Here is a 57,671-nt window from a genome sequence, read left to right on the forward strand (position 1 = left end):
TAGGCCTGCCGCCAGCGTTCAATCTGAGCCATGATCAAACTCTTCAATTAAAAGCTTGATTTGCTAAGTTAATAGCGATGCTCAAAGAATTTACTGTTTATTCGTAATGAATTAACTGTTGTTCACTCTTCAAGACTTTTTCGTATCTAGTTGCGATAGTGTCTTGTGAGTGCCCACACAGATTGTCTGATTAAATTNTTAAAGAGCGTTTCGTTGCCGCCGTGGCGACTAACGTGAGGCCGCGTATATTACACTTACCTCATTCAGAGTCAACGACTTTCTTCGTTTTTCTCCGACTGTCACCGCGTTGCGTTGTCCGCTGTGCCGTGTCAGTGGGAGCGCATTATAGGGAGTTATTTCGGGCTGACAAGCGCTAAATGCAAAAAGATATTCAAGCGAGTCTTTTTCCATCAATGCGTTGCAATAATCCTCATTATGCCTTTTTTTTCAGCGTTAATTGCCCGAATTGCTGAGCGAAATCGCGGACCTGATGCCAGTCGGTATATTCAATCTCACGTGAGGTATCCGTTTCCCCGCCCGTCATTCGCATAATCAACTGAATCATGACGCGGTCGAACCATCGATAACGGGGGTAACGCAGCGCCCCGGCAAATACCGCCCCTAAATCGGGCTTCCAAGGACAACGAGTTAGAAACTTGCGCGTATAAGCATTGGTTTGCACCGTGCTTTTTTCAGGTTTACGCGCCGTAAGGTTCACCGAAAAGAAAGCGCTCGGCTTATTTTGCAGTAAAACCAGGTTGCGCTGGATAAACTGGTCCAGCGCCGGCGCAAAATGTCCATAACGCACGGATGCCCCCAAGAGAATTTTCTCGTACTGGGCAAGTTCAACCTTATCGGCATCGTCAATATTGACGACATCGCATTCTTGCTTCTCTTTCAGTTCATCGGCAATGACATTTGCTATCGCCTCTGTTTGGCCATCTGTACTGGAAAACAGGATCAATGCTTTCATTCTAAGGAAACCTCTTTTTGTTATTCCCGCCAGAAGGTCGGCGTAAACAGCACCAACAGCGTGAATACCTCGAGACGGCCAAACAGCATCGTCAATATAAGTATCCATTTTGCAGCATCATTCATTGAGGTGAAGTTGTCCGCCACCACGCCCAGACCGGGACCAAGATTGTTTAGCGTAGCTGCAACGGCGGCAAACGCCGAAAAATCGTCAACGCCGGTCGCGATAACGGCCAACATACTGACGATAAAGACCAACGCATAGGCGGAAAAGAACCCCCATACGGCCTCCAGTATTCTTTCTGGCAAAGCGCGCTGTCCCAGCTTGATGGTATAGACCGCATTGGGATGAACCAGCCTTTTAAGCTCGCGCGACCCCTGTAAGAACAGCAGCAAGATACGGATCACTTTAAGTCCGCCGCCCGTTGAACCTGCGCAACCGCCGATAAAGGCCGCGCACAGGAGCAACACGGGCAGGAACAACGGCCAATGTGAAATGCTGTCCGTCGTAAACCCGGCGGTCGTCGCCATCGAAACCACCTGGAAAAACGCCTGATTCAGCGTATCTATCCCCGAGCTGTACACATTATGGAACCACAGAACGACGGTACAAACGGCTACCAGCGACATCTGGACGAAAATGAACATGCGGAATTCGGGATCGCGCCAATACACTTTCAGGCTGCGGCCGCTCAATACCGCGAAATGAAGGCCGAAGTTACAGCCTGAAATGAGTAGGAAAATCGCAATAATGGTATTGATGGTAGGACTGTTGAAGTAGCCGATGCTCGCATCATGCGTAGAGAATCCCCCTATCGCAATCGTCGAAAAACTGTGACCGATGGCGTCAAAGACCGGCATTCCCGCTAACCATAGAGACAACGCACACAATACCGTCAGCAACAGGTAAATCAGCCACAGCGTTTTCGCCGTTTCGGCAATACGGGGCCGCATTTTGTTGTCTTTGAGCGGGCCGGGCATTTCTGCGCGATAGAGCTGCATTCCCCCTACACCCAAAATCGGCAGGATGGCCACCGCCAACACGATAATCCCCATCCCGCCCATCCACTGCAACATCTGACGGTAGAACAGGATAGCTTTAGGCATCGAATCCAAACCAACCAGTGTCGTCGCCCCGGTCGTCGTCAGTCCGGAAAAGGATTCGAAGAACGCATCCGTTATTGTTAAGTTTGGCCGGTCGGTAAACAGGAAAGGCAGCGCCCCGACGCTTCCCAGCACCGTCCAGAACAGCACGACAATCAAAAAGCCTTCTCGCGCTTTAAGCTCATGGCGATGCTTGCGGTTGGGGAACCAGAGCACCAGCCCGATAATCAACGCGGCGATAAATGTCTGCGTAAAGGCTTTACCCGCGCCGTCGCGATAAATCAGCGCCACCAGGCCAGGGATAAACATAGTGCCGGAAAAGAGGATGACCAGCAGGCCAACGATGCGGGTTATGGCGCGCAAGTGCATTACAGGGCCTTCCTTAACAAAAAGTTCAATGAGTTCGCGCTGGGATTATTGTGAAATTGGCAGTAATTGCAACGCACCGCGACTAATATCTCGTAATCGGCGATCGGCCTCATCGGTGGCGTGTAAAGGCAACGCCAGTTGAAGCCTGACGTCAGCGCCATACTCCGTCGAGACAATCTGCCCTTCCAACTGACGCACGATGACTTCGACAGGCGCCAATAAGGGATAATCACACTGAAGTCGATACTCTCGTAGCAGTACCCGCTGTGTAAGCGTGACTTGCTTTAACGCCTGCTGTATACCGCCGCCGTAGGCTCGTACCAACCCGCCAGTGCCAAGCTTGACGCCACCGTAATAACGGACGACGACGGCCGCCACCTCGCCGATACCGCTGCCCATGAGCTGAGCCAGTATCGGTTTGCCCGCCGTGCCCGCCGGTTCACCATCATCGGAGAAACCCAACTGTTGGGAATCATCGGGCGCGCCCGCCACATAGGCCCAGCAGTGATGAACAGCCGCAGGATGCTGCTCCCGCTGGGCAAGAATAAAGGCTTTTGCCGCCTCTACGCCGCAAGCAGGGCTTATCACGCTGATAAAACGACTTTTTTTAATTTCTTCGCTGACGCTGACCTGCTCAGCGGGTACCGGATAAGAAGACATCAGTCCAGATTCAGCGCGCGAGTCAGGTTTTCAATGCGTTTGTCATGGATGACGACGTTATCTTCGATGCGGATACCGCCCGCAGGTCGCAGCGCATCAATCTTCTGCCAGTTGAAGTGCTGACGAAGAGCGCCGGCGCGCCAAGGTTCCAGCAGGGAATCGATGAAGTAGAGTCCAGGCTCGACAGTCACCACCATTCGGGGCTCCAGCATTCGCGTGCAACGCAAATAAGGATAGCACTCGGGCGCGGCCAGCGTGGTGCCCGCATCGTCTTGCATAAACCCGCCGACGTCATGGACCTGCAGCCCCAGAAGATGGCCGAGTCCGTGGGGCAAAAACGGTCGCGTCAGCCCCTGTTCAACCATCGCTTCCTCGCTAAGGCCGCCCACCAGCTTGTGTCGCTTCAGCAGTCCGGCAAGCCGACGATGCATCTGTTCATGGTATTCGGTATAGCGCACGCCCGATTTCATCGTATCAATCAGCGCTCGCTGTTCCTGGTTGAGATCTTTGACCAACGCGGCAAAATCGCTGTCATGCTGAGCGGCATAGCTACGGGTGATATCCGCCGCATATCCGTTGTATTGCGCGCCGGCGTCAATCAGGAAACTGCGGGCTTCCCCCGGCACTTGATGCTTCAGTTGGGTGTAGTGCAACACCGCGGCATGCTCGTTCAGCGCCACTATGTTGTCATACGGCACGTCGCTATCGCGGTGGCCGGTCGCCGTGAGGTACGCAAGGTTGATGTCAAACTCGCTCATGCCGGACTGAAACGCTTCCAGCGCGGCGCGGTGACCTGAGACGGCGGTTTTCTGCGCTTCACGCATGCAAGCCAGCTCGTAATCGGTTTTGTAGGCGCGATAATAGTGAAGGTAGTTCAGCACGCGTTGGGGATTGATGTGCTCAGGGGTCATGCCGAGTTCGGCTGCACGTTGTATGGCGCTGCCGATATAGCCCACATTCTGACGCGGCACAGGCAGCGCGTGCCCGATATCGTCAGCCTCTCGAAACACCTGGATGTCGAACTCTTTCGTCCAGAAGCTATCCGGCAGCGGAGAGACGCTGTGCCAAAAATCTACGGGAGAATGGAACCATAACCGCGGCTTNTTTACTCCGTCGACCCATAGCCAACAGTTCGGCACCTGCGTCACCGGCAGCCACGCTTTGAAATGCGGATTCACTTTGAACGGATAGTCGTGGTCGTCCAGGAACAGCGTCATCAGCTCCCCGGAGTGGATCAGCAATGCGTCCAGATTGCCGCGTTCAAGCGCCGCCTTCGTGCGTTCTTGCAGCGTCACGACATGTTGATGATACAAAGAGGCCAGCGATTCCATCAGTATCTCCATCTACCACAGCGTATTTTTATGTTAACACAGCGCTAGGGATCCGGCAGTGTCGCCCCCTGACGCCAGCAGAACAACGTCTAGTCTTTCCTCGCTCCCGCAATCAATCTTAATAACGCCGAGAACAAAACGCACAGCGGGATGCGCCGGAGAACAGACAATCAGCACCGTGCACACGGAAGCAAGCAATAAATAGCAAACCGGCCCCGTCATAGACGGAGCCGGATATCGCGAAAGGAAGGCCTTAAATGAAGGAGAACGCGTCGCCGAACAGATGTTCTTGCTGCGCGCCACGCTCATTACAGAAACGTTCCCGCGCGACTTTCGCCATTTCGAAACGACCGGCGATGTAGATGTCATGGTCAGCCAACGAGCCGAAGTCTTGCAGCACCGCGCTCAGCACCGTGCCGGTGCGACCTCGCCAGCCGTCTTCCGCCTGTTCAACCACCGGCACAACCTGCAGATTGGGGTGTTGTTCCGCCAACGACTCCAGCGCGCCCAAATCATAGAGATGTTGAGGTTCCCGTCCGCCCCAATAGATAGAGACCGGACGCTGGGGCTGATGAGCCAGCACGGTCAGCAAAATCGAACGGACATAGGAAAAACCGGTGCCGCCCGCGACCAAAATCAACGGACGATCGCTGTCGTCTCGCAGCCAGGCCTCGCCGTGTGGAACATCCACTTCCAGAGTGTCTTCTTTCAGGATGCGATCCATGACGGCCATCGCGTAAAGGTTCATGTCCGACGCCCCGATATGCAACTCGATAAAATCGGTATCCATCGGCGTCGATGCGATAGAAAACGGACGCTTGTCCCGCTCGTCCATCACTACCATCAGATACTGGCCGGCACGGAAGGAAAACGGGGCTGAAGGTAATAAACGAACCCGATAAACCGTATCGGTGATCGTTTCTACTGATGTTACTTTACAGCTCAATGTTGTCATGCGTTCCCTCTGTAGGGTCATCAAAGCGAAATGGGGAATGACGGCAACGGTCGATTAGCGCCGTTTTCCGCTGTCATCGAAAATGGCTAACTCATCCCAGATGGCATCGATACGAGCCACGACCTGCGGATCTTTGGTTATCGGTTGGCCCCACTCTCGTTGGGTCTCGCCCGGCCATTTATTAGTTGCATCCAGCCCCATTTTGGAGCCAAGTCCGGAAACCGGAGAAGCGAAGTCGAGATAGTCGATGGGCGTATTTTCCACTAACAGCGTATCTCGCGCCGGGTCCATCCGCGTCGTGATCGCCCAAATGACATCTTTCCAGTCACGGGCGTTAATATCATCGTCGCAGACGATAACAAATTTGGTGTACATAAACTGCCGCAGAAACGACCACACGCCCATCATCACTCGTTTGGCATGCCCGGCGTACTGCTTCTTCATAGTAACGACCGCCAGACGGTAAGAACACCCCTCCGGCGGTAGATAAAAGTCGACGATCTCTGGAAATTGCTTTTGCAGCAACGGCACGAAAACTTCGTTCAACGCCACGCCCAACACCGCCGGCTCATCCGGCGGACGGCCGGTGTAAGTTGAATGGTAGATGGCGTTCTGGCGCTGGGTCACGTGCGTCACCGTGAAGACCGGGAACTTATCGACTTCATTATAGTAGCCGGTGTGATCGCCGTAGGGACCTTCCTCGGCCAACTCTCCCGGCTCAATGTATCCTTCCAGCACAATTTCCGCGCTGGCTGGCACTTCTAAATCGCAGGATAGACATTTCACCACCTCGGTTTTATGGCCGCGCAGCAGTCCGGCAAACGCATATTCGGATAACGAATCCGGCACCGGCGTCACCGCACCGAGGATGGTCGCCGGATCGGCTCCCAACGCCACTGCGACCGGGAAGCGTTCACCAGGATGTTCCTGACACCNCTCCTGGAAGTCCAGCGCGCCGCCCCTGTGAGACAGCCAGCGCATGATCAGCTTGTTTTTACCTAGAACCTGCTGGCGATAGATCCCCAGATTCTGCCGCTCCTTAAACGGACCCCGGGTGACTGTCAGTCCCCAGGTGATCAGCGGCGCCGCGTCGCCAGGCCAGCAGTGCATCACGGGAATGCGCGTCAGGTCCACATCGTCGCCCTGCCATACATTTTCCTGACAGGCGGCGGACGACACGCGCTTAGTCGGCATATTCAGTACCTGACGGAAACGGGGAAGCTTGTCCATCAAATCACGGAATCCGCGTGGAGGTTCCGGCTCTTTCAAAAATGCCAGCAGTCGGCCGACATCCCTTAGAGCGCTGACGTCATCTTGCCCCATCCCCAACGCGACGCGTTTCGGCGTGCCGAACAGGTTGCATAGCACCGGCATATCGTAGCCGATCGGGTTTTCGAACAGCAGCGCCGGGCCTTCGGCTCGCAGAGTACGATCCGCAATCTCGGTCATTTCAAGATGAGGATCGATGGGCTGGGTAATGCGTTTTAACTCGCCCTTTTCTTCGAGAAGGGAAAGGAATTCACGTAAATCACGGTATTTCATGCTGTTCATCAGGACGTTCGGTGGTGCAGTTATTATAAAGTTTCTTCTACAAACTGTCGCTTCCTGCGGGCGCTATTTATCCCGTGCCGCTTTTGTTATTCTTGCCGAAAATTGCAATAGATTAGTGAAATTATGGAATCCTGGTATCTACTTTACTGTAAGCGCGGGCAGCTGTTGCGGGCAAAAGAGCATCTGGAACGTCAGACGGTCAACTGCCTGAGCCCGATGATTACCGTTGAAAAGGTTGTACGCGGAAAACGTACCGAGGTCAGCGAACCGCTGTTTCCCAATTATCTGTTTGTCGCTTTCGATCCTGAACACATTCACACCACCACGATTAGCGCGACGCGCGGCGTCAGCCATTTCGTCCGTTTTGGCGCGCTGCCCGCGACGGTGCCTCAGGGAGTGATTGACGAACTAGCCCTGAACCCGACGTTAGTGATGACGGACCCGGAAACCCCGCAGCCGGGCGATACCGTGACGATTACGGAAGGGACATTCAACGGGTTGGAAGCCATCTATGCGGAGCCCGACGGCGAGGCGCGTTCCATGCTGCTGCTTAACCTGCTGAATAAACAGGTTAAGCAGAGTATTGATAACCGCCAGTTTAAAAAATGCTGACGGCGATTGCCGTTAGCGCTGCAGAGATTCCTCACGCAACCACTGCGCCACGCGTTTCGCGAAGTAGGTCAATACCCCATCCGCTCCGGCGCGTTTGAAGCACATCAGTGATTCCATCACCACCGGTTGCTCCTGCAGCCAGCCATTCTGAATCGCCGCCATCTGCATCGCATATTCACCGGAGACCTGATAGGCGAACGTCGGCACCCCGAAGGTGTCTTTCACCTGACGGACCACATCGAGATACGGCATACCCGGCTTCACCATCACCATATCTGCGCCTTCCTGAAGATCCTGGGCGATCTCCTGCAGCGCTTCCGCACCGTTCGCCGGATCCATCTGATAGGTTTTCTTGTTACCGCCCTTCAGGTTGCCGGAGGAACCCAACGCATCTCGGAAAGGTCCGTAAAAACAGGAGGCATACTTGGCGGAATACGCCATGATCTGAGTATTAACCAGCCCCTGAGTTTCCAGTTGGTTACGAATGGCGCCGATGCGGCCGTCCATCATGTCGCTAGGGGCAACGATTTCCGCGCCCGCTTCCGCGTGAGACAGCGCCTGGCGAACCAGGATGGTTTTCGTGATGTCGTTTACGACATAGCCGTCGTCGTCGATGATCCCATCCTGACCGTGGGTGGTATAGGGGTCCAGCGCCACGTCAGTCAGCAGTCCCAGCTCAGGCACCGCGGCCTTCAACGCACGCACCGCCCGCTGTACCAACCCGTCCGGGTTGTAGGACTCTTCCGCATGAAGCGACTTCTTATCCGCCTCGATTACGGGAAAGAGCGACAACACGGGAATACCCAGTTTGGCGACGATTTCCGCCTCTTTCACCAGTTCGTCTATCGTCAGGCGATACACGCCCGGCATAGATGGCACTTCCTGACGCGTCGCTTTGCCTTCCATGACAAACACAGGGTAGATAAGGTCGTTTACGGTCACCTGATTTTCGGCCACCAAGCGGCGGCTGAAGTCATGACGACGCAGTCGGCGCAGACGTCGTCCAGGGAATGCGCCGGGAAAAGCAGTGCTCATAGAATTATTCTCCAGTCGAAGCCAGCCGGAAAATCCGGCGGGCATTGTCATCCGTCATCGCACCCAGCCAAACGGCGTCTTGTCCGCGCCAGGCGGCTACCTGCCGGACAATATGGGGAAGATGACAGGGCTCATTACGTCGGGAAGTGGGTTTAGGCTCTAAATCCCGCGGTAGCAAGTAAGGCGCATCCGTTTCCAGCAGTAGCCGCTCATCCGGAATGTGCGGCAGTAGTTCGCGCAGCGCCAGACCTCGGCGTTCGTCGCAGACCCAGCCGGTGATGCCAACCATCAGTCCGGCATTCAGGCAGTCGCTCAACGCCTGACGATCGCCCGTAAAGCAGTGAACGACGGCGGCAGGCACTTTATCCAGCCACGGTTGCAGCAACGCCATAAAACGTTCGTGCGCATCACGGCAGTGCAGAAACACCGGCAAAGACAGTTCGGCAGCCAGCGCCAATTGGGCACTAAATGCGTGTTCCTGCTGCTCGGGGGAAGAGAAGTTGCGGTTAAAGTCCAGACCGCATTCGCCAATAGCGACAACTTTATCGCGCTGACCCAACCTGTGAATTTGCTCAGCCACTGTTTCTGTCCAGGTGCTGGCGTCGTGTGGATGAACGCCTGCGGTCGACCAGCAGTAATCGGGAACGGCTTCGCTGAATGCCAGCGCCTGTTCGCTTTCCTCGGCGCTGGTGCCGGTAATCAGCAGGCCGGTGACGCCAGCCTCGCGGGCGCGCCGCACCACCTGTTCGCGATCTTTATCAAACTGTGAGCTGGTGAGGTTAACTCCAATATCAAACATCGACGTCAGTCCTGCGGTTCACATCTGTGTCCCATGTGTCACGAGACGCTTAAAAAACAACACCTCTCGGCGAGAGGTGTCCAATATGACGTTTTGACCGCGCTGGGGCGGCACCGGGCTTTCCGGCAATCGCCGCCGTTACGGCGCAGGGTCTTCCTGGTTTTCCTCGTCATTTCGACGTCCTTTGCCAACGTAGAAGCGGGCAAAAAAGACCCCTATCTCGAACAACAGATACATCGGTATCGCGAGAAGAGTTTGGGAAAAGACGTCTGGCGGCGTCAGCAGCATACCGACGACAAATGCGCCAACCAGTACATAAGGACGTTTCTGCTTTAGCTCTGCCGGCGTCACCACACCGCTCCAGCACAGCAGCACAATAGCTACCGGCACTTCGAACGACACGCCAAACGCCATAAACAGCGCCATGACGAAATCCAGATAATTGTTGATGTCGGTCGCGATCATCACGCCGGCGGGCGCAGTCTGGGCAAAAAAACTGAATGCCAACGGAAATACGATGAAATAAGCGAAGGCCATGCCGAGATAGAACAACAGGCTGCTGGAGAATAACAGCGGCATCATCAGGCGACGTTCATGCTTGTACAGCGCCGGCGCAACAAAGGCCCAAACCTGATACAACACCAGCGGCGCAGAAGCGAACACCGAGACAATCAGGGTCAGTTTGATTGGGGTAAAGAACGGCGAGGCGACATCGGTCGCAATCATGCTGGCGCCAGCGGGAAGCTGTTTGATTAACGGTGCGGAGACAATCTGATAGATATCGTTCGCAAAGTAGACCAACACGACAAAGACTGCCAGAACACAAAGAATACTATTCAACAACCGCTTACGAAGCTCGATCAAATGGCTGATCAGCGGCTGGGTTTCATCAACGGCCATAGATTAATGATCATCACGTGGTTGAGAGGGAGACGAGGGTGTCGCAGCGGGCGAAGGGGTTTTCGCCTTGCCGGACTCGCTGGCAGTGTTATCAGCAGTCGGGCTTTGGGCCACGGCGGATTTTTCCACCGCAGTGGGCACCGTCGTCGTTTCGTGCTCGATAACCCCATCGTGGGCGGCTTCGGGGTCATTCAACGGCTGGCTCGGCGCGTCGCTTTTCTTTTCTTCGCCTAGCTGGTCCACCGTGTACGTCCGCTTCATGGAGTCCGCCGCTTCCTTTAGCTCATCCATGGAGGCTTTTAGCTCAGGCGAGAGATTCTGCAGGTTGCTGGCCTGTTCCACTTTCTTCAGGCTGTCCTGCAACTCTTGCAGCTTCATTTCCTGAACCAGTTCGTTTTGCACCGATGATGCCAGAGAGCGTAAAGCGCGAATCCAGCCCACCACCGTTTTTACCGCCACGGGAAGACGCTCCGGACCTAATACCACCAGTCCAATAACCATCACCAACAGCAGTTCGCTAAAGCCAATATCAAACACCGATTACACCCGCTCTTTTGACTGACTCTTTTCTTCCTGCTTCGTTTCCGGCTGCTGTTCAGCGACGGTTTTCGTGTTGAAATCCGCATCCTGCTGCTGCGCCTTTTCATCCGAGGCAGACGTTTGATCGTCGCTCATAGCTTTCTTGAAGCCTTTGATGGAAGCGCCCAGATCCGAACCCAGCGTTCTTAATTTGTTGGTTCCGAACAGCAACACCACGATGACTGCGATGATCAATAAATTCCAGAGACTAATACCGCCCATGTCACTACCTCTTATGCAAGGGGATTATCAAACTGCCGTGTTTTATAACGGCAATCATGCTACTGATTACGATCTTATTCAACGCGTACAACGCCATCCTACGATCCAGGCGACAATCCCGGCGGCGATCATACCGGAGGGCACAATGTTCGCTTCGATATGGCTGGCCAGCAACACGGTACCGCTCACCAGCAGCGCCGCGCCAACGCCCAAAAGATAACGCGACTGGCCTTGCCGCACCCGCTGAACACGCAGCTCATCCGCTAAATGTTCCATACTCTCTCGCAGCTTTTTGTGCTGGCGAAGTCCGTCGTAGAGCAGTTCAGGAATTTCAGGCAGTTTTTCCGCCCAAAACGGGGCTTTTTGTTTGAAAGCCCGCACCATGGCGGGTATGCCCACTTGGTCTTTCAACCAGGTTTCCAGAAATGGCTTGGCTGTTTTCCATAAATCCAACTGCGGATACAGCTGACGCCCAATGCCTTCGACGTACAGCAGCGTCTTCTGCAGCAAGACCAGCTGCGGCTGAACTTCCATATTGAAGCGTCGCGCCGTGTTGAAGAGGTTCAATAATACATGACCGAAAGAAATTTCCGCTAACGGCTTTTCGAATATGGGCTCACAGACGGTCCGAATCGCGAATTCGAACTCTTCGACATTGGTATCCGCAGGCACCCAGCCGGAATCGACATGCAGCTCGGCCACGCGGCGGTAGTCGCGGTTGAAAAAGGCGATAAAGTTTTCCGCCAGATAGCGTTTATCTTCCTTGTTCAAGGAGCCGACGATGCCGCAATCGATGCCGATATACAGGGGATCTTCAGGGTGTTCGTAGCTGATAAAAATGTTGCCGGGATGCATGTCGGCGTGGAAGAAACTGTCGCGAAAAACCTGTGTGAAGAAAACCTGAACCCCGCGTTCCGCCAGCAGCGGCAGGTTCACGCCGTGCGCTTTCAACGCGTCCATATCCGACACCGGGATCCCGTAAATCCGCTCCATCACCAGCACCCGTTCGGTGCAATAGTCCGAGTAGACTTCCGGCACGTAAAGCAGCCCGCTGTTTTCGAAGTTGCGTCGTAGCTGAATGCCGTTGGCGGCTTCTCGCAGGAGGTTCAACTCATCCAGCAGCGTTTTTTCATACTCACGCACCACTTCACGAGGCCGCAGACGACGGCCATCCGGCATCAGTAGCGGCAGCCAACTGGCCAACCGTTTCATCAGCTTGATGTCCGCCTGAATGACGGGAAGGATATCCGGGCGAATCACCTTGATGACGATATCTTTGCCCGTCGATTTCAGCTTCGCCGTATGCACTTGAGCGATGGAAGCCGAGGCCAGCGGTTTGGCGTCGAAGTCATCGAACCAGTTTTCCAACTTGCCGCCCATCGACTTTTCAATTTGCTGGCGCGCCAGCTCTCCGTCGAAAGGTTCGACCTGATCCTGCAGTTTCGCCAGTTGATCGGCGATGGCGGGAGAAAACAGATCGCGTCGGGTAGACATCATCTGGCCGAATTTGATCCAGACCGGCCCCAGATCTTGCAGAGCCAGCCGCAGACGTTCCCCCAGCGGTTGATTCTGGTGCCGATTAGGTAACCAGAACAGCAGACGCCGCACGAAACGGACGGGAAGGGTTAGCGGCACGCGTGGGATCAGTTCGTCAAGTCCGTAGCTCAGCAATACCCAGACAATACGATAAAGGCGAATTAATTCCCCCGGCGTCATCGCGTTTCCTCCAGTTTTGACAGTCTTTCAGACAATGCGTCCACCTCGTGGTCCAAGGCCTCGACTTCATCCCCAAACCACGTCGCCTCCAGTTTTCCCGGAAGCAGCCGCCACTCTTCAGTCAGCGTTTCCGACAAATAGTGCCGTTGACGACACAGGATCCCACTGACGGCGCCGACCGTTTTACGTGCAGTCTGGCTCAGCCCTTCCGCAGCTATATCGCCCACGTAAGGCGATAGCCATTCAGCCGGGTCGATTTCTGCCAGATCGAGAAGAGCGATGAATTGCTGAGCCACCTGTATATCGCCTTCCAGCGTCAGCTCGCCGCTGCGCATGAGCGCGGACAGCTGCTGGCGATCGCGCAATTGGATCAGCGCGGACAGTTGAGTCACCAGCCGACAGTCCGGCGTCGACGCCCACTGGCTGACGACGTCCAGCCGCTGTTCGCTGAAAATCAGCACCAGCGGCGCACGCAGCTCGGCGATATCGATACGCAGCGTTTTTCCATGCAGGCGCTGACGGGCCGCCTTCATGCTTCGATCACGAAACAGTAACTGATTGAGCGCCGTTTCCAGCGCAGCCGTCAGTACAGGCATTATCCGCATTGGCATGTCCAGACTCAGAATTTAAACCCGCGATGCAGGGCAACCACCCCACCGGTCAAATTGTAATAATTGACGTTGTCGAAGCCAGCGTCGACCATCATGGACTTCAGCGTGTCCTGGTCCGGATGCATGCGGATAGACTCAGCCAGATAGCGGTAGCTGCCCGCGTCGCGCGCCACCATTTCGCCAATGCGCGGCAGCACGTGGAAGGAGTAGAGGTCGTAGACTTTGCTCAACGCTTTCGTCGTCGGTTTGGAGAACTCCAGCACCAGCAGACGACCGCCCGGCTTCAATACACGAAACATGGAGCGCAGGGCCTGCTCTTTTTCGGTGACGTTGCGCAGGCCGAAAGAGATAGTGATGCAATCAAACGTGTTGTCAGGGAACGGTAAGGCTTCCGCATTCGCCTGCACGTAGCTGACGTTGCCGATAACGCCTTTGTTGCGCAGTTTCTCGCGGCCGACCTGCAGCATGGAGGCGTTGATATCCGCCAGTACCACTTCTCCTTCTTCGCCGACAAGACGCGAGAATTTCGCCGTCAGGTCGCCGGTGCCGCCGGCCAAATCCAGTACGCGTTGACCGCGATGTACGCCGCTGCATTCGATGGTAAAGCGTTTCCAGATACGATGGATGCCGAAAGACATCAGGTCATTCATCAAGTCGTACTTTGCCGCCACAGAATGAAAAACGTCAGCCACCATGGTCTCTTTATCGTCTTTCGCCACGGTGCGATAACCAAAGTGCGTTGTTTTCTCCGAATCGTCTGCCATGTTATCCGCCTGCTATTGTCAAAATCCGGGTTTCCCCACTTACGAAGAGTGTAACAGACCCAGGTTAAAAGCCACTGCCCTTCTTTGCCGCCGCGGGCTGATGCGCGCGGGCGGGGTGCCGCCGAACGCCAAAAGTCTACACCCCCTGAATAGGCGCGCTAACCGGATTTTTCGTCATGAAACGTTTCATTCGGCACGTCCTCATCGGTATGGCACTCCACGCTCATCACGTCCGTATCCGACATCAGCGACGTTTTGATGGGCCGTTTCACTTCCACGCCCAGCGAACGAAATCCTTCGGCCTGCCCGATCAGGTTTCCGCGGCCGGATGCGACTTTTTTCATCGCCTGATGATAGCTGCTCTGAGCCCGATCCAGATTCTGTCCTAACGTCGTCATATCGTCGACGAACAACCGCAGTTTGTCGTATAGACGGGAGGCCCGCTCTGCGATTTGCTGCGCATTACGGCTCTGCTGCTCGTAGCGCCACAGGTTATTGATAGTGCGAAGGGCCACCAACAGCGTGGTCGGGCTGACCAGCATGATGTTGTTTTTGAGCGCCTCGGTGATCAGCTCCGGCTGCCGGTCGATGGCCAGCAAGAATGCGGGCTCCACCGGAATAAACATCAACACATAGTCAAGCGAACGCAAGCCCGGAAGCTGCTGGTAATCTTTGCTGCCCAGCAACCGTATGTGGCTACGAATAGAAACCAGATGTTCATTGAGCGCAGCGCTTCGATCGAGCTCGTCTTCGCTATTGAAATAGCGTTCGTACGCTACCAGCGACATCTTGGCGTCGATCACTACGTCTTTCCCATGCGGTAAACGGACGATAACATCCGGCTGCATCCTGCCGTTGCTCCCCGTCTGTATGCTGACCTGCGTTTGATATTCGTGCCCTTCCCGTAGCCCGGAGCTTTCCAGCACCCGGCTCAGAACGACTTCGCCCCAGTTTCCCTGCGTTTTGTTGTCGCCTTTCAGTGCCTGAGTCAGATTGACGGCTTCCTGCGCCATTCGGGCGTTGAGTTGCTGAAGATTGCGGATTTCGTGCGCCAGCGTATGACGCTCGCGCGCTTCTTCGCCAAAGCTGTCCTGTACCTGACGGCGAAAGCCATCAAGCTGTTCCCGCAGCGGCGTCAGCAGCCGGTCCAGACTTAACTGGTTTTGCTGGTCGACCTTGCGACCGCTCTGCTCGAAAATACGATTGGCCAGATTTTCGAACTGCGCCGACAGGCGTTGCTCGCTGTTGATCAGCAGGCGCTGTTTCTCTTCCGCCGCCAGCCGCGTCTCTTCCAGCCGGATCGTCACCTCACGCAGTTCCGCTTCCTGAGCGCCATTCGCCTCTCGCAGCGCGCGCAGCTCCTGGTTCAGCTGTTCGCACTCGGCTCGCAGCGCCGTCATCTGCAACAGTTTTTCCTGACCTGCCGCCAGCTGACCGTGTAAAAGCCGCAGCTCGCGTTCTTGATCGTTTAACCGAGTCTGATCCTGCTGACGCGCCTCTCGGCTCTCGCTCAGGGCCTGATGCGCCTGCTGCAGAGATTGCTCCTGCAACTGACGTTCGGTTTCATAGCGCGCATGACGCTGCTGTTGTAACAAACTCGCCACCAGCCAGCCGATCATCAGACCGACCACGCCTCCGCCAATGCCGTAAAAAAGGGTGATTGCCACACCGCCTCCGGGTTCTCTTGCCGCTGCCCGTCAAGGTAAAAGCATGCTGTATGGATGTCCAGAAAGGATTCAGGTCATGGCCGTGATTTGAAAGAAAAAAAGGGGGAAATGCGATACGGATTCAGGAGTGGAATGAAACGGAGGCGGACAGAATCCGCCTCCTTGATGCATCAGGATAAGCTGTGTTTGGCAACCGCGATAGCCGCAGCCACCTGCTGCGGAGACACGCCGCCTTGCGCCGCGCGCTTATCCAGACAGGACTGCAGCGACAACACGGGGTACACGTCGTCTTCAATGACTCCGCTGAACGTTTTCAGTTCGGCCAATGACAACGCTTCCAGCGCTTTTCCCTGACGGATGGCTTCCACCACCGCTTCGCCCACGATGTGGTGCGCTTCGCGGAATGGGACGCCTTTAGCGACCAGATAGTCCGCCAGTTCGGTGGCGTTGGCATAGCCTTGCTCTGCCGCTTCCTGGCAACGAGGACGCTTAACCTGAATACCTTCCAGCACCAACGCGGCCATCATCAGGCTGTCATGCCAGGTATCCAACGCAGCGAACAAGCCCTCTTTGTCTTCCTGCATGTCTTTGTTGTAAGCCAGCGGCAGTCCTTTCAGCGTGACCATCATGCCCGCCAGCGCGCCCTGTACGCGTCCGCATTTACCGCGGATCAGCTCCAGCGCATCCGGGTTTTTCTTCTGCGGCATCAGGGAAGAGCCGGAAGTCACGCGGTCGGACAACTCCACAAATGCCGCTTCCCCGCTGTTGAAGAAAATCAGGTCTTCGGCGAAACGAGACAGGTGCACCATGCCGATCGACGCGTTGGACAACAGCTCCAGCACATGGTCGCGGTCTGATACCGTGTCCAGACTGTTACGTGTCGCGGAGGCGAAGCCAAGCCAGCCGGCCAACTGTTCACGGTCGATAGGATAGGCCGTCCCCGCCAGCGCGCCGCAGCCCAGCGGACTGACGTCCAGACGAGCCAGCGTATCGGCTAAACGGCTTTCGTCACGCGCCAACATCTCGTGATAGGCCAGACACCAGTGAGCAAACGTCACCGGCTGAGCACGCTGGAGATGGGTGTAGCCCGGCATGACCGCATCCTGATTCGCCTCCGCCGTCGCTACCAGCGCCTCACGCAGATGCCGAATAGTCTCCGTCAGTTCATGGATTTGCGCTTTGCACCATAGCTTAAGGTCCGTCGCGACCTGATCGTTACGGCTACGGCCGGTATGCAGTTTTTTACCCAGATCGCCCACCTTTTCAATCAGGCGTTGCTCCACCCAACTGTGAATATCTTCGGCATCGCTTTGCAAAATGGCATGAGGATCGGCCTGAACTTCCTTTAGCAGAACCGTTAAGGCCTGCTCCAACTGCTGCTGTTCCTGTTCGCTCAGGACATTGACCGTCACCAGCGCTTTAGACCACCCGATGGAGCCCGTGATGTCCTGTTCCGCCAAACGGTAATCAAACCGCAGTGAATCGTTGAACTGTTTGAAACGTTGATCTGCTGCCTGACTAAACCGTCCGCCCCACAAAGCCATAACTTTAACTCCCGGTATTCAAATGATGACGAGCGGATGGCGCTCCATCGCCCGCCAGAAAGACTGTCTTACGCCGACTCGTCCGGCAGGGCGAGTCAGGTGTCGATAAACTCGGCATCACGCCAAAATACGCGTGCCGATAGAGACGCCGTTAAACAACGCCGGCAGTTGCTCGGCATGACGCCAACTGGCGATATCCACAGGACGCCCCAGTACGCGCGCGGCGTCCAGCGCGGCGTTGACCTTGACCACCATGCCGTCTGTGATGATGCCTTGGGCGATCAACGCCTCGGCTTTCTCCGCCGTCATCTCTTCGATGCGCTGGCCCTTGCCGTCCAGAATGCCGCTGACGTCAGAGAGCAAAATTAGGTCCGCGCCCAGTGTCTGAGCCAATGCCGTCGCCGCCTGGTCGGCGTTGACGTTCATGAGTTCACCTTCCGCGGTAATGCCGATGGAACTGATGACCGGCAGATAACCGGCCCCCAGTAGCGTTGTGAGTAAAGCGGGAGAACCCGCTTCCGCCTTGCCGACATGACCCAGCGCTTCATCCAGCCGCGTCACCACCGTACTGCCGCCGTCAGCCAGACACAACCCGACGGCCTGAATGCTATGCTTTACCGCCCATGACAGCAGCGTTTTGTTGGCGGACCCCGCCAGCGCCCCGGTGATGATGTCGATCTGATCCGCAGGCGTGACGCGCAAACCCTGCTTTTTCACGACGGGCAGCGACAGCTTTTTCATCAGGTCGTCGACCAGACAACCGCCGCCGTGCACGATGACCAGAGGGCGCTGATGCTGCTGACGATACTCAACCAGCGCGTCGAACAAACGCTCCAGCGCCTCTTCACTATCCAACAGTACGCCACCTAGCTTGATAATTAACGGATTCATGGGTCTTTGCGCCTCAGAAATAATCAGAGTAAGGACTGGGTTTCAGGGAAACCAAAACGAATATTCATGCACTGTACCGCCTGCGCCGCTGCGCCTTTCAGCAGGTTGTCTTCGGTGGATACGACGATCAAATGTTCATCCTGCACCGAGAAACCGATATCGCAAAACGGCAGGCCGACCACGGACTTCAACGCCGGAACACCTTTAGCGTAGAGCCGGACCAGCGGCTTGTCGTGGTAGGCGTTGTAGTAGGCTTCAGCCACGTCCTGTGCGGTCACGCCGGGACGCAGACGGCAGGTAATCGTTGCCAGAATACCGCGCGGGAAATTGCCCAGATGCGGGGTGAAAATCACCGGAATCCCCAGATGCGCGGCAATTTCGGGCTGATGTCGATGGGTGAAGAGCCCGTAGGGCTGCAGGCTGACCTCGCAGAAGCTGTTGGTCATGGTGGCCTTGCGTCCGGCGCCGCTAACGCCGCTGGTGGCGTCGATCACGGGCCACTGGTCGGTATTCAGCAGACAGCTTTCCACCAGCGGCTTCAGCNCCAGCTGAGAGGCCGTGGGATAGCAACCCGGCACGGCGATCAGCTGCGCCTGTTTGATCTCTTCAGCCTGCCACTCGGCCAGCCCGTACACGGCCTGCGCCAGCCAGTCGGCATGCTGATGGTCGAAGCCGTAATAGCGGCTGTAAAAATCGGCGTCCTGCACGCGGAAGGCGCCGGACAAGTCGAACACGGTGCAGCCCGCCGCCAGAAATTGCGGCGCCAGATCGTGGCTCACCTTGTGGTCGGTGGCTAAAAATACCACGTCGACGCCTTTGGCCGCGTCGGCAACGTCGGTGAGCGGCTGGACAGGCAAGTCGATAACGCCTTTAAGCTGGGGATGCAGATCGGAGAGTGATTTTCCCGCATCTACACTTTGCGCTGAAACCGCCAAAGCGGTTATGTTCATCTGAGGGTGACGGTTCAGGTACAGTGCCAGCTCCGCGCCGGTATAACCACTTGCACCAACTATCAACGTATTCAACATGAGATCCGTATACCTTTGTTATATCGCGATCGGTGAGACGAGAGCCGGGGACTGATGCGGATAAGCCGCTCCCCCCACGATGCCAGAAAAAAGCATAAGCGCGGTCCGCGCCGCAGTTTGTGATTTTCTTTCACCTGGCAATAATGTATTTTTATTCACAAAAAATGCATGAATATTGATACTATTCAAACCAGAGGCTGTCAACAGTGAAGATGAATTTACCCCCTTTTATTGAGCTGTACCGGGCATTGATCGCTACGCCATCCATTAGCGCCACCGATAGCGATCTGGACCAAAGTAATGAAACATTAATCAACCTGTTGGCAGGCTGGTTTACCGATCTGGGCTTTCACGTTGAAGTGCAACCCGTACCCGGAACGCGCCATAAATTCAACATGCTGGCGCGCCGGGGAGAAGGCAGCGGCGGTCTGCTGCTGGCGGGTCATACCGACACCGNGCCGTTCGACGACGGGCGCTGGACGCGCGATCCCTTCACCCTGACCGAACACGACAACCGGCTGTACGGTCTGGGCACCGCCGACATGAAAGGGTTCTTCGCTTTCATTCTGGATACGCTGCGCGACATCGATCCGGCCACGCTAACCAAACCGCTTTATATTCTGGCGACGGCCGACGAAGAGACCACAATGGCAGGCGCCAAATATTTCTCCGAATCCACGCGCATCAGACCGGATTGCGCCATCATCGGCGAGCCGACCTCACTGCAACCGGTGCGCGCGCACAAAGGCCACATGTCCAAAGCGATACGCATTCAGGGCCAGTCTGGTCACTCCAGCGATCCGGCGCGCGGGGTCAACGCCATTGAATTAATGCACGAGTCCATCACTCACCTGATGACATTGCGCAATACCCTGCAAGAGCGCTATCACAATCCCACATTCCATATTCCCTACCCGACGATGAACTTCGGGCATATTCACGGCGGCGACGCGGCCAACCGCATCTGCGGCTGTTGCGAACTGCATATGGATATCCGCCCGCTGCCCGGCATGGCGTTGAACGATATCAACGGCCTCGTGACCGAGGCGCTGGAGCCGGTCAGTTCCCGCTGGCCGGGGCGCTTGACCATCAACGAACTGCATCCGCCCATTCCCGGCTATGAGTGTCAGGCCGATAGCCCTCTGGCGCAGGTGGTGGAAAAGTTATTGGGACAACCGACGGAAGTGGTGAACTACTGTACCGAAGCGCCGTTTATCCAGCAGCTTTGCCCAACGTTGGTGCTCGGCCCCGGTTCTATCAATCAGGCACATCAGCCGGATGAGTACATCGATACGTCGTTCATCAAGCCGACACGTACGCTGATCGCACAGCTAATTCATCGTTTCTGCCAGCACTAATCTCTCCGTCTTGCCTGTCATAGATAGGCAAGACGCGTTCCCTTCAACATCGGTAATTCTTCACGCTTTGCCTCTGCGCCTAACCGCTTGCGGCCTGGAAGCGCCAGCTTCAGCGCCTTCCGACAGATCGCTATGTAAAAATTTATTCTGAATAATCGCGAAATAAGCAGTTATGGACGCTATCAGAGCGGGTCATATGTGAAATAAAAAACCACAAAACACGCCCATGACGGCACGATTAATTACGTGAAAACACAAAAACCCTGCTGTTTTACGGGTTTTTACCCCTATAGGACATCTCGTCAACCCTTGTCCTATCTGGGTTTGTTTGACCTTAATAAGCTAGTCTTATCTTAGGGATCAGGCGATTAAATTTCGCAAATTGCCTTTTCCCTACAGAAACGGGTACAACTGTAAAGATAGTGCTCACCACAGACGGGCGCGATCCTCTATTGCCAGACAAAAACATCACTCCACTTTTAAAGCGTAATATTTTTACAGGACAACGAGAGACGGGTCAGGACAAATATGAATGAACAATATTCCGCAATGCGCGGCAACGTTAGTATGCTCGGCAAACTGCTTGGGGACACCATCAAAGACGCATTGGGAGAAAACATACTAGAGCGTGTTGAAACCATTCGAAAACTTTCCAAAGCCTCCCGCGCAGGCAGCAATGAACATCGACAACAGCTGCTGAATACGCTGCAAAACCTTTCTAACGAAGAACTTCTGCCCGTTGCGCGCGCTTTTAGCCAGTTTCTCAACCTGACCAATACCGCCGAGCAATATCACACCATTTCCCCGCACGGAGAGGCGGCCAGTAATCCGGAAACGCTGGCGCTGGCCATTCGCCGTCTGAAAGACAACAACAAACTGGACGAGAGCCAGATCCGCGAGGCCGTGGAATCGCTCTCCATTGAACTGGTCCTGACCGCGCATCCCACGGAAATTACCCGTCGTAGCCTGATCCACAAGCTGGGCGAGGTAAACCACTGCCTGAAACAGCTCGATCATGACGATCTGGCGGATTATGAGCACCATCAGATAATGCGCCGCCTGCGTCAGCTCATCGCCCAGTACTGGCACACGGACGAGATTCGTAAAGAGCGCCCAACGCCAGTCGATGAAGCCAAATGGGGCTTTGCCGTGGTTGAAAACAGCCTATGGGAGGGCGTCCCCGCCTTTCTGCGCGAGCTGGACGAACAGCTGGAGCGGGAACTCGGCTATCGTCTGCCGGTGGAGGCGACGCCTGTCCGATTCACCTCATGGATGGGGGGAGACCGCGACGGCAACCCTAACGTCACGGCGACGATCACCCGTCGCGTGCTGCTGCTGGGTCGCCGAAAAGCGGCGGCGCTGTTTTTGAACGACGTGCAGGAGCTGGTTTCCGAGCTGTCGATGTCCACGTGTACGCCCGAATTGCAGCAGCTGGCCGGCGGCGACAGCGTTCAGGAGCCGTATCGCCAGTTGATGAAGAGAATGCGCGCGCAGCTTGTCGCGACGCTAAACTATCTCGATACCCAGCTCGAAGGAAAATCCGCCTCCGAGCCGCAGAACCTGCTGGTCTGTAACGAGCAGCTATGGGATCCGCTGTACGCCTGCTACCGCTCTCTGCACGCCTGCGGCATGGGCATCATTGCTGACGGGCAACTGCTGGACACCATGCGCCGAGTACACTGCTTCGGCGTGCCGCTGGTCCGCATCGACGTCCGTCAGGAGAGCACCAATCACACCGAAGCGATCGCCGAAATTACCCGTTATCTGGGACTGGGCGACTACGAGAGCTGGTCGGAAGCCGATAAACAGGCGTTCCTGATCCGCGAACTGAACTCCAAACGTCCGCTATTGCCGCGCCAATGGCAGCCCAGCCCGGAAACGCAGGAAGTGCTGGATACCTGCCAGGTCATTGCGCAAACCCCGCAGAACGCCATCGCGTCTTACGTCATTTCGATGGCGCGCACGCCGTCCGACGTTCTGGCCGTCCACCTGCTGCTCAAGGAAGCCGGTTGTCCCTACACGCTGCCAGTGGCTCCCCTGTTCGAGACGCTGGACGATTTGAACAATGCCGACAGCGTGATGACGCAGTTGCTGAATATCGATTGGTATCGCGGCGTGATCCAGGGCAAACAGATGGTCATGATCGGCTATTCCGACTCCGCCAAAGATGCGGGCGTGATGGCGGCCTCTTGGGCTCAATATCGCGCGCAGGACGCGCTGATCAAAACCTTCGAGAAATACGGCGTAGCGCTGACGTTATTCCACGGACGCGGCGGCTCCATCGGCCGAGGCGGCGCCCCGGCGCATGCCGCACTGCTGTCGCAGCCGCCGGGAAGCCTGAAGGGCGGTCTGCGCGTGACCGAACAGGGCGAGATGATCCGCTTTAAATTCGGCCTGCCGGAAGTCACCGTCAGCAGCCTGTCGCTGTACACCTCCGCCATCCTGGAAGCCAACCTGCTGCCGCCACCGGAACCCAAGAACGAGTGGCACCACATTATGGACGAGCTTGCACGGACCTCCTGCGATATGTACCGCTACTACGTCCGCGAAAATCCAGAGTTCGTCCCCTACTTCCGAGCGGCAACGCCGGAACAGGAATTGGGCAAACTGCCGCTGGGCTCCCGCCCGGCCAAACGTCGGCCGAGCGGCGGAGTGGAAAGCCTGCGCGCCATCCCGTGGATTTTCGCCTGGACGCAAAACCGTCTGATGCTCCCGGCCTGGCTAGGCGCGGGCGCGGCTTTGCAGAAGGTGATGGATGACGGCAAACAGGATCAGCTGGAAGCGATGTGCCGCGACTGGCCATTCTTCTCCACCCGTATCGGCATGCTGGAAATGGTGTTCTCTAAAACCGACCTGTGGTTAGCGGAATACTACGATCAGCGACTGGTGCAGGAGAATTTATGGCCGCTGGGCCATCAGCTGCGCGCGCAGTTGGAAAAGGACATCAAAGCCGTGCTGACCATCTCCAACGACGACCACCTGATGGCGGATCTGCCTTGGATCGCGGAATCCATCTCGCTGCGCAACGTCTATACCGATCCGCTCAACGTCCTGCAGGCCGAACTGCTGCATCGCTGCCGCCAGCAGGAGACGCCGGACCCCGATGTCGAGCAGGCGTTGATGATCACCGTCGCCGGTGTCGCCGCGGGGATGCGCAATACCGGTTGATTCCGGGGAATCAAAAGACGGTGGAGCCTTCCGCCTGTCTGACCGAGACGACGCGTTTCACGCCGTCGTCTCGGCCCAGGCCTTTTCTCCACCTGCGGGCCNCCCCTGCCATTATCGTGCGGCAAGATCGGCCCGCCGTTTCGCTCGCGCGCTTAATCTAAATACCGTTCGCGCAAGCGTTCCCGCGCTGACGCATCCAATCCGTAATCCCGCATCAACCAGTCGTCTATCGAGCCGTGCCGCTCACGTATCGTACGCAGCGCCGTCTGCAGAAACTCCTCTCGAGCCGATAAAATAAAAGCGAACGGCCGCATTGCCGCCTCGCCGAACACGGGCGTCAGCTCCTCAATCAGGCGCTGGCGGAACGGCTCCAGCGTGGTTTCCGTCAGGAGATAATCGTCCATCACCGTCTGTTCATCCGCCCCCAGCGCGAATAACACCAGCGCAACGCCGACGCCGGTCCGATCCTTGCCGACCGCACAATGCTGGACCAACGCGCCCTCGTCCGGTGCCTGCAGCAACTGGACCAGATGGTGATAGGCGCTGTTATCAAACGGCAGCCGTTCATACACGGTGAGCATGAAAGCGCGCGCATCCAGCTCGGCCAGCTTCTCCGACCCCAGCGATTCAAGATTCGCCGTCACTTCATGACTCGGCGGGTTAGCCGGCACGGCATGATAGCTGACACCCGCCCACAGCCGATCCGGACGCAGCGCGGCCTCCGAGATATCGCGATAATCGACCACGTGCGCGACCGGCACATCGGCCAGATACGTGCGATCCTGATCGCTCAGTTCATCCAGCGCGCCAGCACGCAGCAGCTTGCCGGGGCGCACTCGCCGACCGTCGGCCGCGGCCAGGCCGCCCAGATCGCGAAAATTGATCCCGCCGTTCAGCGGCAGGACGGAAGGGTGCAGCGTCTTAGCTAACGTCATAGCGTTCCTTTAATGAGTGGAAATGAATGGATTCAGGAAAGCAGCGCGCGCGCCGCCGCCAGCACCACGTTCACCGACGCGGTTTCGGCCAATTTCATCGTGGCGGCATCGGGGGTTTCCTGCTGAGTCCGATTCACGATAACGCCCGCGACCATCCCCGCGCGCAGCCCCTGGCTAGCGCACATCGTCAGCAGCGTTGCGGACTCCATTTCGTAGTTCAGCACCCCCATGCTCTGCCACTCTTCCATCGACCCACGGAAACGGCGCACGACCCGGCGCGAGAAGGTATCGTAGCGCTCCTGCCCCGGATAGAACGTATCGGAAGAGGCGGTGACGCCGACATGCAGCGTATGGCCGGCGGCGCGAGTAGCCTCCACCAGCGCTGCCGTGCAGGCGAAGTCCGCGACGGCGGGAAACTCCATCGGCGCGAAATGCAGGCTGGCTCCGTCGAGACGCACCGCCGCCGTCGTCACCAGCACGTCGCCTACGGCGATATGAGGCTGGATAGCCCCGGTCGTGCCGACGCGCAGAAACGTGCGAATACCCAGCTGCGCCAGTTCTTCCACCGCAATCGACGTGGACGGCCCGCCGATGCCGGTCGAACAGATGATCACCGGCTTACCGGCCAGCTCCGCGCGCCAGGAGGTGAATTCGCGGTGAGACGCCAAGAATACCGGGTTCTCCATCAAACGAGCGATTTTCTCTACCCGCGCCGGATCGCCCGGCACAATCGCCAGTTCGGCACCATGAACATCTTCCTGGGTTAATCCCAGATGAAATACATCAGACATATCGCTCTCCATCGATGTAGTGAATCAGAGGGCATCGCCCTACCCCAGCGCCGTTTACCCGGTAACTCCGTGAACGCGGTCGCTCCCGGAGAGGGTAATCATTTAGTGATACCACACTATTATGAATTGATTTTTTCGTACTGCGATAAGGACGACGATGTCGCTCAGTCCGCGAGACGCGTCATCCATCATCGCGTCATGAGTGGCTTATCGACAGCGCATACGCCAGGCGCGCGTCAGCAATCAGGCATGGACGAAGTCTTGCCAACGCCGCACGAGATAGTTGTGTTCATCCATCACCGAATTCCAGACGGCAATGTGCCCCATGCGCTGCTCGTAACTCCCTCCGTCGCGCATTTCGCCCGGCATTATCAGAGGGTTACCGTGCGCATCCGGCAGCGTTTCGACCGCAGGTTTGCCGCCGTACCAGAAATCCCATTCGGCGTCAGAGAGATAGGTGCGCGTACGCTGCGGGTTGGAAATATAGTAGCCCTGCCGCGCCATGACCGCCCCCGGCCAGCCGGACTGCCACCAGTTCAGATAATCATAGGCGGCCTCTTTTACGCGCCCGCTGACGCAGCGCGACATCGACAAACCGCCGTACCAGGCGCGATAACCCTCGCGCGGCACCGCCAGCTTGAACCCTTTTTGGCGGAAGTGATGACGAAAATACGTCGGCGCCCACAGGCTCTGTATGCACACCAGTTGATTGCCGATAAGTTTGCTGGCCTCATCATGCGTCGAACCCAGCGCGGCAAAATGTCCTTGCCGACGCAGGCCAGCCAATACGTCGGCCAGTCGGTCGATCTCTTCCAGCGTCAGGTTGCCCACGTTGCCAAACTTGAACAGTCCACGCGCTTGCACCGCCAGCACGGCGTCCAACACGCCCATGGAGGCTTCATCCTGTAACGCGACCTGACCAAAGAATGCGGGATCCACCAGCCATCCCCAGCTCTCCTCCTTACCGACGAGTGAAGCCGGCAGCCGCTCGACCTGATAGGCGAAGCTGTCCGTGTTGTGCGTCAGCGGCAGCATACTGATTTTATCGGTAGGGTTGGCGCCCAGCTCGCCATTATCCTGCACATACAGGCGATGCGAGGGTTCGCTACCGCGGCTCAGCGCTTGACCGGGTAACAGCCTGCCTCGCTTCGGGAGGTCGTTGATTTCATCCCAATACTGCAGTTTGGCGATCTCAAGCGGCTGGATTGCCTGTGCAGGCCAGACAAAGTCGATATTGTGAAACCACTGGTCATAGAGATCGTAACTTTCAGGGTGCATGACGGCGATACGCTGCGCTTCTTTCACGCTGCATACCCGATAGTCGATATTCATGCCCAAATCCTGCTCGGCCTGCTTCTGCAGCAGCTCCAGCAGCGTCACTGAGGTTCCCAGTACTCGTAAGGTCACACCGTTGCTCTTCATCATTGACCGCCGCTTTTCATGATCACCGGAGTCTGAAAGCGCCCCGTGCCGCTTTCGCGTTTTGAAAGCCAGTTTCCCCGCCTCATCATGTTCCCTCGCCGCAAGGGCGCTGAGAGATCACGGGCTGTTCGCCGAGGTGCTGACGGGGAGAAACGAGAAGAGATCCCCGGGAAATGACGGGGATGTGCTTTTTTTTCACAATAATAATACCTTTAAAACTCAATTGAGACGGGCCATACCGACGTCATCATCAACAGGCACGCCGTTAAACAGCCCTGAAAATCTTTCGTGAAACCTCGGGCTGGCGCGCGTGAGCCGATGAGAACGCTATTGTGGCACCATTGTCCACAATCGACGACACCGCAATCATCAACCGACGGCCAGTGGCCGTTATCGGGAGCATGCCCGAAAGCGACGTCGGCATGCTTTCAGATCAGGGCATCACGTCGCCGGAATTCGGCCCCAGCGTTTGACCGACGAAGAGGTTGCCGCCAGGATCGCTGGCCAGCAGCAGCGCGGCTGGCGCTACCTCGTCAGCGTTGCCGAACCGCCCTAACGGCAGCTCAGCGGCTTTGGCTTTTTTCCAGTCGCTGCTGATGCCGTCAACCATCGGCGTCGCGATCGGGCCGGGAGCGATGGCGTTGACCAGCACATTGTGCGGAGCCATCTCCAGCGCCAGCGATTTGGTAAAGCCAATGACGCCAGCTTTCGCCGCCACATAATGGCACAGCTCGGCCCCGCCTTTGATACCGAGCTGAGAGGCGATATTGATAATGCGTCCCCAACGCTGACGCCGCATCCACGGCAGCGCCCGCTGGGAAGAGATAAATACGCTGCGCAGATCTACCGCCATCATCTCCTCCCACATCTCCAGCGTGATCGCTTCACAGGGCGCCTGCGTCAACAGCCCCGCATTATTAATCAGTACATCGATACCGTCGTAGTACCGAACGCAGTCATCAACGCTTTGCTGCGCTCCCGACGGCGTCCCAACATCCACGACGCTGCCATAGCATTCAACCCCGCGTTGGCGACAGCGCTCGACGACATGTTCCAACCCTTCCGCATCGCGATCGGACAACAGCAAGCGCGGGCCATGGTGTGAGAAAAGTTCGGCGATAGCGAACCCTATACCGCTGGCCGCGCCGCTGATAACGACGCGTTTATCCTGTAATGACATTCTATCCTCCCTAATCCGGCCGCTGTGGATGGGCCGTCGTCGATAATCAAAGCACGGGCTACGGCGCATAGAACGCGCCATAACCCACCGCGTAAAAATATAGATAGCAGATAATCAGATGGAGAAAGCGATCCCGCCGGCGAATTCGGGATTTTATCCTATGATTTTCAATAATAACCGCGAGCAAAACCGCTGAGTCATCACACGAGTGGTCTGTGATCACGCTTCGCCGGGGCACCTCCAGCGAATAGAAAAGGTCTTTTCCCCTCTCCCGCCAACGCCGGATGTCGCAGGTCTCTCCAGTCCTTTGTTTTTCCGAGCAAAACGCGTTTAATCCGCCGAAAATGCCTCAAATAGATAGCTATCTATTTAATTGGCGCGTCACTATTCGCCAGTTAAATGGGCAATTAAGAGCGCAAAAAAATAAAAGGGCATCGTTAAAAACGAAAATATTAGATAAATATATCGCCTTAGTTTTAAAAATGACCAAATATCGATATTTACGCCTAAAAACTCACAATCTCGATGAGTATTATCCATAAACGTACCTTATATTAAAACATCCATTATTGAACGTGTATTATCCAAATAGGCTGTTTTTTAACCGCCATCAGTCACGCACATCGCCGCAGAGGTGTGCGATAATGACGTCATGCGCATGGCAGGAGACGATGTCATAAAGGATGTTAACTACACACGATAATAAAAAACCGGACATTCGTGGCACAGCACGCTACGAAATGATCCATCAGGTATTGCAGCAGGCCATCAAGGCAAACACGTTGCCTGTTGGATTGGTCATGCTGGAAGGACCGCTAGCTGAATTGTTCGGTACCAGTCGCGTTCCCGTCCGCCGGGCTCTCGGACTTTTGCATGAAGAAGGGTTGATCAGTCGCTTCGAAGGCCGCGGTTTCATCGTGGCGGCGGAAGATCAGGAAGTTGAGCCTGTGCGTATGCCGCTCAACCGCACCATGCTGGGGTTCGATCAGCAGCAAGAGCTGGTGGACACACGCAGCACCGGTGAAAAGGTGCTCAGCGACCTGCATGAAGCGCTGTCGACCTGTATGGTGTTCGGTCATTACCAACTCAACGAGGCCAGTGCGGCCGAGTTTTACCACGTCAGCCGCAACGTTATTCGCGAAAGCCTGATGCGACTGCGCGATCGTGGTCTGGTAGAAAAAGAGCCTTACTCCCAATGGCTGGCTGGGCCGCTAACCGCCCGTGAAATCCGCGAGCATTATGAAGTCCGCGCCAGTCTTGAACCCGCCGCGCTGCGTCGGGCAGGGCCTCTTATCCCTCAGAAACACATCGATGCCAGTCTAATGCATATTGAGCGCATTCGAACCAGTAAAGTCAGCACGGGTGCCGAACTTGAGCAGGTCGAAGACGATCTTCATCTGCTCAGCCTGGAGTTTGCGGGCAACCGCACGTTGGTTGATATTCTTCGGCAGAGTCACTCGACCCTGACTATCGCGCGCATCTTCCATGAAACGCTCTCGCTGCCCGTTGATGAAGCCATGGTAAACGAGCATCAGGTGATCTACGAACAACTGCTGGAAGGGTGCTGGGACCTCGCAGCGCAGACCCTGGATGAGCATCTGGCGAATGCTCAGAATCGCACGCTGAAAAAACTGAAAGTCCTGTCCGTACTTCCGGAACCCACGCTCCCCCCCTATTTGCAGCGCCTCAGCTGACCCTCGGCACATTCAGTCAGCAAATAAATCCTTTTATTACATCAACATGAAGAAAATCACCGAACAAACACCGTTCTAACGATAGCCATTCAAAAGCCCCGTCGCCGTCTTCGACAACGGGGGCTTAATCCAGAGGAACACGCGTATCGACTAGCGTCGAGGCACTGCCGCGTCAGGCGCTAAAAAAATAGGAAGCGAGAGTGAGAAAACCGGATGGATGCGCCATAAAAAACGGGGAAACTTTCGTTCCCCCGTTGAGACATTGATGAGCCAGCGGGTGGCTCATGCCTGCGGACTGATACGTCCCGGCGAAGCGCCGGGACACTGACGGGACGGCTCTCTCGTCAGCGATCAGGCCTGCGTTTCGCGCAGACGTTTGGCCGCCTGCACCATGTTGGCCAGTGATTGACGCGTTTCCGGCCAACCGCGGGTTTTCAGACCGCAGTCCGGATTCACCCACAGACGGTCGGCAGGGACGTATTCCGCCGCCTTGCGCAGCAGCGCTTCAATCCATTCCACGCTTGGGACGTTTGGCGAGTGAATGTCGTAAACACCGGGACCGATTTCGTTCGGATATTCGAACTCCTCGAACGACTCCAGAAGCTCCATGTCAGAACGCGAGGTTTCGATGGTAATGACATCAGCATCCAGCGCAGCAATGGAATCCATGATGTCGTTGAACTCGCAGTAACACATGTGGGTGTGGATCTGCGTGTCGTCCTGAGCAATCGCGGCGTTCAGACGGAACGCTTCCACCGCCCATTCCAGGTAGGCTTTCCAGTCGGAGCGATGCAGCGGCAGGCCTTCACGCAGCGCCGGTTCGTCGATCTGGATGATACCGATGCCGGCTTTTTCCAAATCTTCCACTTCGTCGCGCAACGCCAGCGCAATCTGCTTGGCGATGGTTTCACGGCTGACGTCTTCACGCGGGAATGACCAGCACAGGATGGTCACAGGACCGGTCAGCATGCCTTTCACCGGCTTGCTGGTTAAGGACTGCGCGTACTTCGCCCACTCGACGGTGATCGGCTCTGGACGGCTGATGTCGCCGATGATAACGGGCGGTTTCACGCAGCGGGAGCCGTAGCTTTGAACCCAGCCGTTCTGCGTGAAGACGAAACCGTCTAAATGTTCGCCGAAATACTCGACCATGTCGTTACGCTCGGCTTCACCGTGCACCAGAACATCCAGATCCAGACGCTCTTGCTCGGTGATCGCCTGTTTGATGTGTTCAGCAATCCCTGTCCGATAGTGCTGTCCATCCAGACGACCCTGTTTGAAGTCCAGACGCAAACTGCGGATTTCTGTCGTTTGCGGGAATGAACCGATGGTCGTCGTCGGCCATGACGGCAGTTGGAAGCGTGCGCGTTGGGCTTCCGCACGCTGCGGATAAGGATGCTGGCGCTGGCTGTCTTTCGCCACGATGGCGGCCAGACGTTTTTCCACCGCCGCATTGTGTACGCGGGTGGAGGTGCGGCGAGCGCGGATCGGCGCGCTGTAGACTTCCAGCGGTTTACCGTCGCCGCTGTTCAGCGCGGTGGTCAGCAGTGACAGCTCACTACATTTCTGCAGCGCGAACGCGAACCAGCTTTTCACTTCCTCGTCGAGACGCGTTTCTACGCTCAGGTCGATGGGGCTATGCAGCAGCGAACAGGAGCTGCCGATCCACAGCGCGCGTTTGCCGACCAGCGGCTGGAGGCGTTCGTACCAGGTGCTGAGGTCTGCACGCCAGACGTTACGGCCGTTGATCACGCCAAGAGACAGCACCCAGTCCGCCGGCAGTTGGGCATTCAGCGTCGCGGCGTCGTCTTTGCCATGCACCAGGTCAACATGCAGCCCCTGAACCGGCAGCCCTTTGATGGTATCCAGATTCTGGCCGATGCTATCGAAATAGGTGGTCAGCAGCAGTTTCACCTGCCCCTGCAGCGCGTCGTACGCCGGTTTGAACGCCGTCAGCCATTTGTCTTCCAGTTCCAGCACCAGCGCCGGTTCGTCGATCTGCACCCATTCGATGCCGCGTTTCGCCAGTTCGCCCAGAACCTGTTTATACACCGGCAGGATATCGTTCAGCAGCGACAGACGATCAAATGCCGCGCCTTTCACTTTACCCAGCCACAGATAGGAGACCGGTCCCAACAGGACGGGTTTCACTTTATGACCCAGCGCCAACGCTTCATCGACTTCGTCCAGCAGCTGCGTCCAGGTCAGTTTGAAGCTCTGACCCTGGGTAAATTCAGGCACCATGTAGTGGTAGTTGGTATTGAACCACTTGGTCATTTCCGCCGCCGCAGCCGGTTCGCCGGTGGGCGCACGGCCACGACCGATGCGGAACAGCGTATCCAGATCGACAGAGCCATCCGCATTCTGGTGACGCGCCGGCACGTTGCCGAGCAGCAGACTGGTGGTTAATACGTGATCGTACCAGGCAAAATCGCCCACCGGCAGCAGGTCCACGCCAGCATCCTTTTGTTGCTGCCAGTGACGGGCGCGCAGATCGCGTCCGACGGCCAGCAGTTCTTCCTGGGTGGTGTTCCCTGCCCAATAGCTTTCCTGTGCTTTTTTCAACTCACGACGTAAGCCGACGCGAGGAAAACCGAGAGTATGATTTACAATTGCCATGCTTGAATTCCCATTTAGCCGTCCAGATGTTTACACATCCATAATCCGCAGGTAGTGTAGTAAGCACAAGCGCAATTTATTCACTGTCACTGTGAAGGACTCTCATGATCGAACTTAAACACTTACGGACGCTGCTGGCGCTGCGCAATACAGGATCGTTAGCCGCCGCCGCCGCACAGCTCCATCAAACGCAATCCGCGCTGTCGCATCAATTTAGCGATCTGGAACAACGTTTAGGATTCCGGCTATTCGTCCGTAAGAGCCAACCGCTGCGATTCACTCCGCAAGGGGATATTTTGCTGCAGTTGGCGGAGCAGGTGCTGCCGCAGATTCAGCAGGCGCTGCAGGCCTGCCACGAACCTCACCAGGCCACGCTGCGTCTGGCTATTGAATGCCACAGCTGCATTCAGTGGCTGACGCCGGCGCTGGAAAATTTTCATCAGAGCTGGCCGCAGGTCGCCATGGACTTCAAGTCCGGCGTCACGTTCGACCCGCAGCCTGCTCTGCAGCAAGGAACGCTGGATCTGGTGATGACTTCAGATATTTTGCCGCGCAGCGGTCTGCACTATTCGCCAATGTTCGACTTCGAAGTCCGATTAGTGCTGTCCCCCGACCATCCGCTGGCGGCCAAAGAGCAGATCGACCCGGAAGATCTCAGTGAGGAAACGCTGATGATCTACCCCGTGCAGCGCCAACGCCTGGATATCTGGCGTCACTTCCTACAACCCGCGGGCGTCAGCCCGGCGCTGAAGAGCGTGGACAATACGCTGCTGCTCATCCAAATGGTGGCGGCCCACATGGGGATCGCCGCGCTGCCGCACTGGGTGGTGGAGAGTTTCGAACGTCAGGGACTGGTCGTCACCAAAACGCTGGGGAAAGGATTGTGGAGCCGGCTGTACGCCGCAGTGCGCGATGGCGAGCAGCGTCAGCCGGTGATTGACGCTTTTATTCGTTCTGCGCGTCAGCACGCCTGTTCGCATCTGCCGTTCGTGCGGGACGCTTCGCAACCCAACGCTGATGTACCCACAACGACGATAGAATAACGGCCGAGCCGACGATAAAGCTCGGCCAATGCGGTCGTTCCTGCCAAATTGCGAAATTGACCAGCAGGCCTGCCGGAACGTGAAAGTTGTTCATAATTCCCAACGTTCCGGCATCCACCTGCGTCGCGCCATAGTTCCACATGAAATAACCGATGCCGGACGCTCCAATTCCCAGCCATACTAGTACGCCCCACTGCACCGAGGTGGTCGGCAACTTATGCGCGTCGCCGAACAGCAGCCAGGCCACCACCGAAACGCTCAGCGCCCCCAAATAAAACCAGGAGAATGCGCTGTGCTGCGGCATGGGGTAGACCTCCATCAGCCGCTTATAGCCAACCTGTCCGATGGCAAAGAAGATATTAGCCGCCTGCACCAACAATAGGCCCCACCAGAACTGTCCGCTGATGCCGTCGTACCGAATCACCGCCGCGCCCGCCACGGCCAGTAGCGCGCTGAGCGCGTAGCCCCATCGTAGCGGCTCACGCTTTAGCAGATCGTAAATCAGCGTCACATACAGCGGTGTCATGACGGTAAACAGCAGGAACTCCGGCACGGTGAGATAGAGATAGGCCTGGAAAGCGAACAGGTACATGATGCCCAGCTGGCAGGCGCCCACCAGCAAATAAAGCAGCAGCGCCCGCGGCGCATAGCCCCGCCAGCGCAGGAAAGGCAGAAAGATCAGGGCGGCGAGCCCGACGCGCATCAGCACCGAGAACCAGCTGTCGACGTGACCCGCCAGGTATTCGCCAATCAGGCTGAAGGAAAAGGCCCACAGAATAGTCGTAACAATCAGTAATAGCACGGGGTGACCCACTCAAATAGCACTCAACAGGAACCGCTATTGTAAATGAGTTCTACGCGCGATTTTTCATCAATGCGGTTGACAACCGAACAAATAAAGCACAATTGTCAGCCGCATTTCACGTTAAGAACTTAGAATTGCCAGCGCAGCCAGGCGAAGAATACGTTGCCGTTGTTGTAGGTTCCAGGAATGTAGGTCGCCTGGAAAGACAAACGCTGATAGTTGATGGAGGCCAGTGGCAGGAGCACCGGAATCGGGATGTAGTTCCAGTTATCCCGCATGGTCACGCCCGCCGTGAAGCCCAGCCCCAGATGGAAATCGCCATTGGTCGTCGGCTGCCAGCGTTTTTCGTAGCCGTAGCCCCCAATCGGCTCCCACTTGTTGAATGAGTCCTTGAACGCCATCAGATACAGGCCGTGCCAGTCGCCATCCTGATCAAACCGCGTCACGCCGAAGCCCGCGCCCCACGGACGTTCATTGTAGCGGTCGGTCTTTTCTTTGTCGTAAGTCCAGCGGTTATGCCAGGTGATTGTCGGTACGTAGAGATCGTATGACTGCGGCGCATTCCAGGTCGCGGACAGATTGGTTTTGGCCCGTTGCCAAAACCCCGCCTCCGACGCCGTCGTTTCCTGCTCTTCCGCATTTATGGAAGCGTTTTTGGAAGCCATATCTTCAGCCATCACCGGGGCCGAGAGTACGGTCAAAAGGGGTAAACACCGAGAAGGTACAGCCAATTTCAACAACATATCCAGTTCTCAATTACTCATAAAAATCCGCGCAGCCGCTGTCAAGGCGGTATCTTTTCAGAGGGTGCGGCGATGGGGAAAAATAGAAATAACATGTGTGGTCTCAGGCAGAAAAATCGCGTCGCTCTTCAGCGAAGATCACACCACGAGGACAGGCGACGCAAAGCGTTTCGCCCGAGTGTGCGCCTCATTCCAGAGCGCTTGAGAGCATCAAGATCGACGGCGCTCAAATGCCGTCTCCGTATTCAAAACCGTGAGCGCCGTTGAAATACTGATCCATATCCATGGAAGGTTTATCGGTTTCAGGCCGGCCCACGATACGCGCCGGCACACCGGCGGCGGTGGTATGAGGAGGAACCGGTTGCAGCACCACGGAGCCAGCGCCGATTTTGGCTCCACGTCCTACCTCAATATTTCCTAAAATTTTGGCGCCAGCGCCGATCATCACCCCTTCACGGATTTTGGGATGGCGATCGCCGGACGTTTTACCGGTTCCGCCCAGCGTGACCGACTGAAGAATCGACACATCGTTTTCCACGATAGCGGTCTCGCCGATGACGATCCCGGTCGCATGGTCCAGCATGATGCCGCAGCCGATGCTCGCCGCAGGATGGATATCCACCCCAAAGGACACAGAGATCTGATTTTGAAAGTAGGCCGCCAGCGCACGGCGATCCTGCAACCAGAGCCAATGACCGATGCGGTAGGCCTGCAGCGCGTGAAACCCTTTTAGGTAGAGCAATGGCGTAGAGTACTTATCCACCGCGGGATCGCGCAGGCAGACGGCTTGAATATCGCGCGCGGCGGAGACAATCATCTGAGGATCGGCCCCGTAGGCCTCTTCCAGCACTTCACGAATGGCGATGGCGGGCATGGTGGAACTGGCCAGCTTGTTTGCCAGCATGTAGCTCATCGCGCTGCTCAGATTCTCATGTTTCAGCAACGTCGCATGAAAAAAACTGGCCAGCATGGGTTCGCAGTCGGCCAGACTTCGCGCCTCATCTTTGATGTTATTCCAGACCAGCTCTAATTCATCATTCGACATTGCAACCGTCCTCTGAAGTCCATCGCGTACTAAAGTCATGTCTTCTCTCTGCAGGGCAAAACGAGATAGGCGCCACCAGGCGGCGAATACCCGTTATCCTTGAAAAGGGATTAGCTGGCGCTCTCGTCCTTACGCGACCGGCCCAGCAGGCTCAGCGCGGCTTCTCGTGCATCTTTGCCGCAGTAAAGGACCTGCCACAACTGTTCGGTAATCGGCATCTCGACGTTGAGACGCTTGGACAGGGCCATGACTTCTTTCGTGTTGCGGTAACCTTCCACAACCTGACCAATCTGGTCACGGGCCGCATCTACGCTCATCCCCTGCCCCAGCATCATGCCGAAACGTCGGTTACGCGACTGATCGTCGGTACAGGTCAGAACCAAATCGCCCAATCCGGCCATCCCCATAAACGTCGAAGGGTCCGCCCCCAGCGCAACGCCAAGGCGAGTCATTTCCGTCAGGCCTCGGGTAATCAATGCCGTACGGGCATTCGCGCCGAAGCCCATCCCATCAGACATGCCCGCGCCAATGGCGATAACGTTTTTAACCGCGCCGCCCAGCTGCACGCCGATGAAATCCGGATTGCGATAAACCCGGAAACTCTTGCCGCAGTGCAGCAGTTCCTGCAGGTCATCGGCAAACTGGCTGTCCGTCGACGCCAGCGCGATAGCGGTAGGCAGGCCGGCAGCCAGTTCTTTAGCGAACGTCGGCCCTGACAGCACCGCCAAAGGTATTGCGTCGCCCAACGCTTCCCGTGCCACGTCCTGTAATAGACGCCCCGTTTCAGCTTCCAGCCCTTTGGTCGCCCAAACGATGCGCGCGTCCGCGCGCAGATGCGGCTTGATCTGGCGCAAGACGTCGCCAAAGACATGGCTCGGCACCACCACCAGAATATTTTGGCTGGCAGCCACGGCACGCGTCAGATCGCTCTCCAGCAGCAACGTATCCGGAAAAGGCACATCCGGCAGAAACGCCTGGTTGCACCGGGCATCCTGCAACGCCTGCACGTGGACAGGATCATGTCCCCAGAGCACCACGTTATGGCCGTTGCGCGCCAGTGTGATCGCCAGTGCGGTGCCGTAAGAGCCGGCGCCGATAACGGTCATGGAAGCATCAGGCATGTTCATCAGGCATCCAGCTGCGGCGCGGCGGCGCCTTCTTCGGAAGCTTGCTGTTCCAGGTAGTTCATGAACAGAGCATCAAAGTTGACCGGCGCCAGGTTTAGCTGCGGGAAAGTGCCACGGGAAACCAGGCTGGTGATGCATTCACGCGCATACGGGAACAGTACGTTCGGGCAGTAGGCGCCCAGGCAATGAGCCAGCTGCGGACCTTCCAAACCGGAAACGGTGAAAATACCCGCCTGCTGAACTTCACACAGGAACGCCGTTTCTTCACCCAGCAGCGCAGTCACCGTGACACGCAGTACCACTTCGTAGACGTCATCGGCCAGCTGGCTTGACGCCGTATCCAGATCCAGTTTGACCTCTGGGCTCCACTCCTGCTGAAACACCTGCGGTGCCTTCGGCGCTTCGAAAGAAATATCTTTGGTGTAGATACGCTGGATTTGGAATGAAGTTTCGACGTTGTTGTGTTCGGACATAGTTAAAAATACCTTTTGTTAGATTTCCTTGACGCGCTTCCCTGTCTGCGGAAAGTCAACGCCATCGCTAAAGCCCCGCGCCCGGTCAATCATTGCCGCGGACGCGACGGACAGCCGTCCGGGTTACTTGCCGCGCACCAGTGGAAGGTTCTCGCCGCTCCAACCCGTGAGACCCTCTTTCAGGATCACGACGTGGGTAAAGCCCGCGTTGAAAAGCTGCTCCGCCGGCTGACGAGAAGACATCCCGTTAGCGCAGACCACGATGACAGGCTGAGCCTTGTGTTTTTCCAGTTCGCCCAAGCTACCGTTTTTAATATCGTTAGGTAACAGGTTGATAGAACTTGCGATGTGTCCACGGCGATACTCTTCGCGCGTACGCAAATCCACAACGACCGCATCTTCTTTATTGATGAGTCGGATTGCTTCTGTACGAGCAACCTCTTTCACCTTCGAAAACTTACTTTTAAACGTAAGCACGATAACCGTAACAAGCAACACAACCCAGGCCAGGCTGAGGATCGGGTGTCTGCTAACGAATGGCATAATCTCTTGCATAATGTCTTGCATGAGGTGTAACGACTCCGGAATCAGTTAAGCAATCAATATTGAGGTGTTTGAGTATACCTGCGCGATAGGGCAATTACAGCCTGAAAGCCAACATCGCGGAGCGAATCTGCGCGTAGCTACATAAAATCCCGCCATAAAGCGCCGCGAACGATCATTTTATGCGGAGCGCCTTCCGCTTATCTATTATTGATGTCATTGCAGCCTGCGCTGGCGTCTCTCGCACACAGTTAGTAATAGAAACCCTGAGTGAGACAACTGGTCAGCGGCTGTGCATCGTGGAATAATCCATCATCATGAATAAAAGCGCGTTTTCTGTACCGTTACGGACAACAGGCCGGCAACGCCGGCGACTTCGCTGCGCCAGTGCATTATGCATTGGCGCTTTGCTGTTGCCGTTTTGCAGCGCGGCCGACGACAGCCAACAACAGCTCAAATCTTTGCAGCAGAATATCGCGGCTAAAGAGAAGAGCGTGAGAGAGCAACAGCAACGCCGCAGCGCGCTGCTGGAGCAGTTGAAACGGCAGGAACAGTCGATTTCACAATCCAGCCGCCAGCTGCGCGAAACGCGCGGCACGTTGGAGAGTCTCGCGCAGGAAATCAAGGCGCTCAACGCCTCCATCGCCAAACTGCAGTCGCGACAGAAAGCGCAGGAGCAACTGCTCTCACAACAGCTGGATGCCGCCTTCCGTCAGGGTCAGCACAGCGGAATTCAACTCATTCTGAGCGGCGAGGAAAGCCAGCGTCGCGAACGCATTCTGGCGTACTTCGGATATCTGAATCAGGCCCGTCAGGAATCTATCGCCCATCTGCAGCAAACGCGCACCGACCTTGCGCAGCAAAAACAGGCGCTGGGAGACCGGCTGGCGCGTCAGCAAAGTTTGCTCAGCGAACAACAGCAGCAGCAGAAAACCCTCGAACAGGCCCAAGGCGAACGCCAGAAGACGCTGAGCACGCTGGAAAGCACACTAGAAAAAGACCAACAGCAGCTGACCGAACTGCGCCAAAACGAAGCGCGCCTGCGCGACAAAATCGCCCGCGCCGAACGGGAAGCGCGCGCGCGCGCCGAGCGAGAAGCTCGGGAGGCCGCGCGCGTCAGAGAGAAAGAAGACAAGGCGAAACGCAGCGGCACCCGCTACACCCCTACCGATAGCGAACGTTCTTTGATGGCGCGCACCGGCGGTCTGGGAAAACCGGATGGACAGGCTTTCTGGCCGATTCGCGGTCAAACCCTGCACCGGTACGGCGAGCCATTGCAAGGCGAACTCCGCTGGAAAGGTCTTGTGATCGGCGCGCCGGAAGGCACCGAGGTCAAAGCCATCGCCGACGGCAGCGTGCTGATGGCCGACTGGCTGCAAGGCTACGGGCTGATGGTGGTGGTCGAGCACGGTAAAGGCGACATGAGCCTGTATGGATATAACCAGAGCGCATTGGTATCCGTCGGCGACAAGGTCAAGGCTGGTCAACCTATCGCGCTCGTCGGCACCAGCGGCGGACAAAGCCAGCCGGCGCTCTATTTTGAAATTCGACGTCAAGGTCAGGCCGTTAACCCACTCCCCTGGTTAGGAAGGTAGTTTTGCGTCCATTCATTTCTCGCGTTATCTCGGCTATCGCCCTGTGTGGCCTGGTTGTTCCGGCCTGGGCCGGCAAACTGTCTATCGTTATCGACGACTTCGGCTACCGCCTCCACAATGAACGCCAGGTGCTGGCTATGCCGACGGCGATTTCCGTCGCGGTGCTGCCGAATGCGCCGAACGCACGAGAAATGGCGACGGAGGCTCACCAGCAGGGCCACGAAGTCCTGATCCATCTGCCCATGGCCCCGATGAGTAAGCAGCCGCTGGAGCGCGACACTTTGCGTCCGGACATGAGCAGCGAAGAGATTCAGCGCATTCTGCGCGAGGCAGTCAGCAAAGTCCCCTATGCCGTCGGGCTGAATAATCACATGGGCAGCGCTATGACCGCCAGCCTGCCGGGAATGCAGAAAGTCATGCAGGCCATGGCCGCTTACCCGCTCTACTTTCTGGACAGCATGACAATCGGCAGCAGTCAGGCCAGCCGCGCAGCGGAAGGCACTGGCGTCAAAGTCGTCAAGCGCAGGGTTTTTCTGGACGATAGCCAGAACGAAGCCGACATTCGCAAACAGTTCAGCCGGGCAGTCGAGCTGGCCCGCCGCAACGGTTCCGCCATCGCCATCGGCCATCCGCATCCCAACACCCTCCGTGTACTGCAACAGATGCTGCCCACCCTGCCCTCCGATATCGTACNGGTGCGACCTAGCCAGTTGTTGAACGAACCTCAGGAGCCGCAGCATTACCGGCCGTTGCCGGTCTACACCGCATCGAAAAACGCGTTTCGCGCGCCGCAACAGTGCCGCACTAAACGCCAGCTGCCGCCGATGCCCCCGCCGCAGGTGCTTAGCCAACTTAGTGAGCACATGGGCAACAGCGCTCCCGTCGTTTATCTCAAGCAACGTTGGCAAACCTGGATGGGCGCTCCCCTCATCGGGACGCCGCCGGCAGAAAAATAATGCCAGGCTGTCCGCTGGAAAATGAAATGCTATGATAGCGCCCAATAGATAGCGTGAGGCGCGGTGCCTCACCTAACAGCTTAGCAAGGGTAATTCCCATGATTATCGTGACTGGCGGCGCCGGCTTTATCGGCAGCAATATCGTGAAAGCGTTGAATGACCAAGGTTACCGGGACATTCTGGTAGTTGATAACCTGAAAGACGGCACCAAGTTCGCCAACCTGGCAGATCTGGATATTGCCGACTACATCGATAAAGAAGATTTCATCGCCAATATCGTCGCCGGCGACGATTTGGGTGATATCGAAGCGATTTTCCACGAGGGCGCCTGCTCTTCCACCACCGAGTGGGACGGCAAGTACATGATGGATAACAACTATCAGTACTCCAAAGAGGTGCTGCATTACTGCCTGGAACGCAGCATCCCCTTCCTGTATGCCTCTTCCGCCGCCACCTATGGCGGACGTAGCAAGGATTTCGTGGAAGAGCGTCAGTTCGAACAGCCGCTGAATGTCTACGGCTACTCCAAATTCCTGTTCGATCAGTACGTGCGTGAAATCCTGCCGCACGCAGGCTCGCAGGTCTGCGGCTTCCGCTATTTCAACGTCTACGGGCCGCGTGAAGGCCACAAAGGCAGCATGGCCAGCGTGGCGTTCCACCTGAATCAACAAATCCATCAGGGCGAAAATCCGAAGCTGTTTTCCGGCAGCGAAAGCTTCAAGCGCGACTTCGTCTATGTCGCCGACGTCGCCGCCGTGAACCTGTGGTTCTGGAAACAGGGCGTCTCCGGTATTTTCAACTGTGGGACCGGCCGGGCTGAGTCATTCCAGGCCGTCGCCGACGCCGTGCTGGAGTACCACAAGACCGGCAGCGTTGAGTACATTCCCTTCCCGGAAAAACTGCAGGGCCGCTATCAGTCCTACACTCAGGCGGATCTGACCAAACTGCGCGCGGCCGGTTATGACAAACCGTTCCACACCGTCGCTGAAGGCGTAGCCGACTACATGGCCTGGCTTAACCGCGACGCATAATCCTGCGTTACCGTAGGGGATCTCGAACGGTATGAAAATTCTGGTAATCGGCCCGTCCTGGGTTGGCGACATGATGATGTCGCACAGTCTTTATCGCACGCTCAAGGCCGAACATCCGGATGCCGTCATCGACGTGATGGCGCCGGCTTGGTGCCGTCCGCTGCTGGCGCGCATGCCGGAAGTGAATCAAGCGCTCGCTATGCCGCTAGGTCACGGCGCGCTCCAGCTGGGTGAGCGTCGCCGTCTGGGCGTCGCACTCCGGCCTCAGCGCTACGACCGTGCGTACGTCCTGCCTAACTCATTCAAATCCGCGTTGGTGCCGTTTTTCGCAAAGATACCCCAGCGCACCGGCTGGCGCGGCGAAATGCGCTATGGATTGCTGAATGACGTTCGCGTGCTGGACAAGGCGGCCTTTCCGCTGATGGTGCAACGATACGTCGCGCTCGGCTATGACTCGAAGGCGATTAACAGCGCGGACGATCTGCCCGCGTCGCTGCCGTGGCCGCAGTTGCAGGTCTCCGAGACCGAAATCTCAGCGGCACTCGCCGAGTTCAGTCTGCCGGGCGACCGGCCGCTGATCGGGTTTTGTCCCGGCGCGGAATTCGGTCCGGCCAAACGCTGGCCGCATTACCACTACGGCGCACTGGCTCAAGCGCTGATCGAACGCGGCTATCAGGTCGCGCTGTTCGGTTCAGCCAACGACCGTCAGGCAGGCGAAGACATTCGCAACGCTCTGACGACACAGGCTCAGGCCGATTGCTTCAATCTGGCAGGCAACACCACGCTGGATCAGGCGGTCGTGCTGCTGGCCGCCTGCCGAGCCGTGGTCAGCAACGACTCCGGTCTCATGCACGTCGCCGCCGCGCTGAATCGGCCGCTCGTCGCTCTCTACGGTCCTAGCAGTCCCGACTTTACTCCGCCGCTTTCCAACGATGCGGAAGTGATCCGCTTGATCAGCGGCTATCACCGCGTGCGCAAAGGCGATGCGGAACAGGGGTATCATCAGAGCCTGATCGACATTCATCCGGAACAGGTGCTGAACGCGTTGGAAAAACATGTGAATACGCGAGGGGCGCAGGCATGAGAGTGCTGATCGTGAAAACCTCCTCGATGGGAGATGTCCTGCACACCCTACCCGCCTTGACCGACGCGATGCACGCCGTGCCGGGCATCCAATTCGACTGGGTGGTTGAAGAGGGATTTTCCCAGATCCCTGGCTGGCATCCGGCCGTTGACCGGGTCATCCCGGTGGCGATTCGCCGCTGGCGCAAAAGCTGGTTTAGCGCCGCCGTTCGCCAGGAGCGTTCGACGTTCAAGCAGCTGCTGCGTTCCCAACGTTACGATGCGGTCATCGACGCACAGGGACTGATCAAAAGCGCGCTGCTGGTCACGCGTCTGGCGCATGGTAATAAGCACGGGCTGGACTGGAAGAGCGCCCGCGAGCCGCTGGCCAGCTGGTTTTATCAATACCGCCACCGAGTGGCGCGCGAGCAGCATGCCGTCGAGCGCATTCGCGANCTGTTCTCTATCAGCCTGAACTATCGCCGCCCTGCCGAAACCGGGGATTATTCGATTGCGGCTAAATTCCTGGCCTCTCCGCCGGAAGACGCCGGGCGTTATCTGGTTTTCCTGCATGCCACCACCCGTGACGAGAAGCATTGGCCGGAAGACCGCTGGCGCGAACTGATCGCGCTGACGCAACCGAGTGGCCTACGCATCAAGCTGCCGTGGGGAGCGGAACATGAGCACCAGCGCGCGTTGCGACTCGCGAAAGGCTTTCCCCACGTGGATGTGCTGCCGCGGCTCAATCTGGAACAGGTATCGACGGTATTAGCTGGCGCAAAGGCCGTCGTATCGGTGGATACCGGGCTGAGCCACCTGACGGCGGCGCTCGATCGGCCAAATATTACGCTTTATGGCCCGACGGATCCGGGATTAATCGGCGGATACGGGAAAAATCAGATTGCCGTCGTATCCCCTGATAAAACGATGCGTTCAATAACCAGCGCCGATATTTTTTCCCGCTTGTCGATCGATCAAAAAACATGATTTCTAAGTATAAAAAATGACAAATAAGACTATTCCCTCTCATCAATGGGATACTTTGATGTCATGTTTAACCTTGTTTATACGAAAATACAGAATGTAAGAAAGGGAGCTGGTGATTTTTCCCAGAAGGTAAATATGTCGATATCGAGCCGTAAACCCATTGCGCTATTTTTATTGGCAATAACGTTATTGCTGTGTTCTTTTTGGGCTATTCCCAGCAAACTTTTACCTTTCCACCGAAATTTACTTATTTACGGCGCCTTCGTTTTTTCCCTGTTACTTTTTTTCAAAGACCGACGCTTTTTGCAAAACTTGGACACAGGCAAGATAAAAAATGTGCTGGTGATATTAGGCATAATGACCGTCGTAACGTTGTCATGCGCGCTCTTATTTTCCCCCCACTTGCACGACACGATGAGGGCCTGGCACAGTCAATGGATGAGGCCGCTGATGTTATTTGTCTACGGCCTGGTCTTTTATTCGATTATGGCGTTCAATTTTCCAAATCTGAGCTATAAAAAACTGATTACCGCCATTATTTTGAGCTTTTGGGCACCCATCTTCCTCCATATTCTGACGATTGCATATATCTACTTTAGGTCCGGGGTTATCATGTGGGGGGAAACCTATATCTTCCCATCCCGACTGGAACTCAGCTTTCAAATCAACCTGATAAGCATCATCATTTTTTCAGATTTACTGTTACGCATATTGGAAAATCGCCGACTGCTGACGCTGAATACCGGCGTTGTCGTCGCGCTGATTTTTTCCAACGTCATCGCCACCGGTCTTGCCAATACCCGTTGGGGCACGGTCGGCATGATCTTTGGAATATTATCCATCAGCTTGGTCTTTATTATTAGAAAAATCCACGCCATTAATTTGTGGAAATTAAGCCTGTACTCTCTGCTTATAATTTGTACGGTGGTGAGCGTCGGCCTGTTTTCCTATGAAAAAGATCCTCGCTGGAAAAGCATCAAAGAAGATGTAGAAATTGGTTGGAATGCCCCCAGCAATAGCTTTTGTTTTATTTTCAATAGCCCGGAACGCGTAGTCCCGCTGCACGCGGACGGCACGCCGGTCAGCCACTCTAACGCCTGTCGTATCGCCTATGTCCATCAGGCAACGGAATTTATCGTGGAACATCCGTTGGGAATTGGCACCAGCAAAACCGCATTTTTACAACGGTTGCATGAGAAATATCACAATCCGCTAATCGATATCAGCCATAGTCATAGCGGTCTTCTGGAATATGGTTTGCAATACGGCGTTCTCGGAATGCTACTGTGGATTATTTACAATCTTATGATATTCAAAATATCCATTCGGGCATTCTTTAAAGAAAACAAAACCGTTGGCGTAGTGCTATTACTTCTTTCGAGCGGTTTCTTCTTCCGGTCAATGGTAGACAGAATATTATTAGATCATTATATGGAAGAATATATGTTCCTGAGCGGGCTACTCTTGGGGATTATTGCCTATAAATCGGTGCCGTCCACAAAAACCGCGAACGGTTAAAGGTATACGGAATATCATCAACGCCATGATGGTATTCCGTTTTTTATTGCATACAGTGTATTCAACCATATAATAACTTTAGATTAATTATTATTTACTCACAGGCCGTCATGGAAAACATTCTAGAAATTAACAGGGTTGATAAGTCCCATATCAAACTAAGCTACGTCACTCACTTTTATTGCAACCAAAGCGATATCGAGTCCGTTATCTCGCTGTTGCGCGAGTACGAGCAATACTCCCCCGATCTGCTGGACGTCATCCAGTTCGTCATCGTCGACGACGGCTCCCCGGTCAGCTACGAGATTCCTGAATTCAACCTGAACCTTGTCTGGCTCAAGATTAACGAGAACATTCCCTGGAACCAGGCCGGCGCACGGAACCTCGGCGTGCTGTACGCCAAGTCCGACAAAATCGTCATGACCGATCTCGACCACATCATCCATGAGAATACGCTGCGCTACATGACGGAAAGGCGTAATCCGGGACGTACCTTCTTCAAGCTCTATCGTAACTCGGCGGAAAATCCGCAGAAAATCTACAAAGGCCACTCCAACCTGTTCTTCATGTCCCGCGCCCGTTTTATGCGCTTCTTCGGCTACGATGAGGAGTTTGCGGGCAACTACGGAGCGGAAGATTATCGCTTCGTGAAATACCAGAAGTATCACGGCTCCATTCAGCGTTATCTATCCAAGAAATACCTGTGTTCCGAAAGGAATGTGAACCGTAATAAGTCGTATCACACGCTCGACCGCGATCTCTCGGCCAATACGCCCGTCGATGATAAAAAGAAACATGAGATCGAAACCTACGGCGAAGAGTTCGGCCACAGCAGAATGTTTCTGAACTTCAGCTGGAAAATCGTGAAAAACGTCCACCGTACGCCGCCTGCGCGAAAGAAAAACACGCTCTGGAAACCCATGTGGTGGTTCAGATATCTGTTCGGTTTTCTGGCCCGCTAAACATCACGCCCCTTGGCTTTCGTCAGGGGCGTTTTTTTATTGGCTCAACGAAGCAGGCCATCAAAGAGAGGGCCGCACCGCCTCAGTGAGTCATGCCGTCCGCTTTCGCCTTTATCCGCTCAATACGATGCGCTACCCGGTCAATCACCAGATGAGGCTCAATCGCCTCCATCACATGACCTTGCTGAATAGCGAGATTATTGGTGGCGCCGTAAATCACATCGTGCAAGTCCGGATCCTGATAAGGGCCGGTACTGTGCGGCTCCGCGGTCACAAACAGACTCACCGTCGGCACCTTAAGCGCTATCGCAATATGCAGAGGCCCGGTATCTCCGGTCACCAGCACATCCATACCGTTGATCAACCCCACCAGCTCTTTCAAACTGGACGAACCGATATGGTTGACGATGCGTGAATGCAGCGCCGGATCGACCTGCCGCAGCAGCGACTCGGCCAATGGACTATCCCCAGACCACCCCGTCAGCGCAATCTGGCAGGTCGGGTCCGTAGCGAGAAAATGCTCGGCCACCGCGGCGAAAGACTCAACCGGCCAGCAGCGCTCAGACGTTGAGGCTCCCATCTGAAAACCAATCACCGTGCCGCGCCCGGCTTTGTCGACAGGCGGCACCGCAAAAGGAATGCGCATGCTGATATCGCTGATGTCCGCCCCCAGCATAGAAACCAGCGCCAGCTTGCGCTGAATAACGTGCCCGCGAAACCCGATGACATATCCCGCCAGCCAGCGATCCATCGGCGTGATGCCATCGACATAGTTATCACGCAGTACGTATTTCGCCCCTGACATCACCGCGCTCAGATAATCATAAGGATCGTGTGAATGCAGAATGATGGCCAAGTCGGGGATACCGAACTGTTGAATGTCCCGCACCAGCTGAGGAACCGTTTTGATTTTGGTATTCCAGCACACGACATGCTGCCAATCTTCCCCACCTTCAACGAAGGCTTCCAGCTTCTTATGCACGACCAGCGTGATCTTCGCCTGGGGGAAGCGCTGGCGCACCGCGTGGATCGCCGGCGTATTGAACATCAAATCGCCGAGCGCGGTGGTGGAGTAAATGACGATATGGGAGAACGCGCTCTCCGTAACGAGCTGCTGCGGAGGCTGAAGCCGCCCCTTGCCGCGGGTATACAGATGCAAAAACAGATCAACGAGCTTAAATTTCCAGCCTTTCTTCATCTAAACAGCCTTAATTCCCTGATAATATTCCGACAACGTTTTGCCCTCTGTTTTCTCTGCCAGCGAGGCGAATAACGCGTCTAAGTCGCGATAGAGCATTTCGATATGTTGCTCGGTAGTGAATGTCGGGCTGCCTCCCGGCATAAATTCCGACGAGTGGAGCATGAACTCCACGTAGTCGCTACCGTCGGCCAACACTTTTTCCACCACCGACTCCATCTGACGCAGATTGCCGCCTTTCGGCCGCACCCAATTCACGGAAGCGCTGCGCTGTTTTCCGCGCAGGCGATCATATATCCGGGTCATCGCGTTGAGGAAGCCGCTGTGCTTATACTGAATGCTCATCGGCACTTCCAGTAACGTGGAGTTCCCCGGCTGCGCGATGTTAGTCGGGTCCATGAAGTAAGCGTTGTGTGGGAAGCGGCTGTAGTCTGTGCCGCCTTGCCCATCCGGGTCGCCCGGCGAATACCGCCAGTTCACCAACGGCGTGACGGAACAGTCAATCTCATAGCCATACTCAATCAACAGCTGAACGTACTCTTCGTTCAACGCCCAGCGGCCAGAGCGATGGCTGCGGATTTTGCGCTGGAACGTATCTTCGAGTAACGACGTCATGTACTCGATTTTCTGCCGCATCAGCGCTTTGGGGTATTCAATCAGATAAGGTTTATAGCGCCAATCATTCCCGGTCAGATCAAACTCAGGCGGATTGTTCCAGGCATGCAGATGCATCCCGACCTCTCCCTGGTCTCGGGCAATGACATCCCTGGCGAACTCTATATAGGCGGGATCCAACGCCATCTCGTAATTCGTCAACCAGGTGGGCTTGAAACCGTACTTTTCACAGAGCTGCTGAAACCGTGGCAAATAATGAGAATTCTTTGTCGAAATCCTGTCATTATTTTGCCAGAGATTGTCTCCTTCCGTGTCGATCGTGATGATAAATGCTGGTTTACACATGGAAATTGCGCCTGATAATCTTAGGACGTAAATTTACGTAAGTCGGTGACGTGGGCAGCCTAAACCGCTACTGTCGCCCTGAAAAGTAATTATTGTAACTGAAGATGTTGATACACAGATTAAACGGAGAACACAGTTCGCCGGGGATCAATAGTAGCCACTCCTGGCGATGTCATCTAAAATCGCCCTCTGCTTGCAATGAGAAACGCCGCTGATGAATCACACCACAGCCCATGCCGTCAGGCACATTCTGCTGATAAAATTTCGCCATCATGGCGACATGCTGTTAACCACTCCGGTCATCAACACCCTGAGTCAAACTTATCCGGATGCCCAAATCGATGTACTGCTGTACCTCGAAACGCAGGACATGTTGGTAGCCCATCCGCGCATCCATCGCATTTTCGCCATCGATCGCCAATGGAAGAAACAGGGGCTGCGGACCCAGCTCAGCAAAGAGTGGCAGTTGATCAGCCTGCTGCGTCATCAGCGCTACGATCTCGTCATCAACCTGGCCGATCAGTGGCGAAGCGCCTTGATAGCGAAACTGACCGGTGCGCCGGTTCGTCTGGGTTTTGACTTCGATAAGCGTCAGCATCCGCTCTGGCGTTACTGCCACAGCGATTTAGTCAGCACCGCGCAGCATGGGCATCAGCACACCGTGGAACAAAATCTGTCCATTCTCTCGCCGCTAGGCATTCCTTCCGTCAGCACGCAGGTCACGATGGGATATACCGCCGAAGACTGGGCGCAGTGTCAGGAAAAGCTGCGCCAGCAGCAGGTTGACGGCCCCTACATTGTTGTCCAGCCGACCTCCCGCTGGCTGTTCAAATGCTGGAGCGAAGAGAATATGGCGGCGACGATTTCCGCACTGCAGCAGGACGGGCACACGATCGTGGTGACATCCGGACCGGAGACCAAAGAGCAAAAGATGGTGTCTGACATTCTCGCGCGCTGTCCATCCCACGGCGTGGTCTCGCTCTCCGGCCAGCTAACGTTGCGCCAGCTGGCGGCGCTTATCGACCATGCCCGCCTGTTTTTGGGCGTAGATTCCGTCCCTATGCATATGGCCGCCGCCCTGCAAACGCCCAGCATCGCCCTGTTCGGTCCTTCCAAACTTCACTTCTGGCGTCCCTGGCAGGCGCCGGGAGAGGTGATCTGGGCCGGTGATTACGGCACGCTACCCGATCCGGATGATATAGATACCGGCACACAACAACGCTATCTCGACCTGATCCCCGTCGAGGCGGTAACGGCCGCGGTACGGAGACAACTATCATGAGTCATTTTCGCCTCGCCATCGTGCGGCAGAAATATCGGCCGGACGGCGGCGCCGAACGCTTTGTGAGCCGCGCGCTGGAAGCGCTTGAAGATGAAGATTTACAGCTGAACGTTATTACGCGTCAGTGGCAGGGTGAAAAGAAGCCGGACTGGCATTTGCACCTGTGTCATCCCCGCTACTGGACCCGAGTCGGGCGTGAACGCGGATTCGCCAACGCCGCCCGCGCCCTGTGGCAGAAAGAGCAGTTCGATTTGGTGCAGAGCCACGAACGTATCGCAGGATGCGACATTTATCGCGCGGGCGACGGCGTTCATCGTCGCTGGCTCATGCAGCGCGCGCGTCTGCTTCCCGCCTGGCGCAAACCGTTACTTTTCTCCAACCGATTCCATCGCTACGTCATGCAGGCCGAAGGCGATATGTACCGGGCGCCGCAGCTGAAAGCGGTCATCTGCAACGCAGAATTGATTAAACAGGAAATTATCGAAGAGTTCGGTCTCAGCGCAGACAAGATCCACGTCATTTATAACGCTATCGACAGCACGCGCTTTTTACCTGCGGAAGAGTCGCAGCGCCGGGCAATGCGCACCGCGCTGACGCTGCCGCAGGACGCATGCGTCATGGTTTACGTCGGTTCCGGCTTCGAGCGTAAAGGGCTGGCGGCCGCCATCCGGGCCATCGCCGGAACGGACCGCTACCTGATCGTCGTCGGACAGGATAAAGCGGAACGTCAATACCGGGCGCTGGCGGCCTCACTGGGATGCGAATCGCGTATCCGGTTTACCGGTATGCAGAAAGATCCGCAGCCTTACTATCATGCGGCCGACGGCCTGCTGCTGCCGACGCTCTACGACCCCTTCCCCAACGTGATTCTGGAAGCGATGGCCTGCGGACTCCCCGTCATCACGACCACGACCTGCGGCGGATCGGAATTCATCCGGGCCGGTGAAAATGGTTTCGTCTGCGATGCGCTCGATATCCCGGCGCTGACCGATGCCGTGATGGCGCTGCCCGCCGCCGCACCCGGCAGTCGCATGGGCGACGCCGCTCGGGCGCGCATTATCGATGCGTCGCCGCAAAAGCTTTCTCAGCAGCTTATCGCGCTCTATCGAACCCTACTGGACGAATAACACATGCGTATCTTGATGATCATCGACGGTCTGCCCGGCGGCGGCGCAGAAAAAGTGGTGTTGACGCTGGCCGCAGGTTTTGTGGCTCAGCGCCATCAGGTTTCGCTATTTTCGCTGCGCGACGTCTGCGAATACCCTGTGCCGGAAGGCGTGGATTATCAGACGATCGCCGACCACAGCCGAGCGCCTTGGCGCAAGCTCACCGAACTTCGCCGCCGCGCCGCGATGCTGGATGCGGCGATCCAACGTGCGCAAGCGCAGCAGGGACCGTTTGATCTGGTGTTGTCAAACCTGCACAAGACCGACCGCATTGTGGCCCGCAGCCGGGCGCTAAATCCCAACAATGTCTGGTTTTGCCTGCACGGCATGTTCTCCCCGTCGTATCTCGGCCATCGAACCGGCCTCTCCCGTTGGTTGAAACGCGTCAAAATTCAGCGGGTCTACCAGCAACGCAACATCGTTGCGGTGTCTCAAGCGGTGCTGTCGGATTTACAAAGCGCCTTTCAGGTACAGCCTTCCAACGCGGCGGTCATCAACAACCCGTTTGATTTTGCGGCGATTGCCGCACTGGCTGACCAGCCCTGCGAACGCGCCGGAACGGATTATCTGGTGCACGTCGGTCGTTTCCATCCGAACAAACGTCACGACCGTCTGATTCGTGCCTATGCGCTGAGCGGCATCGAGATGCCGTTGGTCTTGTTGGGTAAAGGCCGGGACGAGGAAGTACAGCGCATACGGCAGCTGGCCGTCGAGTTGGGCGTGGCCGATCGCGTTATTTTTCAAGGGTTCTGCGACAACCCCTACCCTTATATCCGCCATGCCCGCCTGCTGGTGTTGAGTTCCGACAGCGAAGGCTTCGGCAACGTGCTGGTTGAAGCGTTGAGCTGTGGAACGCCGGTCGTCAGCACACGCTGCCCCGGAGGACCTGAAGAGATACTGACCGGCCCACTGGCGCAGGGTCTGGCGGCGTTGACCGACGACTCGCTGGCAGCGGCGCTGAAGTCAGTTCTGGCGTCTCCGCCGGAAATCGATAAGTCCCAGCTGGAGCGCTACCGCATCAAATCTATATGCGCGGCCTATCTCGCGCTTGCCGCGCGTAAACCGGCTCACTGACCGCCGCGATTTTACGGCAAAGCGCCCCTGACACGCCGCCCAGGGCTGTGGCGGCTGTTCAGCCCCACCACAGCCGCGGGAGACAAAATGCCTCTCCCGTGTTTATTAACATTCCGGCTTTACCCCTCAGACACGGCGATAATGTCGGGATTTATCTGAAAGAGCGGGATATAACGCCCGCTTGAGACGGTAACCACGAACCGACATCCTCCATTGTTCACAGAAAAATAGGCGAATAGGCACAATTCTGTTTCGTTTTTTTCATCGGAAGAAAATGGGCTATCAAAGAAAATAACGCCGGGGAGATAATCCTGACTCTGTTCTTTGCATCGAGCTTCTTTCCCAAATAAACGCAGCGTTAAGAAAACAGGGCAACACCGCCAAGAATCAAGGCCCCTACGCCGGTATTACACCGCGATATTATCGCGACACGCCCATGCCACATTGAAAAGAAACCTGCTCTATACAATAGACAGAACATGAAATATTATCGTTATAATTCAATTGTTTATTTATTTTTTCGTAACGCTATTTCTCTTTAACCCAGCGAAAAAGGAGCGATGCCGCCATGGGTATCTCTGGCCACCGCAATACGATAACGACAAGAAAATAGATACCCCAAAAGTTTCGATGCATTATTGGGGATAATAAATTAATGCGGAGAATATTTACCGAAATAGGAAATAGCGATGCGCTAAGACAATAATCAGAAAAAAGAGAATATATTCACCGGCTATTTAGCCTTTTGTTAATAATGACGAGACTTGATAACCCCCGTGTGACGTTATTAGTAGAGGACGTCATTTCGTCCTCTTTTTTCAATTTTTATTTATATAAATTATATAATTTTTTGCATAACGTTATTGTGGGGAAACGCATCACGCCACTTACCACAAACCCTAAATATTACAGCGAGTTACGGCCACATGACGACAAGGTGTAAGAGTTGCAACATATTGATTAAACGCGTATTACACATAGGTCCAAAAAAAAGGGATATCGCGGCCTCCGTTATCGTAAGTGATAGATTTAGCGGCTATAAATATATAGAATTCGCTATCTCTGACTTAAATATAGATACTTATGTTACAGCTGCTGTATACCGTTCTGCTTTACCTCATCCAGCCTTTGATCTGGATTCGTCTTTGGCTACGCGGCCGTAAAATCCCTGCCTATCGCAAGCGCTGGGGTGAACGTTATGGCTTCTACAAAGACACCGTAAAACCGGAAGGTATCCTGCTGCATTCCGTCTCCGTGGGAGAAACACTGGCCGCCGTGCCGCTGGTGAGAGCGTTACGCTACCGCTATCCGTCTCTCCCCATCACCGTCACCACGATGACGCCGACCGGCTCGGAACGAGCGCAATCCGCCTTCGGCAAAGATGTGTATCACGTCTATCTCCCCTATGACTTACCGGGCGCGATGAAGCGCTTTTTGAATCACGTTCAGCCGCGGCTGGTCATTGTGATGGAAACCGAACTTTGGCCCAACATGATTGATGCCCTGCATCAGCGCCATATTCCGCTGGTTATCGCTAACGCACGTCTTTCCGAACGCTCCGCCGCCGGTTACAAAAAGCTGGGCAAACTGATGCGCACCCTGCTGCGACGTATCACCCTGATCGCCGTTCAGAATGCGGAAGACGGCGAACGATTTATTTCGCTGGGCCTGAAACGCAAACAGCTGAACGTGACCGGCAGCCTGAAATTTGATATTTCCGTGACACCGGAGCTCGCGGCGAAGGCGGTGACGCTGCGGCGTCAATGGGCCTCCCAGCGCCCGGTGTGGATTGCCGCCAGCACCCATGACGGCGAAGAGAAGATCGTTGTCGACGCACACTGCGAACTGCTAAAGACCTTCCCCAACCTGCTGCTGATTCTGGTGCCGCGCCACCCAGAGCGTTTCAACGACGCCAAAACTATCGTCAGCAAGGCCGGTCTCGACTACACCCTGCGCAGCGAAGGCGCTATCCCCCCGGCCTCATCGCAGGTGGTCATCGGCGATACGATGGGCGAACTGATGCTGCTCTACGGCATCGCCGACCTGGCCTTTGTTGGCGGCAGCCTGATTGGACGCGGCGGCCATAACCCGCTGGAGCCCGCAGCGCATGCCATCCCGGTACTGATGGGACCGCATACGTTCAATTTCAAAGATATTTGCGCTCGACTGCAGCAGTCTGATGGCCTGATCACGGTGACGGATACCGCCTCCTTGGTCGAACAGGTCAGCAATCTTCTCTCCGACGATGACTATCGCCAGTATTACGGCCGTCACGCGGTACAGGTGCTGCATAAAAATCAGGGCGCGCTGCAAAGTCTGCTAAAACTACTGGAACCCTATCTACCGCCGCGGAGACAATAATGAGCCATCCTCGCCTGTCTGTTGTGCTCATCAGCCGTAATGAAGCAGAACTACTGCCGGACTGTCTGGCCTCTGTTTCCTGGGCAGACGAGATCATCGTTTTAGATTCCGGCAGCAGCGACGATACGCAGGCGATCGCCCGTCAGTACGGCGCACAGGTGTTTCAGCATCACGACTGGCCGGGCTTCGGCCGACAACGACAACGGGCGCAAAGCTACGCCAGCGGCGACTATATCTTTATGATCGACTGCGATGAGCGCGTCACGCCTGAGCTGAAACTCGCGATTGAGCAAGTGCTCGCGGCGCCCGATGGAAAAACCGTTTACCGCTGCGCGCGCCGCAATCTGTTTTTAGGCCGCTTTATGCGCCACAGCGGCTGGTATCCCGATGAGGTGATCCGCCTCTACCCGCGCCACTATCGCTACAACGATAACGCAGTGCATGAGTCGCTGGATTACGGCGATGCACGCGTCGTTTCGCTGGCAGGCGATCTGGAACATCTCACCTGCCGGGACTTTTTCGCGTTTCAGCAAAAGCAGTTCGACTACGCTACCAGTTGGGCGCAGTCGCGTTTTGAGGCGGGCAAACGCTGCAGCTACCTTTCCATCCTGACCCATACGCTCGGCGCTTTCGCCAAGACCTGGCTGCTGCGCGCCGGCTTTCTGGACGGCAAGCGCGGACTGCTGTTGGCGATAGTCAATGCGCAGTATACGTTTAATAAATATACTGGCTTGTGGGCACTGAATAACCAGCGTAAACATCATGACGACTAGAGCGATTTATCCCGGCACCTTCGACCCGTTGACCAATGGCCATCTCGACCTGCTGACCCGCGCCGCCCGGATGTTCGACCATCTCATCCTGGCGATTGCCGCCAGTCCCAGCAAAAACACGCTGTTCACGCTGGAAGAACGCGTTGCGCTGGCGCGCGAAGTGACCAGTCATCTGACCAACGTGGAAGTCATGGGATTCAGCGAACTGATGGCGCATTTTGCCCAGAAGCATCAGGCGAATATTTTGGTACGCGGACTGCGGGCAGTATCGGACTTCGAATATGAGTGGCAGCTGGCGAAGATGAACACGCATCTGATGCCCGAACTGGAGAGCGTATTTCTGATGCCTGCGGAGCAGTGGTCCTTTATTTCGTCCACGCTGGTGAAAGAGGTCGCCCGGCACGGCGGCGACATCGATCCGTTTCTTCCCCCGCCAATCTCCGCAGCCCTACAGAAAAAGCTGGCCTGACCCGCCGTCAGCGTTGGCAGGTGCGGCAAAAGAACGTGCTGCGTTGCCCTTGTTTCAGGCTTTCAATCAACGTCCCGCAGTGACGGCAAGGTTCTCCGCTGCGACCGTAGACCTGCAGTTCCTGCGCGAAATAGCCCGGTTTCCCGTCCGACTGAAGGAAATCCCGCAGCGTGGTCCCGCCTTGCTCGATGGAGCGTAGCAGCACTTTCTTAATCGTGGCCGCCAGCAGTTGGAATTCAGCCTCGCTCAAGGTGCCTGCGGCTCTGTCTGGCAGAATGCCCGCGCTGAACAGGGATTCGCTGGCGTAGATGTTACCCACGCCGACCACCAGCTTGTTATCCATGATCCAAAGCTTTATCGGCGTCTTGCGGCCTCGCGATTTCTCGAACAGGTAGTCGCCGCTGAACGCATCGCTGAGCGGTTCCGGTCCCAAATGAGCCAGCACGGAACTCGTCGCCGGGTCCGCGCTCCACAGCCAGGCGCCGAAGCGTCGAGGGTCTGTATAGCGAAGCACTTTGCCGCTTTCCAGAACCAAATCAACATGGTCATGCTTACCGGGCTCCACATATTCCGGCAACACACGCAAACTGCCGGACATGCCGAGATGGACGATAATCCAACCGCGAGTCAGTTCGATCATCAGGTATTTAGCGCGACGCTGCACGCTGAGCACCGCTTCATCGCTCAGTGACATAATTTCAGGGGATACCGGCCAGCGCAGGCGCGCGTTGCGCACTTCCGCATGCAAAATGGTATGTCCGACCAGATAGGGTTCGATCCCCCGGCGGCTGGTTTCCACCTCTGGTAATTCAGGCATGTTTCCTCCCGTGAAAAGTCATGGTCAACACTCTACCACAGCCGTATTCGCCAATTGCAGACACAAAAAAACCCGGCCGAAGCCGGGTTTTTGATAATCCACTAAAATTATTTGATTTTAGCTTCTTTATAGATCACATGCTGACGGACAACGGGATCGAATTTCTTCAGTTCCAGTTTTTCCGGCTTAGTGCGCTTGTTCTTCGTAGTGGTATAGTAGTGACCAGTACCAGCAGAAGAAACCAGCTTGATCTTCTCGCGAACACCTTTAGCCATGATTCAGTTCCTTAATACTTCTCACCACGGGCACGTAAGTCGGCCAGAACCGTCTCAATACCCTTTTTATCGATAATACGCATACCTTTAGCAGATACACGCAGCGTAACAAAACGCTTCTCACCTTCCACCCAGAAACGGTGTGAGTGCAGGTTCGGCAGAAAACGGCGTTTGGTCGCATTCAGTGCGTGGGAACGGTTGTTACCCGTCACCGGACGCTTGCCAGTAACTTGGCAGACTCGGGACATGTCTATTCTCCAAAAATCAAATCAGCTCGAGCTTCGTATAGGGTGTTGGCCGCCTCGTCAGGCTCTAGAGCCCATCTCAGCAACTTCACTGAAAAGACTCTGTCATCAGGGGAAACCTGCTGAGATAGGCTCTTAACGCCACACCCAAGATTCTCAAAGGTGGCGTAGTATACGCTCTGAAGCGTATGCGCTCAAGTCCCGAACAGCTAAAGATCCCTCAGGATCGTCGAAATATGCCTTAAATCCACCCGCGCTCGGCAAAAGAGGCGTACTCACCGTGCCCGATAACCAGGTGATCAAGCACGCGGATGTCCAACAATTGGCATACTTTGACGATATGTTCCGTAATGGCGCGGTCAGCCTGACTGGGCTCTGCCTTTCCCGACGGATGGTTGTGCGCCAGAATCAACGCTGCCGCATTCGCCTTCAGCGCCTCACGAGCAATTTCTCGCGGGTGCACCTCTACGCAGTTAATCGTACCAGCAAACATCTCCTGATGGCGAATGACACGATGCTGATTGTCTAGAAAAAGGACTAAAAAAACTTCACGTTCGCGATGCGCCAGCAGCAACTGGAGATATTGCAGCGTCACCTCCGAGCTGATCATGGCGTCTTCGCGCGCTAATCGTGAGGAAAATAACCGCCGCGACAGCTCTCCCACCGCCTGCAGCTGCGTATATT

The 57,671-nt window shown here is 56.0% G+C and carries 53 protein-coding genes (1 of these 53 running past the window's edge); 18 read left to right on the plus strand and 35 right to left on the minus strand.

The genetic code is table 11. The annotated features are described in order from the left end of the window. Window positions 1–433 precede the first annotated feature (433 nt). The 6 genes from hemG to ubiD form a co-directional block, all read right to left on the minus strand. On the minus strand, window positions 434–973 hold the full coding sequence (gene hemG / locus SB13_RS00145; protein ID WP_026738406.1) for a menaquinone-dependent protoporphyrinogen IX dehydrogenase: 540 nt from the start codon (window positions 971–973) through the stop codon (window positions 434–436). Window positions 974–993: 20 nt separating this feature from the next. Then, a complete protein-coding gene (trkH, locus tag SB13_RS00150) occupies window positions 994–2,445 on the minus strand; it encodes a Trk system potassium transporter TrkH (RefSeq protein ID WP_026738407.1) in 1,452 nt (483 codons plus the stop codon). Between the two features lie 45 nt (window positions 2,446–2,490). Next, window positions 2,491–3,105 carry an IMPACT family protein gene (locus tag SB13_RS00155; RefSeq protein WP_026738408.1) on the minus strand — a complete coding sequence of 205 codons (615 nt, stop codon included), beginning with the start codon at window positions 3,103–3,105 and terminating at the stop codon, window positions 2,491–2,493. Next, the gene (gene pepQ, locus SB13_RS00160) at window positions 3,105–4,436 is read right to left on the minus strand and encodes a Xaa-Pro dipeptidase (RefSeq protein ID WP_026738409.1); all 1,332 of its coding nucleotides are present in this window, start codon (window positions 4,434–4,436) and stop codon (window positions 3,105–3,107) included. The genes SB13_RS00155 and pepQ overlap by 1 nt, the downstream gene beginning before the upstream one ends. 253 nt (window positions 4,437–4,689) lie before the next feature. Continuing rightward, window positions 4,690–5,391 carry an NAD(P)H-flavin reductase gene (fre, locus tag SB13_RS00165; protein WP_026738410.1) on the minus strand — a complete coding sequence of 234 codons (702 nt, stop codon included), beginning with the start codon at window positions 5,389–5,391 and terminating at the stop codon, window positions 4,690–4,692. Window positions 5,392–5,445: 54 nt separating this feature from the next. Continuing rightward, window positions 5,446–6,942 (minus strand): 4-hydroxy-3-polyprenylbenzoate decarboxylase, encoded by a 1,497-nt coding sequence (gene ubiD / locus SB13_RS00170; protein ID WP_026738411.1) that lies wholly within the window; start codon window positions 6,940–6,942, stop codon window positions 5,446–5,448. Window positions 6,943–7,065: 123 nt separating this feature from the next. Here ubiD and rfaH point away from each other — a divergent pair, with 123 nt between their 5' ends. Then, window positions 7,066–7,554 (plus strand): transcription/translation regulatory transformer protein RfaH, encoded by a 489-nt coding sequence (gene rfaH, locus SB13_RS00175; RefSeq protein WP_026738412.1) that lies wholly within the window; start codon window positions 7,066–7,068, stop codon window positions 7,552–7,554. A 12-nt stretch (window positions 7,555–7,566) separates the two neighbouring features. Here the strand turns inward: rfaH and hemB are convergent, their stop codons facing one another. The 12 genes from hemB to argC all read right to left on the minus strand — a co-directional run bounded on the left by hemB (window position 7,567) and on the right by argC (window position 19,310). After that, on the minus strand, window positions 7,567–8,589 hold the full coding sequence (hemB, locus tag SB13_RS00180) for a porphobilinogen synthase (protein WP_026738413.1): 1,023 nt from the start codon (window positions 8,587–8,589) through the stop codon (window positions 7,567–7,569). A gap of 4 nt (window positions 8,590–8,593) precedes the next feature. Continuing rightward, window positions 8,594–9,388, minus strand: a complete 795-nt coding sequence (gene tatD / locus SB13_RS00185; protein ID WP_026738414.1) for a 3'-5' ssDNA/RNA exonuclease TatD — start codon at window positions 9,386–9,388, stop codon at window positions 8,594–8,596. Between the two features lie 138 nt (window positions 9,389–9,526). Next, a complete protein-coding gene (gene tatC / locus SB13_RS00190; protein WP_026738415.1) occupies window positions 9,527–10,288 on the minus strand; it encodes a Sec-independent protein translocase subunit TatC in 762 nt (253 codons plus the stop codon). A gap of 3 nt (window positions 10,289–10,291) precedes the next feature. After that, the gene (tatB, locus tag SB13_RS00195) at window positions 10,292–10,825 is read right to left on the minus strand and encodes a Sec-independent protein translocase protein TatB (protein ID WP_026738416.1); all 534 of its coding nucleotides are present in this window, start codon (window positions 10,823–10,825) and stop codon (window positions 10,292–10,294) included. Between the two features lie 3 nt (window positions 10,826–10,828). Next, window positions 10,829–11,089 carry a Sec-independent protein translocase subunit TatA gene (gene tatA, locus SB13_RS00200; RefSeq protein ID WP_026738417.1) on the minus strand — a complete coding sequence of 87 codons (261 nt, stop codon included), beginning with the start codon at window positions 11,087–11,089 and terminating at the stop codon, window positions 10,829–10,831. A gap of 78 nt (window positions 11,090–11,167) precedes the next feature. Next, the gene (gene ubiB, locus SB13_RS00205; RefSeq protein WP_026738418.1) at window positions 11,168–12,805 is read right to left on the minus strand and encodes a ubiquinone biosynthesis regulatory protein kinase UbiB; all 1,638 of its coding nucleotides are present in this window, start codon (window positions 12,803–12,805) and stop codon (window positions 11,168–11,170) included. Further along, entirely contained in the window at window positions 12,802–13,410 is a 609-nt protein-coding gene (gene ubiJ, locus SB13_RS00210; RefSeq protein ID WP_026738419.1) for a ubiquinone biosynthesis protein UbiJ, read from the minus strand. Before ubiJ ends, ubiB begins: the two co-directional genes overlap by 4 nt. Window positions 13,411–13,424: 14 nt before the next feature. Then, entirely contained in the window at window positions 13,425–14,180 is a 756-nt protein-coding gene (gene ubiE, locus SB13_RS00215; protein WP_026738420.1) for a bifunctional demethylmenaquinone methyltransferase/2-methoxy-6-polyprenyl-1,4-benzoquinol methylase UbiE, read from the minus strand. A 158-nt stretch (window positions 14,181–14,338) separates the two neighbouring features. Then, complete coding sequence (gene rmuC, locus SB13_RS00220; RefSeq protein ID WP_036150945.1) at window positions 14,339–15,847, minus strand: DNA recombination protein RmuC; 1,509 nt, start codon at window positions 15,845–15,847, stop codon at window positions 14,339–14,341. Window positions 15,848–16,017: 170 nt separating this feature from the next. Continuing rightward, on the minus strand, window positions 16,018–17,391 hold the full coding sequence (argH, locus tag SB13_RS00225) for an argininosuccinate lyase (RefSeq protein WP_026738421.1): 1,374 nt from the start codon (window positions 17,389–17,391) through the stop codon (window positions 16,018–16,020). Between the two features lie 117 nt (window positions 17,392–17,508). Then, window positions 17,509–18,282, minus strand: a complete 774-nt coding sequence (gene argB / locus SB13_RS00230) for an acetylglutamate kinase (RefSeq protein WP_026738422.1) — start codon at window positions 18,280–18,282, stop codon at window positions 17,509–17,511. 23 nt (window positions 18,283–18,305) lie between these two features. Next, on the minus strand, window positions 18,306–19,310 hold the full coding sequence (argC, locus tag SB13_RS00235; RefSeq protein WP_026738423.1) for an N-acetyl-gamma-glutamyl-phosphate reductase: 1,005 nt from the start codon (window positions 19,308–19,310) through the stop codon (window positions 18,306–18,308). A 206-nt stretch (window positions 19,311–19,516) separates the two neighbouring features. Here argC and argE point away from each other — a divergent pair, with 206 nt between their 5' ends. Beyond that, window positions 19,517–20,668 (plus strand): acetylornithine deacetylase, encoded by a 1,152-nt coding sequence (gene argE / locus SB13_RS00240; RefSeq protein ID WP_026738424.1) that lies wholly within the window; start codon window positions 19,517–19,519, stop codon window positions 20,666–20,668. A gap of 528 nt (window positions 20,669–21,196) precedes the next feature. Continuing rightward, window positions 21,197–23,836, plus strand: a complete 2,640-nt coding sequence (gene ppc, locus SB13_RS00245) for a phosphoenolpyruvate carboxylase (RefSeq protein WP_026738425.1) — start codon at window positions 21,197–21,199, stop codon at window positions 23,834–23,836. Window positions 23,837–23,988: 152 nt separating this feature from the next. Here the strand turns inward: ppc and SB13_RS00250 are convergent, their stop codons facing one another. From SB13_RS00250 to SB13_RS00265, 4 genes are all read right to left on the minus strand, one after another. Beyond that, window positions 23,989–24,771 (minus strand): tyrosine-protein phosphatase, encoded by a 783-nt coding sequence (locus SB13_RS00250; protein WP_026738426.1) that lies wholly within the window; start codon window positions 24,769–24,771, stop codon window positions 23,989–23,991. Window positions 24,772–24,803: 32 nt separating this feature from the next. Then, window positions 24,804–25,562, minus strand: coding sequence for a uridine phosphorylase (gene udp / locus SB13_RS00255; protein WP_026738427.1), 759 nt, complete (start codon window positions 25,560–25,562; stop codon window positions 24,804–24,806). A gap of 243 nt (window positions 25,563–25,805) precedes the next feature. Beyond that, window positions 25,806–26,987: an ABC transporter substrate-binding protein gene (locus SB13_RS00260; RefSeq protein ID WP_026738428.1), complete on the minus strand. Its 1,182-nt coding sequence runs from the start codon at window positions 26,985–26,987 to the stop codon at window positions 25,806–25,808. 430 nt (window positions 26,988–27,417) lie between these two features. After that, entirely contained in the window at window positions 27,418–28,164 is a 747-nt protein-coding gene (locus SB13_RS00265; protein ID WP_026738429.1) for an SDR family NAD(P)-dependent oxidoreductase, read from the minus strand. A 683-nt stretch (window positions 28,165–28,847) separates the two neighbouring features. On the opposite strand from SB13_RS00265, the gene SB13_RS00270 reads away from it, so the two are divergent. Beyond that, complete coding sequence (locus SB13_RS00270; protein WP_026738430.1) at window positions 28,848–29,858, plus strand: GntR family transcriptional regulator; 1,011 nt, start codon at window positions 28,848–28,850, stop codon at window positions 29,856–29,858. 351 nt (window positions 29,859–30,209) lie between these two features. Here SB13_RS00270 and metE read toward each other — a convergent pair whose 3' ends face one another. Then, a complete protein-coding gene (metE, locus tag SB13_RS00275; RefSeq protein WP_026738431.1) occupies window positions 30,210–32,477 on the minus strand; it encodes a 5-methyltetrahydropteroyltriglutamate--homocysteine S-methyltransferase in 2,268 nt (755 codons plus the stop codon). A 104-nt stretch (window positions 32,478–32,581) separates the two neighbouring features. Here metE and metR point away from each other — a divergent pair, with 104 nt between their 5' ends. Then, window positions 32,582–33,520 carry an HTH-type transcriptional regulator MetR gene (metR, locus tag SB13_RS00280; RefSeq protein WP_026738432.1) on the plus strand — a complete coding sequence of 313 codons (939 nt, stop codon included), beginning with the start codon at window positions 32,582–32,584 and terminating at the stop codon, window positions 33,518–33,520. Here metR and SB13_RS17090 read toward each other — a convergent pair. The 6 genes from SB13_RS17090 to SB13_RS00305 all read right to left on the minus strand — a co-directional run bounded on the left by SB13_RS17090 (window position 33,423) and on the right by SB13_RS00305 (window position 38,271). After that, window positions 33,423–34,322, minus strand: a complete 900-nt coding sequence (locus tag SB13_RS17090) for a carboxylate/amino acid/amine transporter (protein ID WP_072000185.1) — start codon at window positions 34,320–34,322, stop codon at window positions 33,423–33,425. The genes metR and SB13_RS17090 overlap by 98 nt on opposite strands. Window positions 34,323–34,453: 131 nt before the next feature. Continuing rightward, window positions 34,454–34,990 carry a lipid IV(A) palmitoyltransferase PagP gene (gene pagP / locus SB13_RS00285; RefSeq protein ID WP_235202345.1) on the minus strand — a complete coding sequence of 179 codons (537 nt, stop codon included), beginning with the start codon at window positions 34,988–34,990 and terminating at the stop codon, window positions 34,454–34,456. 304 nt (window positions 34,991–35,294) lie between these two features. Next, window positions 35,295–36,113 carry a serine O-acetyltransferase gene (gene cysE / locus SB13_RS00290; protein WP_026738434.1) on the minus strand — a complete coding sequence of 273 codons (819 nt, stop codon included), beginning with the start codon at window positions 36,111–36,113 and terminating at the stop codon, window positions 35,295–35,297. Between the two features lie 110 nt (window positions 36,114–36,223). Continuing rightward, window positions 36,224–37,240, minus strand: a complete 1,017-nt coding sequence (gene gpsA / locus SB13_RS00295; RefSeq protein ID WP_026738435.1) for an NAD(P)H-dependent glycerol-3-phosphate dehydrogenase — start codon at window positions 37,238–37,240, stop codon at window positions 36,224–36,226. Beyond that, window positions 37,240–37,713: a protein-export chaperone SecB gene (gene secB, locus SB13_RS00300; RefSeq protein WP_026738436.1), complete on the minus strand. Its 474-nt coding sequence runs from the start codon at window positions 37,711–37,713 to the stop codon at window positions 37,240–37,242. Before secB ends, gpsA begins: the two co-directional genes overlap by 1 nt. 123 nt (window positions 37,714–37,836) lie before the next feature. Then, on the minus strand, window positions 37,837–38,271 hold the full coding sequence (locus SB13_RS00305) for a rhodanese-like domain-containing protein (RefSeq protein WP_026738437.1): 435 nt from the start codon (window positions 38,269–38,271) through the stop codon (window positions 37,837–37,839). A gap of 302 nt (window positions 38,272–38,573) precedes the next feature. On the opposite strand from SB13_RS00305, the gene envC reads away from it, so the two are divergent. From envC to SB13_RS00340, 7 genes are all read left to right on the plus strand, one after another. Further along, on the plus strand, window positions 38,574–39,851 hold the full coding sequence (gene envC, locus SB13_RS00310; protein WP_026738438.1) for a murein hydrolase activator EnvC: 1,278 nt from the start codon (window positions 38,574–38,576) through the stop codon (window positions 39,849–39,851). Window positions 39,852–39,853: 2 nt separating this feature from the next. After that, window positions 39,854–40,807 carry a divergent polysaccharide deacetylase family protein gene (locus SB13_RS00315; RefSeq protein ID WP_026738439.1) on the plus strand — a complete coding sequence of 318 codons (954 nt, stop codon included), beginning with the start codon at window positions 39,854–39,856 and terminating at the stop codon, window positions 40,805–40,807. A gap of 98 nt (window positions 40,808–40,905) precedes the next feature. Then, window positions 40,906–41,838, plus strand: coding sequence for an ADP-glyceromanno-heptose 6-epimerase (gene rfaD, locus SB13_RS00320; RefSeq protein WP_026738440.1), 933 nt, complete (start codon window positions 40,906–40,908; stop codon window positions 41,836–41,838). Window positions 41,839–41,869: 31 nt separating this feature from the next. Then, complete coding sequence (gene rfaF / locus SB13_RS00325) at window positions 41,870–42,922, plus strand: ADP-heptose--LPS heptosyltransferase RfaF (RefSeq protein ID WP_026738441.1); 1,053 nt, start codon at window positions 41,870–41,872, stop codon at window positions 42,920–42,922. Then, window positions 42,919–43,887 carry a lipopolysaccharide heptosyltransferase RfaC gene (gene rfaC, locus SB13_RS00330; RefSeq protein ID WP_026738442.1) on the plus strand — a complete coding sequence of 323 codons (969 nt, stop codon included), beginning with the start codon at window positions 42,919–42,921 and terminating at the stop codon, window positions 43,885–43,887. The genes rfaF and rfaC overlap by 4 nt, the downstream gene beginning before the upstream one ends. Window positions 43,888–43,950: 63 nt before the next feature. Continuing rightward, the gene (locus tag SB13_RS00335; RefSeq protein WP_160168626.1) at window positions 43,951–45,405 is read left to right on the plus strand and encodes an O-antigen ligase family protein; all 1,455 of its coding nucleotides are present in this window, start codon (window positions 43,951–43,953) and stop codon (window positions 45,403–45,405) included. A 110-nt stretch (window positions 45,406–45,515) separates the two neighbouring features. Beyond that, window positions 45,516–46,367, plus strand: a complete 852-nt coding sequence (locus SB13_RS00340) for a glycosyltransferase family A protein (RefSeq protein ID WP_026738444.1) — start codon at window positions 45,516–45,518, stop codon at window positions 46,365–46,367. A gap of 82 nt (window positions 46,368–46,449) precedes the next feature. Here SB13_RS00340 and SB13_RS00345 read toward each other — a convergent pair whose 3' ends face one another. Continuing rightward, entirely contained in the window at window positions 46,450–47,565 is a 1,116-nt protein-coding gene (locus tag SB13_RS00345) for a glycosyltransferase family 9 protein (protein WP_026738445.1), read from the minus strand. Continuing rightward, window positions 47,566–48,525 carry a polysaccharide deacetylase family protein gene (locus tag SB13_RS00350; RefSeq protein ID WP_026738446.1) on the minus strand — a complete coding sequence of 320 codons (960 nt, stop codon included), beginning with the start codon at window positions 48,523–48,525 and terminating at the stop codon, window positions 47,566–47,568. It abuts the gene before it with no gap. A 211-nt stretch (window positions 48,526–48,736) separates the two neighbouring features. On the opposite strand from SB13_RS00350, the gene rfaQ reads away from it, so the two are divergent. The 6 genes from rfaQ to coaD all read left to right on the plus strand — a co-directional run bounded on the left by rfaQ (window position 48,737) and on the right by coaD (window position 55,650). Then, window positions 48,737–49,807, plus strand: a complete 1,071-nt coding sequence (rfaQ, locus tag SB13_RS00355) for a putative lipopolysaccharide heptosyltransferase III (RefSeq protein WP_394296359.1) — start codon at window positions 48,737–48,739, stop codon at window positions 49,805–49,807. Further along, window positions 49,804–50,934 (plus strand): glycosyltransferase family 4 protein, encoded by a 1,131-nt coding sequence (locus tag SB13_RS00360; protein ID WP_026738448.1) that lies wholly within the window; start codon window positions 49,804–49,806, stop codon window positions 50,932–50,934. The genes rfaQ and SB13_RS00360 overlap by 4 nt, the downstream gene beginning before the upstream one ends. A gap of 3 nt (window positions 50,935–50,937) precedes the next feature. Further along, window positions 50,938–52,047, plus strand: coding sequence for a glycosyltransferase (locus tag SB13_RS00365; protein WP_026738449.1), 1,110 nt, complete (start codon window positions 50,938–50,940; stop codon window positions 52,045–52,047). Window positions 52,048–53,130: 1,083 nt separating this feature from the next. Continuing rightward, window positions 53,131–54,408 carry a lipid IV(A) 3-deoxy-D-manno-octulosonic acid transferase gene (waaA, locus tag SB13_RS00370; protein WP_026738450.1) on the plus strand — a complete coding sequence of 426 codons (1,278 nt, stop codon included), beginning with the start codon at window positions 53,131–53,133 and terminating at the stop codon, window positions 54,406–54,408. Continuing rightward, window positions 54,408–55,181 carry a glycosyltransferase family 2 protein gene (locus SB13_RS00375; RefSeq protein WP_081821805.1) on the plus strand — a complete coding sequence of 258 codons (774 nt, stop codon included), beginning with the start codon at window positions 54,408–54,410 and terminating at the stop codon, window positions 55,179–55,181. The genes waaA and SB13_RS00375 overlap by 1 nt, the downstream gene beginning before the upstream one ends. Beyond that, window positions 55,171–55,650, plus strand: coding sequence for a pantetheine-phosphate adenylyltransferase (gene coaD, locus SB13_RS00380; RefSeq protein ID WP_026738452.1), 480 nt, complete (start codon window positions 55,171–55,173; stop codon window positions 55,648–55,650). Before SB13_RS00375 ends, coaD begins: the two co-directional genes overlap by 11 nt. A 7-nt stretch (window positions 55,651–55,657) precedes the next feature. Here the strand turns inward: coaD and mutM are convergent, their stop codons facing one another. The 4 genes from mutM to radC all read right to left on the minus strand — a co-directional run. Continuing rightward, window positions 55,658–56,467, minus strand: coding sequence for a bifunctional DNA-formamidopyrimidine glycosylase/DNA-(apurinic or apyrimidinic site) lyase (mutM, locus tag SB13_RS00385; protein WP_026738453.1), 810 nt, complete (start codon window positions 56,465–56,467; stop codon window positions 55,658–55,660). A gap of 107 nt (window positions 56,468–56,574) precedes the next feature. Next, window positions 56,575–56,742, minus strand: coding sequence for a 50S ribosomal protein L33 (rpmG, locus tag SB13_RS00390; RefSeq protein ID WP_026738454.1), 168 nt, complete (start codon window positions 56,740–56,742; stop codon window positions 56,575–56,577). Between the two features lie 11 nt (window positions 56,743–56,753). Next, window positions 56,754–56,990: a 50S ribosomal protein L28 gene (gene rpmB, locus SB13_RS00395; protein WP_026738455.1), complete on the minus strand. Its 237-nt coding sequence runs from the start codon at window positions 56,988–56,990 to the stop codon at window positions 56,754–56,756. A 238-nt stretch (window positions 56,991–57,228) separates the two neighbouring features. Further along, a protein-coding gene (gene radC, locus SB13_RS00400; RefSeq protein ID WP_026738456.1) for a RadC family protein crosses the window boundary here: on the minus strand, window positions 57,229–57,671 show its 3' portion. The gene runs 223 nt beyond the window's last position; the window shows 443 of its 666 coding nt (coding positions 224–666); the start codon falls outside the window, past its right edge; it ends in the stop codon at window positions 57,229–57,231.

Origin of the sequence: Lonsdalea quercina subsp. quercina, from assembly GCF_000688695.1 — a bacterium.
Taxonomy (GTDB): domain Bacteria; phylum Pseudomonadota; class Gammaproteobacteria; order Enterobacterales; family Enterobacteriaceae; genus Lonsdalea; species Lonsdalea quercina_D.

Excerpts from the sequence above, each read along its gene's own strand:
- waaA (WP_026738450.1), top strand. The coding sequence starts at position 53,131 with ATGTTACAGCTGCTGTATACCGTTCTGCTTTACCTCATCCAGCCTTTG.
- metR (WP_026738432.1), top strand. The coding sequence starts at position 32,582 with ATGATCGAACTTAAACACTTACGGACGCTGCTGGCGCTGCGCAATACA.
- rpmG (WP_026738454.1), bottom strand. The coding sequence starts at position 56,742 with ATGGCTAAAGGTGTTCGCGAGAAGATCAAGCTGGTTTCTTCTGCTGGT.
- fre (WP_026738410.1), bottom strand. The coding sequence starts at position 5,391 with ATGACAACATTGAGCTGTAAAGTAACATCAGTAGAAACGATCACCGAT.
- SB13_RS00250 (WP_026738426.1), bottom strand. The coding sequence starts at position 24,771 with ATGACGTTAGCTAAGACGCTGCACCCTTCCGTCCTGCCGCTGAACGGC.
- rfaH (WP_026738412.1), top strand. The coding sequence starts at position 7,066 with ATGGAATCCTGGTATCTACTTTACTGTAAGCGCGGGCAGCTGTTGCGG.
- SB13_RS00345 (WP_026738445.1), bottom strand. The coding sequence starts at position 47,565 with ATGAAGAAAGGCTGGAAATTTAAGCTCGTTGATCTGTTTTTGCATCTG.
- tatC (WP_026738415.1), bottom strand. The coding sequence starts at position 10,288 with ATGGCCGTTGATGAAACCCAGCCGCTGATCAGCCATTTGATCGAGCTT.
- ubiB (WP_026738418.1), bottom strand. The coding sequence starts at position 12,805 with ATGACGCCGGGGGAATTAATTCGCCTTTATCGTATTGTCTGGGTATTG.
- SB13_RS00360 (WP_026738448.1), top strand. The coding sequence starts at position 49,804 with ATGAGTCATTTTCGCCTCGCCATCGTGCGGCAGAAATATCGGCCGGAC.
- ubiJ (WP_026738419.1), bottom strand. The coding sequence starts at position 13,410 with ATGCGGATAATGCCTGTACTGACGGCTGCGCTGGAAACGGCGCTCAAT.
- tatA (WP_026738417.1), bottom strand. The coding sequence starts at position 11,089 with ATGGGCGGTATTAGTCTCTGGAATTTATTGATCATCGCAGTCATCGTG.
- rfaF (WP_026738441.1), top strand. The coding sequence starts at position 41,870 with ATGAAAATTCTGGTAATCGGCCCGTCCTGGGTTGGCGACATGATGATG.
- pagP (WP_235202345.1), bottom strand. The coding sequence starts at position 34,990 with ATGGCTTCCAAAAACGCTTCCATAAATGCGGAAGAGCAGGAAACGACG.
- hemB (WP_026738413.1), bottom strand. The coding sequence starts at position 8,589 with ATGAGCACTGCTTTTCCCGGCGCATTCCCTGGACGACGTCTGCGCCGA.
- trkH (WP_026738407.1), bottom strand. The coding sequence starts at position 2,445 with ATGCACTTGCGCGCCATAACCCGCATCGTTGGCCTGCTGGTCATCCTC.
- argB (WP_026738422.1), bottom strand. The coding sequence starts at position 18,282 with ATGAATCCGTTAATTATCAAGCTAGGTGGCGTACTGTTGGATAGTGAA.
- rfaD (WP_026738440.1), top strand. The coding sequence starts at position 40,906 with ATGATTATCGTGACTGGCGGCGCCGGCTTTATCGGCAGCAATATCGTG.
- udp (WP_026738427.1), bottom strand. The coding sequence starts at position 25,562 with ATGTCTGATGTATTTCATCTGGGATTAACCCAGGAAGATGTTCATGGT.
- SB13_RS00270 (WP_026738430.1), top strand. The coding sequence starts at position 28,848 with ATGTTAACTACACACGATAATAAAAAACCGGACATTCGTGGCACAGCA.
- hemG (WP_026738406.1), bottom strand. The coding sequence starts at position 973 with ATGAAAGCATTGATCCTGTTTTCCAGTACAGATGGCCAAACAGAGGCG.
- SB13_RS00260 (WP_026738428.1), bottom strand. The coding sequence starts at position 26,987 with ATGATGAAGAGCAACGGTGTGACCTTACGAGTACTGGGAACCTCAGTG.
- SB13_RS00365 (WP_026738449.1), top strand. The coding sequence starts at position 50,938 with ATGCGTATCTTGATGATCATCGACGGTCTGCCCGGCGGCGGCGCAGAA.
- ppc (WP_026738425.1), top strand. The coding sequence starts at position 21,197 with ATGAATGAACAATATTCCGCAATGCGCGGCAACGTTAGTATGCTCGGC.
- SB13_RS00265 (WP_026738429.1), bottom strand. The coding sequence starts at position 28,164 with ATGTCATTACAGGATAAACGCGTCGTTATCAGCGGCGCGGCCAGCGGT.
- metE (WP_026738431.1), bottom strand. The coding sequence starts at position 32,477 with ATGGCAATTGTAAATCATACTCTCGGTTTTCCTCGCGTCGGCTTACGT.
- mutM (WP_026738453.1), bottom strand. The coding sequence starts at position 56,467 with ATGCCTGAATTACCAGAGGTGGAAACCAGCCGCCGGGGGATCGAACCC.
- argH (WP_026738421.1), bottom strand. The coding sequence starts at position 17,391 with ATGGCTTTGTGGGGCGGACGGTTTAGTCAGGCAGCAGATCAACGTTTC.
- SB13_RS00340 (WP_026738444.1), top strand. The coding sequence starts at position 45,516 with ATGGAAAACATTCTAGAAATTAACAGGGTTGATAAGTCCCATATCAAA.
- SB13_RS00350 (WP_026738446.1), bottom strand. The coding sequence starts at position 48,525 with ATGTGTAAACCAGCATTTATCATCACGATCGACACGGAAGGAGACAAT.
- gpsA (WP_026738435.1), bottom strand. The coding sequence starts at position 37,240 with ATGAACATGCCTGATGCTTCCATGACCGTTATCGGCGCCGGCTCTTAC.
- envC (WP_026738438.1), top strand. The coding sequence starts at position 38,574 with ATGAATAAAAGCGCGTTTTCTGTACCGTTACGGACAACAGGCCGGCAA.
- SB13_RS00335 (WP_160168626.1), top strand. The coding sequence starts at position 43,951 with ATGTTTAACCTTGTTTATACGAAAATACAGAATGTAAGAAAGGGAGCT.
- SB13_RS00155 (WP_026738408.1), bottom strand. The coding sequence starts at position 3,105 with ATGTCTTCTTATCCGGTACCCGCTGAGCAGGTCAGCGTCAGCGAAGAA.
- SB13_RS00375 (WP_081821805.1), top strand. The coding sequence starts at position 54,408 with ATGAGCCATCCTCGCCTGTCTGTTGTGCTCATCAGCCGTAATGAAGCA.
- tatD (WP_026738414.1), bottom strand. The coding sequence starts at position 9,388 with ATGTTTGATATTGGAGTTAACCTCACCAGCTCACAGTTTGATAAAGAT.
- cysE (WP_026738434.1), bottom strand. The coding sequence starts at position 36,113 with ATGTCGAATGATGAATTAGAGCTGGTCTGGAATAACATCAAAGATGAG.
- rpmB (WP_026738455.1), bottom strand. The coding sequence starts at position 56,990 with ATGTCCCGAGTCTGCCAAGTTACTGGCAAGCGTCCGGTGACGGGTAAC.
- ubiE (WP_026738420.1), bottom strand. The coding sequence starts at position 14,180 with ATGGCAGACGATTCGGAGAAAACAACGCACTTTGGTTATCGCACCGTG.
- coaD (WP_026738452.1), top strand. The coding sequence starts at position 55,171 with ATGACGACTAGAGCGATTTATCCCGGCACCTTCGACCCGTTGACCAAT.
- secB (WP_026738436.1), bottom strand. The coding sequence starts at position 37,713 with ATGTCCGAACACAACAACGTCGAAACTTCATTCCAAATCCAGCGTATC.